Here is a 57,346-nt window from a genome sequence, read left to right as displayed (position 1 = left end):
GGTCGCTGCTGGCCGGGCGGCGGGTGCTGGTGTTCCTGGACAACGCCCGGTCGGCCGAGCAGGTCCGGCCGCTGCTGCCCGGTTCGGCGCGGTGCCTGGTGCTGGTGACCAGCAGGCACCGGCTGGACGACCTGGTGGTGACGGAGGGCGCGTCGTCGCTGCACGTGCCGACGTTGCCGGAGTCGAGCGCCGAGGACCTGCTGACGGCGCTGCTGGGGCGTCAGCGGATCGAGCAGGAGCCGGACGCGGTGGCGGAGCTGGTCGAGCTGTGCGACCGGCTGCCGCTGGCGTTGCGGATCGCGGGCGCGCGGCTGGCGTCACGGCCGCGGTGGACGATCCAGTCGCTGGTGGACGAGCTGCGCGACGAGCAGGGACGGCTGTCGGCGTTGTCGTTGCCGGAGGCGGGGCGCGGTGTGCACGCGGCGCTCGCGGTGAGCTACCGGGAGCTGCCGGAGGGCGCGGCGCGGCTGTTCCGCCGGCTGGGCCTGCACCCCGGCACGGACCTGGACAGCTACGCGGCGGCGGCGTTGCTGGACATCAACGTGGTCAGCGCGCGCACGCACCTGCGGACCCTGGCGTACGCGAACCTGCTGCACGAGTCGACGCCGGACCGGTACTCGCGGCACGACCTGGTGCGGCTGTTCACCCACCACCTGGCGGCCACCGAGTCCGATGTGGACAACCAGGTGGCGACCAGTCGGCTGCTGGACTACTACCTGCACGTGGCCGACCGGGCGCGGGCGCACCTGTCCGACCACGTGCGGCCGTTCGGGCCCGCCGAGCACCGGCCCGCGTCGTTCCCGGAGCTGCCGTCGCACGCGGCGGCGCTGGACTGGTTCACGCTGGAGGAGGCGAACCTCGGGCTGGCGCTGGACATCGCGGTGAACGGCGGGCAGCGGGAGCGGACGTGGCAGCTGGCGCTGTGCCTGGACGCGTTCCACTTCCGGCGCGGCAACCGGCTGGACCGGCTGGCGCTGTGCCGGATCGGGTTGGCGGCGACGCGGTCGCTCGGCGACCGGCACGCGGAGGCGACGTTCCTGCTGCGGTTGGGTTCGACGTTGGCCGACCTGGGTCGGATCGACGAGGCGATCGAGGCGTGCACGCGGGCGGCGGCGCTGGCCGACGGCGACCGGCACCTGGAGCTGGCGGCGCTGGCGAACCTCGGGTACTGCCTGATGGCCGACGACCAGCTGGACCGGGCGCAGGAGACGATCCTGGAGGCGCTGGAGGTGGCGCGGGAGGTCGGGGACAACCGGTCGCAGGCGAGCATCCAGAACAACCTGGCGAACGTGCTGCTGCGCAAGCACCAGCCGGAGGAGGCGTTGCGGCACGCGACGGAGGCGCTGGGCCTGTTCCCCTCGGCGCCGTCCAAGGCGCACACGGCCACCCTGCACACCGTGGGCGCGGCGTCGCAGCAGCTGGGCCGTGCCGACGAGGCCCTGGAGTCGTACCGCGCGGGTCTGGCGCTGGCGGCCCGCCTGGGCGACCGCTACCAGGAGGCGCTGTGCCACCGCGCGATCGGCGACGTCCTGGAGCAGTCCGAAGGCCCCGCCGCCGCCCGACCGCACTGGCTGGCCGCCTTGCACCTGTACCGGGACCTGCGCCTGGCCGATGCCGACGACCTGTCCCGCAAGCTGGACCTCCCCGCCACCGCCTGAACGTTCAACTCACCCGTCCCGAACGCAGGACACGCGCGAGAGTCGTACGTTCAGGCCGCGCGTGTCCTACGTTCAGGTACCCCGAGTTCAACGTTCAGGACGTGGCCTTGGCCGCGGCACGGCCGGCGACGCGGCCCGAGAACAGGCAGCCGCCCAGGAACGTGCCCTCCAGGGCCCGGTAGCCGTGGACGCCACCCCCGCCGAAGCCGGACGCCTCACCGGCCGCGTAGACGCCGTCCAGCGGGGTCCCGTCGTGCTTCAGCACCCGGGCCGACAGGTCCGTGTGCAGGCCGCCCAACGTCTTGCGGGTGAGCACGGAGAGGCGGACGGCGATCAGCGGACCGGCCTTCGGGTCGAGCAACGGGTGCGGCTCGACCACCCGGATCAGCTTGTCGGTGATGAACTTCCGCGCCTCGCGCATGGCGTTGACCTGCATGTCCTTGCCCAGGCCCGAGATCACCTGCCGGTCGCGCTCCACGATGGTCCGCCGCAGCGCCGCCGCGTCGATCAACGACGTGCCGACCAGCTTGTTCATCCCGGCCGCCAGCTCCTCCGGCGTGCGGCCGAAGATGAACTCCTCGGACCGCTTCGCGAACTCCTCCACCGGCGCCACCGCACCCGGCATCGCCCGCTTCAGCACCGCGCGCACGTCCTTGCCGGTCAGGTCGGGGTTCTGCTCCGACCCGGACAGCGCGAACTCCTTGCCGATGATCTTCGAGTTGAGCACGAACCACGAGTAGCCGTGCCCGGTCTTCACGATGTGCTCCAACGCGCCCAGCGCGTCGAACCCCGGGAACAACGGGATCGGCAGCCGTGAGCCGGTCGCGTCCAGCCACAGCGACGACGGCCCGGGCAGGATGCGGATGCCGTGCCTGCTCCAGACCGGGGCGTAGTTGGCGATGCCCTCGGGGTAGTGCCACATCCGGTCTTCGTTGATGATCTCGCCGCCGGTGTCCTGCACGACCTTGAGCATCAACCCGTCCACGTGGTCGGGCACGCCGGACAGCATGTGCTCCGGCGGCGTGCCCAGGCGGGCCGGCCAGTTGCGGCGCACCATCTCGTGGTTCGCCCCGATACCGCCGGACGTCACGATCACGGCCTGCGCGCGCAGCTCGAAGTCGCCGGACACGGCCCGCGAACTCGGCTCGCCCCGGCCGGCCGTGCTGACCTCCAGCACCTCGCCGCGCACGCCGTCCACCGCGCCGCCGGTCGTGGTCAGCCCGGTCACGCGGTGCCGGAACTTCAGCTGCACGAGCCCGCGCGCCACGCCCTCGCGCACCCGGCGCTCGAACGGCGCGACGATGCCCGGCCCGGTGCCCCACGTCACGTGGAACCGCGGCACGGAGTTGCCGTGCCCGTCCGCCAGGTACCCGCCGCGCTCGGCCCACTGCACGAGCGGGAACCAGCGCACGCCCATCGCGTGCAGCCACGGCCGCTTCTCGCCCGCCGCGAAGTCCACGTACGCCTCGGCCCACCGACGCGGCCAGTGGTCGGCGTCCCGGTCGAACGCGGCCGAGCCCAGCCAGTCCTGCAGGGCCAGCTCCGCCGAGTCCTTGACCTTCAACCGCCGCTGCTCCGGGCTGTCGACCAGGAACAGCCCGCCGAACGACCAGAACGCCTGACCTCCGAACGAGGCCTCCGGCTCCTGGTCGAGGAGGATGACCTTGCGCCCGGCGTCGACCAGTTCGGCGGTGGCGACCAGGCCCGCGAGGCCCGCGCCGACGACGATGACATCCGCATCTGCCATCGGGCGAGTCTAGATCGAACCGGGGCCCTGGACGATAGTTGAACAAAATTCACTTTAAGGGGTGGTGACCGTGTCGTACACGGGGGACGTCGGCGAGATCAGCGCGGTGTGGCGGCCGGTGGCGGAGGTGGAGACCATCGACCGGCCGCTGGTCCGGAACCGGTTGGTCGCCACCGGTGACGTCACGCGCGGGCAGTACGGGCTGTTCGACTGGCGGATGGAGCCGCGCGCGGGCGGCCCCGAGCCGCACTTCCACCGGACGTTCTCGGAGTCGTTCTACGTGATCTCCGGATCGGTCCGGCTCTACAACGGTGACACTTGGGTAACGGGCACGCCCGGTGATTTCCTGTACGTCCCGCAAGGCGGTGTCCACGCTTTCCGGAACGACTCCGACGAACCCGCGTCGATGTTGATCCTGTTCGCCCCCGCCCCGCCGCGGGAGAAGTTCTTCCGGGAACTGGCGGAGATCGCGGATTCGGGCCGGCGGTTGAGCGCGCAGGAGTGGGCCGAGTTCTACGCCCGGCACGACCAGTACATGGTCTGAGCTGCGGCGACAGGGGAAGTAAAAGGCCGCCGGCCGCGCGGTGGGGGTGACCGTTCGGCCGACGGCGGTCGGGCGTGCGTGGGCGCACCTGCAACGTCTCGGGGAGAGGTGCCGCGCGGGGCCTGGGGGAGGTACCTCGCGGGGCCTGACGTCCGGTGCGGCGTCCACGTGCCGACCAGCAGTAGAACGGGTGGTGTCCGGCGGGTGTTCCCCCCGTGGCGGCAGGGTGTCGGGAGTCACGGTCCGTGGTCGCGACGGTGTGCCGCGCGTCACGGACTCGGGTCACGGGATCAGGCGTCGCCGCGCAGTTCGGTCATCTTGGTCTCGGCGCCCGCGAGCTTGTCCCGCGCGGTCTCGGCGCGGCGCTTGGCCTTCGCCAGCCTGGTCGCCGCCTCGCGCTCGGCCTGCTGCGCCCGCCGCAGCTCGGCCTGCAGCGCGGCGGTGTGCTCCTCGCGTTCGGCCAGCGCCTGCTCGGCCTCCGCGACGGCCGCGTCCGCCTTCCGCACGTCCGCCTGCGCGGTGCCGATGTCGTCACGCGCCTGCGCCAGCCGCCGCTCCCGCCGCTGCTCCCGGCGCGGTGCCAGGTCGTCGCGCACCGGGGTCGCGGTCTCGCTCAACGGGCCGAAGCCGGACTGCTCGACCGGCTTGACCAGCCGCCCGGCCCGGATGCGGGCACCGAGCACGGCGTCGGCCAGTGCCGCGGTCAACGTGGTGCGCACCTGCTGCACGGCGTCCGGCCCGAGCGGCTGGCCGGCGTGGCTCGCCAGCACCTCGACCCGTCGCACGAGCGCGCTCAGCACGGCCCGCCGCCGCGCGCTCAGCTGCCGCAGCGCGCCGCCGCGCAACTCCTCCTGCGCGGCACGCAGCTCGTCACCCAGAGCGAGCGCCTCGGCCAGGTCGGACGTGCCCTCCCGGGCCAGCAGGTTCAGCGCCCACGCCGACGAGGTCGGCTTGCGCAGCGCCGAGATCTGCTTGGCCAACGCCTTGTCGCCGCGGTCGGCGGCCACCCGGGCGCGGGCGTCGCGGGCCGCGACGAACTCCGCCAGCGGCAGGGCGTACAGTTCGTCGGCTATCCGGTCGATCGGTGCGGCGTCCACGATGGGACCAGTGTGCTCGCCATCGCGTTGATGTGCGATTTGTTACGGATTTCCCACGCTTCCGGATGGTTCACCGTTGACAGAGTTTGACATTCCGGCCGGTCGGCTCTTGACTGGAGTGGTCGCACCCGTTCCGGTCTTGTGCGGCACTTCTCGCATGTTTGCGCAATACCCCGTTCAGTCCAATGTGGACTTATTCTTTGGGCTGTTCGTCTGATTGTTACCGGTGCCCCGGGGGGATGTGCTTGCGCCAATCTTTCCCCACGAAGGGTTTGCGCCGTGATCAACTCAGGAAGCCGGTGGAGACACCGCACCAGTGCGGCCTTGCTGGCCGCCGTGCTGGGCACCACTGGGTTCGGCTTCGCCGCCGGGTCGGCCGTCGCGCAAGAGGCGCCATCCGCGCCTGCGCCCGCCGACAAGCAGCTCGACAAGCAGGACCGGGAGCGCATCGCCGAAGCCGAGAAGGCCGGTCAGGCGAACGTCACGCTCCTCGTCGCCGCCGAAGAGGGCAAGCTGGACTCCGCCGCCAACGACCTCAAGGCGCTCGGTGGCGTGGTCGAGTCCACCGAGCGTGACGTCGACTACCTCAAGGTCTCGGTGCCGCGGGACTCCGCCGAGAAGGCCGCGAAGCTCGCGTCCGTGAACGCGGTGGACGTCGACGGCCTGGTCGTCCTGGACAACCCGCGTCCCGAGGGCGCCACGACGCCGCTGCCGCAGCAGGCGCCGGGCAAGGCGACGCCCAAGAAGAACCCCTACATGCCGACGCAGGACACCAAGGCGGCGCACTTCACCGACGACAACCCCAAGTGGGACGGTCGCGGCACGACGATCGCCATCATGGACTCCGGCATCGACCTGGACCACCCGGCGCTGGCGACCACCACGACCGGTGAGCGCAAGATCGTCGACTGGTACAACGCCAACGCCACCAACTCCGGCGACGGCACGTGGCTGCAGGTCTCCGGCCGCTACAACGGCGCGTTCACCTCGGGCGGCAAGACCTACACCGCCCCCGCCGCCGGCGGCCCGTTCAGCTTCGGCCTGTTCCGCGAGACCGCGGGCGACCTGGCCGCGGCCAACAGCGAGGTCGGCGGCGACATCAACCGCGACGGCGACCGCGTGGACACCTTCGGCGTGCTGCAGGACATCACGACCAAGGAAGTCCGGGTCGACACCGACGGCGACGGTGACTTCACCGACCAGACCGCGATGATCGACTACAAGTACAAGAAGGACGTCGGCCACTTCGGCGCGGACAACCCGGCCACGCCGGTGCTGGACACCGTGGCGTTCGTGGTGCAGACCGACAAGTCGATCTACGACGCGACCGGTACCGCCTGGGTCAACCTGGGCATCTCCGCCGCGCACGGCACCCACGTCGCGGGCATCACGTCGGCGAACAAGATGTTCGGCGGCAAGATGGTCGGCGCGGCGCCCGGCGCCAAGCTGATGGCCGTCAAGGTCTGCCTCACGACCCCGTCGTGCACCAACAGCGGCCTGATCGACGGCCTGCTGTACGCGGCGCGCAACGGCGCGGACGTCGTCAACATCTCCATCGGCGGCCTGCCGGCGCTCAACGACGGCAACAACGCGCGTGCGGAGCTCTACAACCGCACCATCGCCGAGTACAACGTGCAGGTGTTCATCTCCGCGGGCAACAGCGGCGGTGGCGCGAACACCGTGGGCGACCCGTCCGTGTCCACGGACGCGATGAGCGTCGGCTCGTACATCACCGCGGACACCTGGCTGTCCAACTACGGCTCGGTGACCAGGCAGCGCGAGGGCCTGCACGGCTTCTCGTCGCGCGGTCCGCGCGAGGACGGCGGCTTCAAGCCGAACATCGTCGCGCCCGGCTCGGCGATCTCGACCGTGCCGCAGTGGCAGACCCCCGGTCCGGTGGCCGGTACCTACGACCTGCCCGCCGGTTACGCCATGTTCAACGGCACGTCGATGGCCGCGCCGCAGGCGACCGGTGCCGCCGCGCTGCTGATCAGCGCGTACAAGGCCGAGCACAACGGCGAGCGCCCGCCCGTCCAGGCGCTGCGCACCGCGATCCAGTCCGGCGCCAAGTGGGTCTCCACCCTCCAGGCGTACGAGCAGGGCGCGGGCCTGTTCGACACCAAGCGCGCGTGGACGCAGCTCAACGCGCACCCGGAGACGCAGGCGGTCAGCACCTCGGTGACCGTGAACACCGCGCTGTCGGGCCTGCTGGCCACCCCGAACACGGGCGTCGGCATCCACGACCGCGAGGGCGTCGTCGTGGGCAAGGAGTACACCCGCACGTACACCCTGACCCGCACCACGGGCCCGAACCGCAACCAGACGTTCGCGGTGAACTGGCAGGGCAACGACGGCACGTTCTCGTCGCGGTCCTCGGTGGTGCTGCCGCTGAACACGCCGGTGAAGTTCGACGTCAAGGTCAAGCCGGCCGCGGCGGGCGCGCACTCGGCCGTGCTGCGGCTGGACAACGTGCTCACCCGCGGCATCGACGTGTTCACGCTGAACACGGTGTTCGCGGCGGACGAGTTCACCGCTGCGGGCAAGTACGCGGTGACCAAGACCGGCACGATCGAGCGCAACCAGTCGAAGAGCTTCTTCGTGAACGTGCCCGCGGGCACCAGCGCGCTGAAGATCGACATGGCGGCCGGTGGCACTGAGGCGGGCAAGGGCCAGGTCCGGTTCCTGCGCTACGACCCGTACGGCGTGCCGTTCGACACCACGTCGTCGACCAACTGCTACAACCCCGACGCGGGCGCCGGCTGTGCCGGTGGCACGCCGACCAGCCGCACGGTCAGCAACCCGCTGCCGGGCGTGTGGGAGGTCGTGGTCGAGGCCCGGCGCACCTCCGACGCCGCCGCCGCGCCGTACTCGGTGACCGCGTCCGTGCTCGGCACGGCGATCAGCCCGAACCCGGACACCATCGAGTCGGTCGTGATCGGCACGCCGGTCAGCCGCGAGTACGCGGTGACCAACTCGCTGGCCGCGTTCAACGGCAGGCTCGTCGGCGGTCCCCTGGCCAGCGCCCGGATCGACCGCCCGACCATCGCGGACGCAGCGGTCCAGGTCTACGACCTGACCGTGGCGCCGGGTTCGACGTCGCTGCGCGCGACGATCGGCAAGACCAGTGACGTCTCGGCCGACCTCGACCTGTTCGTCTACAACTGCACCACCGGCACCTGCGTGCTGGCCGGTCAGGCGGCGGACGGCGACTCGGAGGAGTCCGTGACGATCAACAACCCGGCCGCGGGCGCGTGGCGGGTGCAGGTCGACGGCTACGAGGTGCCCGCGGGCACCACGGAGTACGACTACATCGACCTGTTCGCCGCCGCCGGCCTCGGCACGGTCGCGGTGACCGACACCAACGCCGACCGCACCGCCGGTGCGACGTGGACGGTCCCCGCCACGGTGACCGCCGCCGGCCAGGCCGGTGCCGGCCGGGTGCTGCGCGGTGAGCTGACCGTGCAGACCTCGGACGGCGCCATCGTCGGCCGCGGCGCGGTGATCCTGCGGAACGTGGCCTGACGCCACCCGCGAAAAGACCTCAGGGCCATTCCCGCCACACGCGGGGGTGGCCCTGAGCCTTTTCCGCCGTCGGGGAGTCGAGTCTCAGGGAGTGGGGTCGACGTTGCTCAGCGGCTCGTCCACGTCGACCCGGCTGATGCCGTCGACCGCGGTCATCTTCGCGACCGACTCGACCGGGGCGGTGACGCGCACGTAGCCGATGGCGGCGTCGGTGGCTTCCACGGTCGCGCCCAGTCCGCGCAGGGAGGCGGCCACCTCGTCGGCCTTGCCCCGCTCGGTCGAGATGGTCAACCCGATGGTTCGCGCGCCGTCGCGCTTGGCCTGTTCCAGCACTCGCACCCCCTGAGGGCTCAGCTTGGCGGGCGGCACGGGCACCGACGAGACGGTGACCGGGCCGGTGGGCGAGGTCGGTGTGCCGATCGACCAGGTCGCCGTCTCCGGCTGGGCGGCGCAGCCCGCCAGCACCAGCACCGCCAACGCGGTCGTCACCACGAGTCCTCGCATGCGCCCTCCTGCGGCCGATCCTGCCACCGACTCCCGCTGCCAGGACGGAACGGGAGGTCAGCGGGGTTGCACCGGCTGCTCCGGCCCGCTGAACGCCTGCACCCGCTCCTCGCCGTCCACGCTCTCGCCGAACACCCGGTTGTCCGACGACCCGTTGGCCGCGGGCGCCGGCGCGGCACCGTTGGCCCGGGGCAGCTCGCGCACCCGCAGCTGCGGCAGCGCGCCGGGGTGACGGGACCGCAGCCAGCCGACCAGGTGCTCGCGCGCCACGCACCGCAGGTCCCACAGGCGCCCCGCGTCCGACGCGCTCACCAGCGCGCGGACCCGCACGAACGACCCGACCGCGTCGGTCACCTGCAGCACGCACACCCGGCCGTCCCACAGGTCGCTCGTCTCCAGCGCGTTGCGCAACTCGTGCCGCAGGTCCTCCACCGGCACGGTCCAGTCCAGGTCCAGCTCCACCGTGCCGAGCAGCGCCGACTGGGTCCGCGTCCAGTTCTCGAACGGCGTCTTGAGGAAGTAGGCGGTGGGCAGGATCAACCGCCGGTCGTCCCACAGGTGCACGACCACGTAGGTGAGGGTGATGTCCTCGACCCGGCCCCACTGGTTCTCCACGACCACCACGTCGTCCAACCGCAACGCGTCGCTGAACGCGATCTGCACGCCCGCGAACACGTTGCCCAGCAACGACTGCGCGGCCAGGGCGGCGATGGCGCCGATCACACCGGCGGAGGCGAGGATGCTCGTGCCGGCCGCCCGCGCTGCGGGGAACGTCATCAGCACGGCCGCCGCCGCCAGCACGCTCACCACGACCACGGTGACGCGGCGGACCAGCGTGATCTGGGTGTGCACGCGGCGGGCGTGCCGGTTGTCGGACACGTCGACCCGGATGCGGGCCAGCGTCGCGTCCTCGATCACCACCAGCAGCGAGGCGAGCAGCCAGGCGCCGGCCAGGATCAGCGCTATCCCGGTGGCGTGCAAGGCGACCGGCCGCCAGTCACCCCGTGCCACCACACCCAGCGAGAACTGCACCGCGACCAGCACGGCCACCGCCACGGCGGGCTTGTGCGCGTGCCGCGCGAGGCCGGCGAACAGGTCCGAGCGGCGGCCGATGCGGCGGACCAACCGGTGGACGAGCGTGACGACGAGCAGGGCGACCAGCAGCGAGCCGGTGAACGTGACCACGGCTGCGAGCACGGACGGGCACCTCCTACTTGCTAGCTCACGATGGGGACGATCCAGGGTTCGTACCCGCCAGCAGCGCCCTTCACTCCTCCGTGTGTCCTACGTCCGCGTCATGGGTCTGCCTGTCCGGCGAGGACGCTTTTGATTTTTTGACCCCTTGTCCCTTGGCCTCAACGTTCAGGACGGGTGGGCAGTTGGTGGGCCACCTGGCCGACGAACGCGACCAGTCGGTCGGGAGTGAAGCGCTCCGGGTCGGTGATCACCAGTCGTCCTGCCATCTCGGCCAGCGCGAGCATGGTGTGGCCGAGCAGCTCGGCGTCCAGCCCGGTGTCGCCCAACGCCTTCAGCCCCAGTTCGGCCAAGCCGCTGACGTGCTCCAACACCTGCGCCCGCACCAGCGCGACCTGCTGCCGGAACTCGACCGGTGTGCCCTCGGGCGGCAGGAGCACGAGTCGCCAGCGGTCCGGTGAGGCGACGACGGCGTTGATGAACGCGCGCACGGTGTCGGTGTAGACGTCCTCCGGCGAACGGTCGCCGAAGTCGGTGGTCGGCATCGCGCCCAGCACCTGCGCGGTGGCGCGTTCCGCCTCGCGGCCCAGCAGCGCGGCGATCACCTCGGCCCGGTTCGCGTACAGCTCGTAGACCACCGGCTTGGTCACGCCCGACCGCCGGGCCACGGCCTCCATGGTCAACGCGTCGAACCCGCCATCGGCGATGAGGCCGAGCGCGCCGTCCAGCAGCTGGTCGCGCCGCTGCCCCGGCGGCAGGCGCGGTGCGTACTTGCGGCGCGTTGTGCTCACCGGCCCATATTGCTACGGTGGCGTAGCTTTCACAAAGCTACGCACGCGTAGGAATCAGTCGGAGGCAGGCAACGTGTACGTGGAGTCCGAGGGCGTGCGGTTGGCCGTCCACGAACACGGCGACCGGTCCGCGCCGACCGTCGTCCTGGTGCACGGCTACCCGGACACGCACCGCGTGTGGGACGACGTCGTGCCGTTGCTGGCCGAGGAGTTCCACGTGGTCACGTACGACGTGCGCGGCGCCGGTGCGTCGTCCGCGCCGCGCGGCCTGGCCTCCTACCGGCTGCCGGTCCTGGCCCGCGACCTGTTCGCGGTGATCGCGGCGGTCAGCCCGGACGCGCCGGTGCACGTCGTCGCGCACGACTGGGGCTCGATCCAGGCGTGGGAGGCGGTCACCACGCCCGACGCGCCGATCGCCTCGTACACCTCGATCTCCGGCCCGTGCCTGGATCACGTCGGGCACTGGCTGCGTCGCCGGCCGACCGCCCGGCACCTCAAGCAGCTGCTGCACTCGTGGTACATCGTGGCGTTCCACCTGCCGTTCGTCGCGCCCCTGCTGTGGCGGCACGTGATCGGCCCGCGGTGGCGGTCGATCGCGCACCGGCTGGAGGGCGTCACGCCGCACGTGTCGCCGAGCATCGTGCGTGACGGCGTGCAGGGCATCGCGCTGTACCGGGCGAACTTCGTGCCGCGGCTGCGCTCGCCGCGCGTGCGGCGGACCGACGTGCCGGTGCTGGTGGTGCAGCCGTCGCGGGACAGGTACGTCACGGCCGGTGTGACCGAGGACGTGGAGCGGTGGGCGTCGGACGTGCGGCGACACGTGGTCGACGCCGGGCACTGGGTGCCGATCACGCACGCGCACACGGTGGCGCGCCTGGTCACCGACCAGGTCACCGCGCACAGCCGCCCCGCTTGACCTGCGCGAGCGTGTCCCTGGCCTGCTGGCGGCCGAGGTTCCAGGAGCGCCAATCGTCGTTCTCGACGCGGGACCGCAGGGCGCAGGCGCGCACGCCTTCCGGGAGGGTGGCCAGCGCGGGCACGGCGTCCGCGGAGAGCCTGGACAGGTAGCCGAAGTCGATCTTGCCACTGGCGTGGTAGCGGTCGATGTTGCGCTCGGCGATGAACCGCTCCGGGTTGAGCGCGGCCAGTCCGACCAGCGCGGCGAAGCCGGTGCCGACGACGGCGCGGGCCAGCCACCCGCCTTCCAACCGCACGCCCGCCGCCAGGACCAGCAGGTAGACTAGGCCGAGCCACAGTTCGCAGGCGGTGACCAGGACCCGCAGCACGGTGAAGCCGTAGGCCTGCTGGTAGAGCCACATGCGGGTGAGGGCGGAGGCGACGATCACCAGGGTGAGCACGCTCAGCGCGCCCAGCAGGCCACGCAGCCAGCGGCGGTCGTCCGGTGAGTCCAGGCGGGCGAGCCGTGCGACGACCGCGATGACGCCGAGGGTCAGCAGGGTGACGGCGAGCAGTTGCCAGAAGCCGCTGCGGGCGTGGTCGGCGTAGGTCAGGTCGGGGGTGGTGATGACGTGCGCGTCGCCCGCGAACAGCGTGTTGATCTGCACGGCCACGAAAGTGGCGAAGAGCACCACCAACGCGCCCACCGGGAGCACCCAGTCACGGCGGGTGACCGTGCGGGGCAGGACGCTCGTGCCGTCCAGCCGAGGTGGTGCGACCAGCAGGTAGGCCGCGCCGACCGTGCCCAGGCCGACCACCAGGAACAGCACGACCGGCTCGCCGTACGGTTCGTCCGGGGTCACCGAGCCGAGCAGGTCGGCGAACGCGGCGTCGGCCCCGGCCAGCAGCGGGACGAACACCAGCAGCAGGCCGGCGGTGACGATGATCGGCCGGGCCAGCGGCGGCGTGCCGTTCTCCTTGATGCCGCGTGCCACCCAGGGCACGGCTCTGACCGCCGCGACCGGCACGGCACCCGCGCCGAACACGACGCCACGCGCCGTCCGCCCTCCGACGACCGCGAGCGAGCCGGCGGCGCAGCCCGCGAGGACGCAGAGCGTGAACATCCACTCGGCCGCGATGAAGGCACCGACGGTGAACAGCGCGACGGAGAGCACCGCCCAGGCCGGCCTGACCTCGCGCAGCAGGGCGAAGACGAGGATCGCGGCGAGGGGCCAGCCGAGGCCGGGTTCGCCGAGGGGGACCAGGACGGCCGCCCCGATGCCGGCGGCGGCGCCGGTGAGCAGGACGCGGTTGGGGGTCATCGGGTGTTGCCTCCAGGGCGTGCGCCATCGCCCGCCGAGTGGCGGGTGGGTTTTCGGGTCGTTCGTTCGGGTGACGGTGGTACGGGCTCACGGGCCCGGAACTGTCGGTGGTGCGTGGTTGAATTGAATCCAGGGTTCCCCTGGGCGGGGACCCTTGCGGGGCAATGCCTTTCGGCCGGGTCAGACCCAGGCGGGTTAGCCGAGGCCGGTCAACCAAGGCCGGTCGGGCCCTGGACGGTCAACCCGGGACCGTCGGGCGGAGGCCGGTCAAACCCTTAAACCGCCACGGGGTCAGGTGACCGGTGCGGGGCAGGTGGCCGGGAGGGTGGCGCGGATCCGGCAGCCCGGGCCGTCGACCACCGCGATCGTGCCGCCGTGCAGGTCGACCACCCAGCGCGCGATGTTGAGCCCCAGCCCGGTGCCCCCGCCGCCCGCCCGTTCCCCGCGCGTGAAGCGTTCGAAGACCCGTTCCCGGTCCTGCGGCGCGATGCCCGGCCCGTCGTCCGCGACCTCCAGCACCAACTCCGCACCCACCGACGCCGAGATCCTCACCTCACCACCGGCCGGGCCGTGCCGCGCCGCGTTGTCCAACAAGTTCGCGACCACCTGCGCCAACCGGGCCTCGTCGGCGTAGATCGTGGCGTCGTCCGGCGTGACGTCAACGGTGAACCGCACCCCTCGGGCGGCCACCGAGGCTTCCGCGACCACTTCCTCCAGCAACGGCGCCAGAGCGAATTCCGCCTTGTCCAGCCGGTGCGCGCCGGCGTCGATGCGGGAGAGGTCGAGCAGCTCCGTCACCAGCCGGCCGAGGCGCTCGGTCTGCGCCAACGCCGTCCGCATGGTCACCGCGTCCGGCTGCGCGACCCCGTCCACCACGTTCTCCAGCACGTTCTGCAGGGCCGTGATCGGCGTGCGCAACTCGTGCGAGACGTTCGCGATCAGCTCGCGCCGCTGCTGGTCCGCCGCACCGAGGTCCGCCGCCATCTGGTTGAACGCGCCGGCCAGCTCACCGACCTCGTCCCGCGCCGTGGCGCGCACCCGGCTGCTGTAGTCCCCGGCCCGCATCGCCCGCACCGCCGCCGTCATCTCCCGCAACGGCCTGGTCATCCCGTGCGCGAGGATCTGCGACGTCACCAGCACGATCGCCATCGCGCCGAACGTGGTCCCCGGCGCGAGCCACCCGATCCGCCACCGGAAGAACGCGAACCCCGCCGACATCGCCGACAGCAGCAGGATCCCGAGCTTGACCTTGATCGACCGCACCGGGTCCAGCGGGCGCGGCAGCAGTTCGAGCGTCGTCTGGAACGCCGACCGCAGGCTCACCGGGGCACCTCCAACGCGTAGCCGATCCCGTGCACGGTCCGGATCAGGTCCGTGCCCAGCTTCCGCCGCAACGCCTTGATGTGGCTGTCGACCGTCCGCGTCCCGGTCCCGTCCGCCCACCCCCACACCTCGCTCAACAGCCGCTCCCGCGACTGCACGGCGCGCGGCCGTTCGGCGAGGTGCACCAGCAGCTCGAACTCGGTCGGCGTCAAGTGCGCCTCCGCGCCGCCCCGCGTCACCCGCCGCTCGGCCAGGTCGATCTCCAGGTCGGCCAGGGTGATCCGGGACGCCGCCGCCGACGCCGCCCGCTCCACCCGCCGCAACAACGCGTGCACGCGCGCCGCCAGTTCGCGGATCGAGAACGGCTTGGTCAGGTAGTCGTCCGCACCGACCGCGAGCCCCACCAGCAGGTCGGTCTCGTCGCCCCGCGCAGTCAGCATGAGCACCGGCACGGCCTGCTCGGCCTGGATCCGCCGGCACACCTCCAGCCCGTCGAACCCGGGCAGCATCACGTCCAGCACCACCAGGTCGGGCCGGACGTCCCGGGCACGCGTGACGGCCGAGGGGCCGTCGTGCGCCAAGTCCACCTCGAACCCCTCGGCCCGCAGCCGTGCGGCCACTGAGTCGGCGATGGTCAAGTCGTCCTCGACCACCAGAACGCGGCGTGTCATGCGGCCGACTCTATGTGGCAGCCGTGGAGGTGGACGGCGCGAGTTGTGAACGTCCTGTGGAGGCCTCCGCGCGGGTGGACCTGTCCTGGTGGCCCCACCTGTGCTGGTCTCCGCCGAGCTGACCGGCCAGCCGGGTCGAGCGGCCGAACGAGGGATTCTGGGAGCGTTCCCAGAGCGGAGCTGATTAGCTGAGGGCGGGGCTTCGACGAGGAGGTCTGGTCGTGCGACGGACGTGGGGTGCCGCGCTGGCGCTCGTTTCGATGATGTCGGCGGGGACGGCGGTGGCGGAGCCCGGGTTCGTGGAACTCGCGGCGAAGGGGTCGGCGGTCGCGATCAACGACGCGGGCGTGGTCGTGGGGCGTGCCGCGGGCGCGGACGGCCGGGCGCGGGCGGTGCGCTGGGACGCGGAGGGGCGGATCAGCGAACTCGTCCCGCCGCCGGGAGGCCGGTACGCGACGGTGTTCGGGGTGGACGCGGCCGGCGCGGCGTACGGCAACACCAGCGACGCCGAGCACTGGGCGCAGGCGACCAGGTGGGACGCGGACGGCACGGTCACCGTCCTCGACTTCCTGCCCGGCGGTGACTACACGTTCGCCGTCGCGGTGAACGAGGGCGGCACGGTCGTCGGCTACGGCGGTGACGCGGACGGCAAGCGGCAGGCGATCAGCTGGGACCGCGACGGCGTGGCCACCGTGCTGCCCGGCCTGGGCACGGCGACCGAAGCCGCCGCGATCGACGAGCAGGGCACGATCGCCGGCATCGCCTACAGCGACGAGGGCCGCCGGGTCGTTCGGTGGGACGACGGGGTGCTCACGGACCTCGGCGGCGTTCCCGGCAGCACGTACCCGGGGGTGGAGGCGGTCAACGGCCGGTTCGTGATCGGCGGGTACCAGACCGAGGACCGGACGTCCTTCGCCGTGCGCTGGGACAGGGGCACCGCCGCCTACCCGCCCGGCGACCAGTTCAGCACCCTCCTGGCGGTGGACGCGGACGGCGTGGCGTTCGGGCGGGTCGGCGGCTCGCCGGTGCGCTGGGCGGCGGACGGCGGCGTCACGACCATGGCGCTCCCGGCGGGCTTCACCGCGGGCGAGGTGGCGGTCGTCAACGAGCACGGCACGGCGGCGGGCGTGGCGATCGGGCGGACCTACCGCCCGCTCAGGTGGTCGCCGTCCGGCGAGGTCAGCCTGCTGCCGGTACCGGCCGGGACGCACGGGTTCGCCCTGGCCGTCAACGACCGCGGTGTGGTGGTCGGCGAGTTCGGTGGCCGGGCGGTGCTCTGGCCGGTCGGTGGCGCGTCCTGGTTAGGGTGACCGGGTGGCTGACGCGGTCCTGGAAGCGGTGCTGGAGCGGATCACGTTCGCCAACGAGGAGACCGGGTACACGGTCGCGCGCGTCGACCCGGGCCGCGGCGGCGACCTGGTCACGGTGGTCGGTTCGCTGCTCGGCGCGCAGCCGGGCGAGTCGATCCGGATGCGCGGCCGCTGGGGCTCGCACCCCCAGTACGGCAAGCAGTTCCACGTCGACGACTACACGACCGTGCTGCCCGCCACGATCCAGGGCATCCGCCGCTACCTGGGCTCCGGCCTGATCAAGGGCATCGGGCCGGTGCTGGCCGACCGGATCGTCACCCACTTCGGCGTGGCCGCGCTGGACGTCATCGAGCACGAGCCGCAGCGCCTGGTCGAGGTGCCCAAGCTCGGCCCGAAGCGCACCAAGATGATCGCCGCCGCGTGGGAGGAGCAGAAGGCGATCAAGGAGGTCATGGTCTTCCTCCAAGGCGTCGGCGTGTCCACGTCGTTGGCCGTGCGCATCTACAAGCAGTACAACGACAAGTCGATCGACGTCGTGCGCGAGGAGCCCTACCGGCTGGCGAACGACGTGTGGGGCATCGGGTTCCGCACCGCCGACCTGATCGCGAAGGCGGTCGGCATCCCGCACGACAGCCCGCAGCGGGTGAAGGCCGGGCTGCAGTTCACGCTGTCCGAGGCGACGAACGACGGCAACTGCTACCTGCCCGAGAACGAGCTGATCGGTGACGCGATCAAGATCCTCCAGGTGGACGCGGGCCTGGTGATCGAGTGCCTGGCCGAGCTGGTGGCGGAGGAGGGCGTGGTCCGCGAGATCATGCCGGACGGCGAGCCGGGCATCTACCTGGTTGCGTTCCACCGGGCCGAGATCTCCCTGGCCAACCAGCTGTTGCGGCTGCTCAGGACCGAGGACGAGCGGATGCCGGCGTTCCAGCGGGTCGACTGGGAGCGCGCGTTCGCGTGGCTCGGGGCGTCGCTGGAAGACAAGCAGCGCGACGCCGTGCGGCTCGCGCTGACCCGCAAGGTCGCCGTGCTGACGGGCGGGCCGGGGTGCGGCAAGAGCTTCACCGTGCGGTCGATCGTGAAGCTGGCCGTGGCCAAGGGCGCGAAGGTCGTGCTGGCCGCGCCGACCGGCCGGGCCGCCAAGCGGCTGACCGAGCTGACCGGTCACGATGCGCGCACCGTGCACCGGCTGCTGGAGCTCAAGCCCGGCGGTGACGCCGCCTACGACCGCGACCGGCCGCTCGACGCCGACCTCGTGGTCGTGGACGAGGCGTCGATGCTCGACCTGCTGCTGGCGAACAAGCTGGTCAAGGCCATCGCGCCCGGTGCGCACCTGCTGCTGGTCGGTGACGTCGACCAGTTGCCGTCCGTCGGCGCGGGCGAGGTGCTGCGCGATGTGCTGTCCGCCGAGAGCCCCATCCCGAACGTCCGCCTCACGCACATCTTCCGGCAGGCGCAGCAGTCCGGCGTGGTGACCAACGCGCACCGGATCAACAGCGGCGACTACCCGCTCGTGCAGGGGTTGCAGGACTTCTTCCTGTTCCCGGCGGAGGAGGCCGAGGACGCGGCGGCGCTGGTGGTGGACGTCGTGGCCAACCGCATCCCGCGCAAGTTCGGCCTGAAACCGCGCACGGACGTGCAGGTGCTCGCGCCGATGCACCGGGGCCCGGCGGGCGCGGGCGGGCTGAACACGTTGTTGCAGGAGGCTTTGACACCGTCCAAACCGGACCTGCCGGAACGCCGGTTCGGCGGCCGGGTGTTCCGCGTCGGCGACAAGGTCACCCAGATGCGCAACAACTACGACAAGAACGTCTTCAACGGCACGCTCGGCATCGTCACCGCGATCGACCCCGTGGAGCAGAAGCTGACCGTCCGGACCGACGAGGACGAGGACGTCGACTACGAGTTCGCCGAGCTGGACGAGCTGACCCACGCCTACGCCATGACGATCCACCGCTCGCAGGGCAGCGAGTACCCGTGCGTGGTCATCCCCATCACGACCAGCGCGTGGATGATGCTCCAGCGCAACCTGCTCTACACGGCCGTGACGCGGGCCAAGAAGCTGGTCGTGCTGGTCGGTTCGCGCAAGGCGATCGGGCAGGCGGTCCGCACCGTGGGCGCCGGACGTCGTCACACGGCGCTGGCCCACCGGCTCGCCCAGCTGGTCTGACCCGCCGCGCACACTGTCCGACGCCATGTGCGGTGGGAATTGCAGGGTTGCGGAAGGGAAAGCACCGCGCGGGTGTTCATGGGAAGGTCCCGCGCGGTGCTCTCACGTCCGGTGCGTCAGCGCATGGGGAACGCGATGTCGCAGACCTCGTCCTCGGGGCCCGCGCCGTCCCAATCCGCGAAGTAGACCTCGCGCGGTGAATCGGCGATGGTGGACCCGTTCTCCTTGATCCACTCGGCGACCGCGTCGTAGGCCGACAGGATCTGCGGGAACACCACCTGCGCCTTGGCCAGCCGCACGTACGCCTCCCGGTGCGCCGGTTCGACCCGGGCCGCGACCCCGCTCGGCGGCTCCGCCACTCCGATCGGCACGCACGACTCGACCGGTCCGTCGCTGTCCTCGTTCAACTCGCCGTGGAAGATGACGAACGGCGCTCCGGAGATGCCCCCGTAGTCCTCCGCGATCTTGAGCAGTCGGTCCGTCGAGTCTTCGATCCACGCCGACAGCGCCGGCTGCTTCAGGTGACGTTGTTCCGTCAAGACCACCTGTTCGGGTACTTCGCGCTGCTTGACCTCGTACATCTCCAGCAACCCCTTCCCTCCGGACAACACGACGCGGAGGTGGGCGGCCAGGCCGCGCTGCACGGCCATCCGGTGCTCGACCTCGGCCCAGTACTCGGCCACCAGCCCGGCCCGGTCGTCCTCGGGCGCGGCGACGATCCTCGCCACCACCGCGAGCGGCATGTCCAGCCTGCGCAGCAGCGCGACCAGGCGTGCCGGGCCCAGCTGGTCCTCGCGGTAGCGCCGGTAGCCGTTGCCCGTGTCGACCACGGCCGGCCGCAGCAGGCCTTGCCGTTCGTACAGCCGAAGCGCCTTCACCGACAGCCGTGAGCGGCGGGCGAACTCGCCGATCCCCAGTAGCCGTGTCACCGCCACATCCTCCATGGCGACGACCTTGCGGGCTGCCCCAAGGGACGAGTCAACCGCGGGCGTGACTACTACCGGTAGTTCTCGACCGTGCCGGGGTCGCGCGGCTCGGCGGCGTCCGGGTCCAGGCCCGCCGCCCGGCGCGCCCGGCGCTGGCGCAGCAGGTCCCAGGTCTGGTCCAGGGCGACTTCCAGGTCGCGCAGCCGCCGGGTGTCGCTCTCGCTCAGGCCCTCGCCGATGCGCGACCCCTCCAACCGGTGCTCCTCGTCCACCAGCCGAGTGATTCGTTCGACTAGTTCTTCGTCCGTCACGACGCCTCCTCCATCCGGACCAAGAGCCGGGGTACCTCACCGGCATCTGTCAAAACACCGCTGCCACGACGGTGAGTAATGGCCGGTTGGCGGGTGTGCAAGGAGGCGGTTCGTCCCTCATCCTCCGACTCGACCCTGCCTAGGAGGAACAACCGTGAAGTCGACCAGACGTTCACTGCTGACACTGGCCATAGCCGGTGTCGCGGCGGCCGCGGTGGTCACCGGGGGCACGCCCGGCACCGCCGGTCCCGCACCCGAGGTCGCCGCCGTCCAAGCCGGACCCACCTACGTCTACAAGGTCCACGCGCCGCTCGGCGCCGCCGCCCAAAACCTGCTCGGGCGCGGCTTCGACGTGCTGGAGGACCGGGACGGCGACTACCTGTTCGTGCTCGGCGACGCGAGCACCGGTGCCAGTCTGAAGAAGGCCGGTTTCGACGCCGTCATCGACGAGGTGCTGCCCGCGCCCGAGTGGCAGCCGCCAGCCAAGAAGTCCCAGTCGCCGACGTTCGACGCGGCGGACATCAACGAGACCTACTACGGCGGCTACCGCACCATCAACGCCCACTGGTCGCACCTCGACCAGGTCGGGCAGCAGTACCCGAACCTGACGACCCTGGTCGACTACGGCGACTCGTGGCGCAAGACCCAGGGCGCGGGCGGGTACGACCTGCGCGCCATCTGCATCACCAAGAAGAACGCGGGCGACTGCGCGCTGAACACGTCCGCGCCGAAGCCCCGGTTCTTCGTGATGGGCCAGCTGCACGCCCGCGAGCTCACCACCGGTGACACGGCGTGGAAGTGGATCGACCACCTGACCACCGGTTACGGGGTCGACGCCGAGGTCACCGCGCTGCTCGACACGACCGAGGTGTGGGTCGTGCCGATCGCCAACCCGGACGGCGTGAACATCGTGCAGCAGGGCGGCAACTCGCCGCGCTACCAGCGCAAGAACGCCAACACCACGAACGGGTCGAACTGCTCCGGCACGTCGTCGTCGCAGATCGGCGTCGACCTCAACCGCAACACCGACTCCCACTGGGGTGGCGCGGGCACGTCGTCCAACCCGTGCGACCAGACGTACAAGGGGCCCTCGGCGAACTCCGAGGTGGAGACGAAGGCGCTGCAGGCGCTGTGGCGCAACCTCTACCGCGACCGCCGCGGCACCGGCAACACCGACGCCGCGCCCGCCGACACGACCGGTGTCGTGATCTCCATGCACAGCTACTCGAACCTGGTGCTGTTCCCGTGGGGCTGGACGACGTCGTACAAGACGGGCAACGACGCGGCGCTGCGCGGGATGGCGCGGGACATGGCGTCGCTGGCCGGCGGTTGGCAGTACGGGCAGCCGGGCGAGGTGCTCTACAACGCGGCCGGCGCGACGGACGACTGGGTGTACGACGACCTGGGCGTGGCGTCGTTCGTGTGGGAGATCGGGCCGTCGTCCGGTACGTGCTCCGGGTTCTTCCCGGCGTACTCGTGCCAGGCGTCGACGTTCTGGCCGAAGACGAAGCCGATGCTGATGTACGCGGCGAAGAAGGCGGCCAACCCGTACGGCGGCGGTGGCAACCCGCCGGTCGGGTGCGCCAAGGCCACCAACGACGCCGACGTCGCCATCCCGGACAACGGTGCCGCGGTCACCAGCACCATCACGATCGCCAACTGCGAGGGGACCGCTTCGGCGTCTTCGCAGGTGGAGGTGCACATCGTGCACACCTACCGGGGTGACCTGGTGCTCGACCTGGTCGCGCCGGACGGCACGGCGTACCGCCTGAAGGCGTCGAACAACGACTCGGGCGACAACATCGACACCACGTACACGGCGAACGTGTCGTCGGAGGCGCGCAACGGCGCGTGGCAGCTCCGCGTGCAGGACGTGTACTCGGCCGACACGGGCTACCTGAACTCGTGGAGCCTGACGGTCTAGCCACTCACGACAAGGGCCCGCGTGCCGCGGCACGCGGGCCCTCGTCACGCCCAAGACGGCCGAAGGGCCCTGCGGGGGAGACGCCCGCAGGGCCCTTCGCGGTGGTGCGGGTGTTACTTCAGGCCGTTGCCCATGGCGGTGATCAGCTCGCCGTTGGACGTGTCACCGTCGAGCGCCCAGAAGAACGCGCCGCCCAGGCCCTGGGTCTTGGCGTAGCCCATCTTGCCGCCGATGGTGGACGGGGTGTCGTAGCTCCACCACTGGTTGCCGCAGTGCGCGTACGCCGTGCCCGCGACCGTGCCGGTGGCCGGGCACTTGGTCTTGAGGACCTTGTAGTCCTCGATGCCCGCCTCGTAGGTGCCCGGCGCGGCGCCGGTCGCCGTGCCGCCCGGCGCGGACTGGGTCACGCCCGTCCAACCGCGGCCGTAGAAGCCGATGCCCAGCAGCAGCTTGGCCGCCGGCACGCCCTTGCCCTTCAGCTTCTGGATCGCGGCGTCGGAGTAGAACCCGGCGGTCGGGATGCCCGAGTACGAGGTCAGCGGCGAGTGCGGAGCCGTCGGGCCCTGCGCCGCCCACGCGCCGAAGTAGTCGTAGGTCATGACGTTGTACCAGTCGAGGTACTGCGCCGCGCCGCCGTAGTCGGCCGCGTCGATCTTGCCGCCGTTGGAGCCGTCCGCCGTGATGGCGGCGGTGACCAGGTAGTTGGCGCCGAACCGGCTGCGCAGCGCCTGGGACAGCGTCTTGAACGAGCCGAAGCCGCTGGTGTCGCAGGTCAGGCCGCAGGCGTTCGGGTACTCCCAGTCGATGTCGATGCCGTCGAACACGTCCGCCCAGCGCGGGTCCTCGACCAGCTTGTAGCACGACTCGGCGAACGCGGCCGGGTTCTGCGCCGCCTGGCCGAAGCCGCCGGACCAGGTCCAACCGCCGAACGACCACAGCACCTTGATGTGCGGGTACATCTTCTTCAGCTTGCGCAGCTGGTTGAACGAGCCGCGCAGGGCGCCGGTGTCCCACGTGTCGGCGACGCCGTCGACGGAGTTGGCCGCGGTGTAGGCCATGTCGTAGTCGGCGTAGGCGTCACCGATGGTGCACTGGCCGTTCTGCACGTTGCCGAACGCGTAGTTGATGTGCGTCAGCTTCGAGGCCGAGCCGGAGGTGTGGATGTTCTTGACGAAGTACTGACGGCCGTAGACGCCCCACTGGGTGAAGTAGCCCAGGTTCTTCTTCGAGCCGACCGGCGGGTTGCTGGTGGTCGTCGTCGTGGTCGTGCCCGTGGTGGTCGTCGTCGTAGTGGTGGTCGTCGTGGTCGTGGTGGTGGTAGTGGTTCCACCGGCGTCACACGACGCGCCGTTGAGCTTGCAGTTGGCCGGCCCGCTGTAGGCGCCGGAGTACGTCACGTTGAAGCCGAAGCTCACCGAGCCGCCGACGCCGACGCTGCCGTTCCACGTGTTCTTCACCGTCACGTGCTGGCCGCTGACGGTGTGGGAGCCGTCCCACACGGAGCTGACCCGGTGGCCGGCGGGCAGGTCGAACTCGACCGTCCACGACGTGAGGGCGGCCGTGCCGCCGTTCTTGATCGTGTACTTGCCCTCGTAGCCGGTGCCCCAGTCCGAGCCCTTGCTGAAGGTGGCCGAGACGCCGCCCGCACCGCTGGCCGCGGGTGCGACGACCAGCCCCACCACCAACGTGGCGACCGCCACGAACAACGCTGTGACATGCCATCGGATCTTGGACATCGTGCTCCTTGTCAGGAAAGGAGTGCAGGGTTGACGCCACCATGTGGTTCAGACCACTTCACGGTCAAGGTCTAGACCATTGTCGTCACTCGAACGGACTAGTGGAGAACCCTTCGGAACCGGTTCCGGAGAGCGTGGACCACTAAGGGTTGACGAGCCTAAAGTCTGACTCCCTCCCAGACCAGGGTCCGACGTGCGAACCTCGCCGGAGGGCCAGACTCGGACCCGTCGAGGGGGTCTCGACGGGGACAGAGGGAGGACCGCGTTGACGGGCAAGAGGGGAATCGCCTTGGTCGCCGCCGCAGGGTTGGCGGTCGTGGGCATCGGCGGGACGGCGGTGGCCGAGCCTTCGGTCGGGCAGGCCGGCCGCATCGACCGGCAGGTCCTGCAGCGGGCACTGGACGACCTGACGCGCACGGGGGCGCAGGGCGTCCAGGTCCGCGTCGTGGACGGGCGGCACGAGTTCACCGCACGCAGCGGCACGGCGCGGGTCGGCTCGCCGCGCCCGGTGCCGACCGATGGCCGGTTCCGGATCGGCAGCATCACGAAGACGTTCGTCTCGACCGTCGTGCTCCAGCTGGTCGGGGAGGGGAAGGTCGAGCTGGACGCGCCGGTGCGGCGGTACCTGCCCGGCCTGCTGCCCGATGGCGACCGGATCACCGTGCGGCACCTGTTGCAGCACACCAGCGGGCTCTACAACTACACGTCCGCGTTACCGCTCGACCCTGAGGGCGTGGTCGGCATCCGATACAAGACGTGGGCGCCCGCCGAGCTGGTGGCCCTGTCCACGGCCCGACCGCTCGACTTCCAGCCCGGTACGGGCTGGTCGTACTCGAACACGAACTACGTCGTGGCCGGGATGCTGATCGAGAAGGTCACCGGCCGGCCGTACGGCGTGGCGGTGGAGCAGCGCGTCCTGCGCCCGCTCGGCCTGCGGTCGACGTCCGTGCCGGGCACCCGCACCGACGTCCCCGGTCCGCACGCGCACGGGTACATCCGCGCGGGCGGGCAGGTCGTCGACATCACCGAGTTCAACCCTTCGGCCGCGTACGCGGCGGGCGAGATGATCTCCACGACGGCGGACCTGAACCGGTTCGCGGACGCGTTGCTGGACGGTCGCCTGCTCCGCCCGGCGCAGCAGGCGGAGCTGTTGTCGGCCTCGCCGGCCACCGAGGACTACGGCCTGGGCATCCAGGCCACGGGCTTGCCGTGCGGTGTCACGGTCTGGGGCCACAGCGGCGGCATCCCCGGTTACGCCAGCCTGATGGTCAGCACCGCGGACACGAAGACCCGCATGACGGCCTCGGTGACCTCGGCGCCCGACCCCGGTGACCTCGCGGGCCGCCAGGAGATGCTGATGGAGGTGTTCTGCTGACCCGGCGGGCGCCGTCGAGGCGCTGATCCGGTGAGGGCGCCGGGGAGCGCCCGGCGCCCTCACCGCTCGTCGCCTCAACCGCGCCACTGCTCCGCGGGCGTGACACCGGGGAGCGGCTTGCCGATGAGGGCGACGGGGATGAACAGGCAGACCTGGCCGATCGCCATGGTGAGCGTGGCGAGCGCCTTGTCGTCGTAGTGGGTGGACGCCTCGGCGTACAGCTCGTCGGAGACGCGCTCGCCGTGCGGGTTGGGGGTGAGGACGGCATCGACGAGCGCCAGCGCGGCCCGTTCGGCGGGGGTGAAGTGGGGTGCGTCGCGCCAGGACGCGACGGCGGTGATGCGGTCCTCCGTCTCGGCCGCCTTGCGCAGGTTCCCGGTGTGCAGGGTGGTCAGGTAGGTGTTGCCGACGATCTGGCCGGCGCGCAGCTGCACCAGGCTGACGGTGGTCTGCGGGATGGAGCCGTTGCCGACCGCCTGGAACAGCGCTCCGGCGATCTGCGGCAGCTCGGGGACCAGCACGGCGGGGTTGGGCAGACGCGACTGGAGGGTGTCCTGGGCGGAGGTCATCTCGGGGGAGTCCTTTCGGGGTTCGGTGGTGGTCGTTGTGGTGGTCACTGCGCTGACGTTTCGCGCGCGGCGGAGGTGACGGCGGCGGCCAGCCGGTCGTGCTCGGGGTAGGACCAGTCGAAGGCGAAGCGGCGGCGGGTGTAGCCGAACGCGACGCCGAGGAGGGGGTCGGCGAACGATTCCGCGCCCGCCGATCCGTTGTGGCCGAACGCGTTCGCGCTCAGGAACGGGTAGCGGGCGCCCTTGGCCTGGAACCCCAGGGAGTACTGGCCGGCCTCGCCGGTGACGAGGTCGCGACCGGTGGAGTGGAGCATGGCGAACTCGCCCACGGTGTCGGGGTCGAGCAGCGGGTCGCGGCCGTCCAGCCCGAACACCGCCGCCGCGTACAACCCGGCCAGCCCGCGGGCGTTGCCGACGCCGCCGCCGGAGGCCTGGCCGAGCGCGCGCACCCGCCGGGTGTTGAGGAAGGCCACCTGGTCCAGCGGCGGGGTGGAGTTCAGGGCGTAGCCGATGCCGGTGAGGCTGTGCGGTCCCGGGACGTCCGCCCAGAACGAGGCGAGCTCCTCCGGGCTCGCCACCCCGGGGAGCACCTCCCGGTACCGGTCCTCCAGCGCCTCCGGCAGCCCGAGGTGGAGGTCCAATCCGTGGGGCGCCCGCACCCGCTCCTCGAAGTGCTCCCGCAGCGACCGGCCCGTGGCCCGGCGGACGACCTCGCCGACGATCGCGAACGTCACGAACCCGCCGTAGCCGTAGGCCGAGCCCGGCCGCCAGTACGGCCGCTGCCGCGCCAGCCGCCGTGCGATCACCTCGTCGTCCGCGAGCTCGTCGGCGGTGAGGCCGCCGTCCACGCCGATCACGCCGGAGCGGTGGGTGAGCACGTCCCGCAGGGTGATCCGATCCTTGCCCGCGGCGGCGAACTCCGGCCAGTGGTGCGCCACGGGCCGGTCCAGCTCCAGCGCGCCGTCCTGCACCAGCACCGCCACCGTCACCGTCGCGGCGCCCTTGGTCGCGGAGTAGACGCCGGTCAGCGTGTCGCCGGTGACCGGGTCACCGGACCACAGGTCGACCACTCGACGTCCGTGCGCGTAGACCGCCAACTGCGCACCGGACCCCGGGTCGACCGCGCGGGCGAACTCCTCCCGCACCGCCTCGAAACCGTCGCCCACCGTGCCGTGGACTTCGCTGTCGCTCATCGCCGTGCCGCTCCGATCGTCGTGTCACCGATTCGTCGGTGGCATGACGCACGGGTCGCCGGGGATGTGACCGGACCGCCGAAACGCCAGACGGCCCGTCCGGGGGCAGGACGGGCCGTCTGGTGGGTAAGGGCGCGCCGGCTGGGCGGCAACCGGCGCGCCCGCGGTCTAGGTGGTGGCGAGGAACTTCTCCACCTGTTCCACGACGAACGCGTGGTCGTCGGCCTGGGGCAGGCCGGACACGCCGACCGTGCCCACCAAGCCGACACCGGCCACGTTCACCGGGAACACGCCGCCGTGCGCGGCGTAGCGGTCGGGGTCCAGGCGGGAGTCCGCCTCGAACGTCTTGCCGCTCGCGCGGAAGCTCTCGCCGACCCGGTAGGAGCTCTGCCCGTACCGGTCGACGACCCGGCTCTTGCGGTCGATCCACTCGTCGTTGTCGGCCGACGTCCCGGGCAGCGCCGCGTGGAACAGGCGCTGCTGCCCGCGTCGCACCGAGATCGTCACGGGCAGGGACCGCTCGCGCGCGGCCTGGAGCAGGAACGCGCCCAGCGCCAGCGCCACCTCGTTGTCGAACGACGTGAACACCAGCCGTGCCTCCTGCTCGGCCAACGTCTCCAGCAAGCTCATCGCGACACCACCTGTCCGGTCCGGGCGGAGGTGAACGCCGCCTCGATCACTTCCAGCGCCCGCACGGCCGACTCCGGCTCGACCGGCAGCGGGCCGCCCTCGGTCAGCGCGGCGACCAGCAGCCGGTAGAACTCCGAGTACGCGCCGGGCAGCCCGACGACCTCCTCGGCGTCGTCCAGCAACCCCAAGCGGCCATTTGTCGACAAATCGTCAAATGGCTTGCCCGCGGCCAGGGCTTCCTCCTGCCGGTCCAGGCCGTGCGAGACGTACGCGCCGGTCGAGCCAAGCACCCGCAGCCGCGGCCCGTGGTCCGGCGCGGCGGAACTGGCCCAAAGGTGTGAACGCACCCCGTTCGCGTGCGTCAGCGCCACGAAGACGTCGTCGTCCACCTCGACGCCGGGCCGCCGCCGGTCCAGCTCCGCGTAGACGGTCGACACCGGGCCGAACAGCTCCAACGCCTGGTCGACCAGGTGCGCTCCCAGGTCGTACAGCAGTCCGCCCGCCTCTTCGGGCGCGCCGAACTCGCGCCAGTTGTCCCACACGTCCGGCACCCACCGCTCGAACCGCGACTCGAACCGCGTCACCGTGCCCAGCGCGCCCTCGGCCACTAGCGACCGGACCGTGCGGAAGTCGCTGTCCCACCGCCGGTTCTGGAACACCGTCACCGGCACGCCCCGGTACTTCGCCGCCTGCAGCACCCGGCGGGCGTCGGCCGAGGTCGGCGCGAACGGCTTGTCCACCACGACCGCCAGGCCCGCCTCGATCGCCGCCAGCGCCAGCGGCACGTGGGTGCGGTTGGGGGTGGCGACCACGACCACGTCCAGGTCGAGCGCGAACAGCTCCTCGACCGCCCGCGGCAGTTGGACGCCGGGGTAGGTCGCTTGGGCGTGCGCCCGGCGGGTGGGGTCGGCGGTGACGACGGCACTCAGCTCCAAGCCGGGCGTCGTCGCGATCAGCGGTGCGTGGAACACCCGGCCGGCGATGCCGTAGCCGAGCAGTCCGGTGCGGAGAGGCATGCGCCGATTAAAGCAACGGCGTGTAGTAAAAAGCCAGGTGCGATGATGGACCCGTGGCCAACTTGCGCTTCCTGCGGGGGTACAACGACGCGGTGGTGCTCGGGCTGGCCCGTTCCGGCGCGGTGACCAGGGTGGAACTGGCCGACCGCAGCGGGCTGACCCCGCAGGCGGTGTCCAAGGTGGTCAGCAGGCTCATCGACGACGGCCTGCTGGTCGAGTCCGGCACCCGCAACGTCGGCGTCGGCAAGCCGCGCACCCTGCTCAAGCTCGTCGCCGACTCCAGGCTCGCGCTCGGCGCCCAGGTCGAGCGCGACGAGCTGCGGGTCGTGCTCACCGACCTCGCGGGCACGGTCCTGGACCGGGCGGTCGCGCCGCTGCCGCGCGACTTCGACCCGCCGACGTTCGTGGAGGAGCTGAACCGGCTGGTCGACGGCCTGCGCAGCGAACGCCTCCGCGGTGAGCGCCTGCTCGGGGTCGGCATCGGGTTCGTCGGCCCGTTGGACCACCGCACGGGCGTGGTGCACTACCCGACCGGCCTGACCGAGTGGCAAGACGTGCCGCTGCGCGCGTTGGCCGAACAGCGGCTCGGCCTGCCGGTCGTGCTCGACAAGGACACCAACACCGCCGTGGTCGCCGAGGCGTGGCGGCGCGGCGAGGAGCTGCGCGACGCGGTGCTCGTCCTCGTCGGCACCGGCCTCGGCATCGGGATGCTGCTCGACGGCCGCGTGCACCGGGGCGTGCGCACGAACGCGGGCGAGTACGGGCACACCACCCTCCAGCTCGACGGCCCGCCGTGCGTCTGCGGGCGCAGCGGGTGCATCGAGGCGCTGCACAACCTCGCCGCCGCCCGCGGCGACCTGGTCGAGGCGACGGACATCGTGGGCGTGGCGGTGGCCGACCTCGTGCAGCTGCTCGACATCGACCACGTGGTGCTGGCCGGTCGCGCGGTGCTCGCCGAGCCCGCCGCCTACCGCGACGGCGTGCGGGCCAGGCTGCCCAAGGACGAGTGGCTGCCGGTGGACGTGTCGATCACCCCGTTGGGTGATGACGTGGTGGCGGCCGGGGCCGCGATGCTCCTCCTGAGCGAGTTCTACGGCCGTCCCCGCTGACCGATCCGGGCCGTCCCCGCCGGCCGGATTGGACATGCCCTGCTCACGGGCACCCGTGCGGGTGATTCACTGTGCGGCATGTATGCGCTCCGGTACGCCGTCGGCACCGACCCCGGCCTGCGCCGTGAAGCGAACGAGGACTCCGTGTACTTCAGCGAACGCCTCTTCGCCGTCGCCGACGGCATGGGCGGGCACGCGTACGGCGAAGTGGCGAGTTCGATCGCGGTGGCGGTGCTGGCCGACCTCGACGTGGAGGCCGACGACCCACTCGGCGAGCTGTCCGGGGCGGCGCGGGAGATCGCCATCCGGCTGACCGACCTGGCCGAGGAGAACTTCGACATGCGCGGCATGGGCACCACGCTCACCGCGCTGCTGTGGGACGGCGAGCGGTTCGCGGTCGGGCACATCGGCGACTCGCGCTGCTACGTCGTCCGCGAGGGCGAGCTGAGCCAGATCACCCGCGACCACACCATGGTCCAGGCGTTGGTGGACGACGGGCGGATGGCCGCCGAGCAGGCCGCCGAGCACCCCGGCCGGTCCATGCTCATGCGCGCGTTGCAGGCGGGCAGCGCGCACGACCCGGACCTGTTCTTCGCCGACGTCGAGGCGGGCGACCGGTACCTGATCTGCTCGGACGGGCTGTCGGACGTCGTGGCCCCGGCGGAGATCGCCGAGCTGCTGACCGCGTCGGCGGACGGTGACGAGACCGTGCGGACGTTGATCGAGGCGGCCAACGCGCGCGGCGGGCCGGACAACATCACCTGCGTGGTGGTCGACGTGCTGCCCGCGGGCAACTCGTCGTGGCTGCCGAAGTGGCTGACGCGCTAGGCGTCTGTCCACAGAGGACTGGTCTCACGCGGGCGGTGACACGCCGAGCAGGTCGCGCAGGGCCGTTTCGCCGGTCGGGGTGAGGCGGACCGCGCGTCCCGTGCCGATCCGGCGCACCCAGTCGTTGGCGCGGAGGTGGGTGCACACGTGCGCTCCCACCGCGCCCGCGAGGTGGGAGCGGCGCTCGGTCCAGTCCAGGCACGGCCTGGCCAGCGGTCGGCGGGTGGCCGGCGGGGTGAACGCGAGCGCGTCCGTGAGCCAGGTGAGGCCGTCGTCGGTGACGGTGAGGTCCTCGGTGAGCAGGCCGCGGGCCGCCATGGCGTCGGTGATGGCCACGCCGAGGCGGCCGGCGAGGTGGTCGTAGCACGTCCGGCCGCGGCGCAGGGCCTGGTTGGCGGCGGACGCGCTCAACGTCGGCTTCGGCGGGTCGGTGGGGCCGAGGTAGGCGAGCAGGTCTTCGAGCAGGCGTGCCTGCTTCGGGCCGGCCAGCTGGACGTAGCGGTGGCGGCCCTGGCGGCGTTCCACCAGGAGACCGCCCTGGACCAGGCGGGTCAGGTGCTCGCTGGCCGTGGACGGCGCGACTTCGGCGGCCTGGGCCAGTTCACCGGACGTCCACGCGCGGCCGTCCAGGAGCGCGAGCAGGAAGCGGGCTCGGCTCCGGTCGGCCAGCAGGGCGGCGAGGGTCGCCAGTTCGTCGGCTGCCACGGGGCCATTGTGCGCTCGTGACGGTTCGGCGTACACCGAAGTGATGGCGGCCTACGTTGGGCGGCATGAACGTGCTGAGGGATTCGTCCTACGTGGTTCCGCCCGTGCCGCCGGCGTCGGCCGGGGTGGCTTGGCTGCGGGCGGGGGTGGCCCGGTTCAGCGAGGGCGCGGACCACGTGCGGCGGCGGGCGTCGGTCGAGCGGGTGCTGGCGGGGGTCGACCCGGCGTCGTTGCGGCGGGCCGGTGAGCCGGTTGCCGTGCTGGCGGAGGCGTTGGGGCTGCCGCGGTCCGTCGCGCCGGACGTCGCCGTGGTGGCTTCGTGCTACCAGCCGCACGTGCCCGTCACGGCCGAGGCCGACGCGGCGGTGGCACGGCTGGTCGCGGTGTGCGGTGGGGTGTGGGACGAGGAGACGGCCAACCTGATCGGGGTGCTGGTGCAGGCCGGTGCGGCTACCCGGGCGATGATCGCGGGGCAGGAGCCGCCGGTGCCCGTGACGCGGCGGGTCGCGCCGGGCGGTTCGGTGGTCGAGGTGGACCTGCGTGACGCGTGGTTCGGTGCCGGGCGGCACGCGTGCCCGGGGCAGGCGCACGCGTTGGCGCTGGCGGAGGGCGCGCGGGCGTTCCACCGGCTGCACGACGACTTCCTGGTGCTGCCGAACGCGTGGGACTTCGCGTCGGCGGCGGCTTTCGCGCGGGCCGGGTTCGCGGCGGTGGGCACGACGAGCCTGGGCGTGGCGGTGGCGCACGGACTGCCGGACGCGGCGGGGGTGGCGCGGGCGGAGACGGTGGCGTTGGCGCGACTGCTGGTGCGGCTGCCCGTGCCCGTGACGGTGGACGTGGAGGCGGGGTTCGGCGACGCGCGCGGGTTGGCGGCGGAGCTGTGGGAGCTGGGCGTCGCGGGCGTGAACGTGGAGGACGGCCGTGGCTCCGGCTTGGCCGACCCGGCGGAGCAGGCGGCGATCATCCGCGCGTTCAAGGAGACCGCACCGGGCTTGTTCGTCAACGCGCGCGTCGACACGCACTGGCTGTCCGTCGACCACCAGTCGACCCTGACCCGCGCACGGACCTACGTGGACGCCGGTGCGGACGGCATCTTCGTCCCGGGCCTCGACCAGGAGCCCGGGATCGCCGCCATCGTCGCCGCCGTCCCCGTTCCCCTGAACACCCTGCCCTCACTGCCCACCGACACCCTGCGCGACCTGGGCGTCCGCCGGGTGAGCACGGGCTCGCTCCCGTTCCGCGCCGCCCTGGCCGCGGCCGTCCGCACCGCCACCGCCGTCCGCTCCGGCACCCCCACCCCCACCGACCTCCCCACCTACCCCGAAACCCAATCCCTCACCACCCCGTGAGTCGAACCTCCAGGACCCCCGAATTCAACGCTCAGGACGAGCAGGCCTGACCTGAACGTAGAACTCGGGGGTCCTGGAGGTTCGACACGCGTGGGGTCAGGAGGGGTTGGTGGCGTGGGTCAGGGTTTCCCAGGCGATGAAGAGGCGGTCGGTGGAGGCGGGGCGTTGGCGTTCGGTGAGGGTTTGGGTGTTGGTCATGGCGATGCCCAGGCGGGTGTGGAGGGCGTTGAACGCGACCTCGGTGGTCGGGCCGAGGGCCTGCTTGCGCGTGCCGCCGCACAACCAGCTCGGCATGGGTTCCAGCTGGTACCTCGCGTGCAGTCCGTAGGCGTGGCGCAGGCGTTCCCGGACCTCCGACCACAGGTCCTGGCCCTGGTGGCGGGCGGTCTCGGCGATGTGCGCGGCGGCGGCCAGGCCGAAGCCGGTGTGGGCGAAGTCGCGGCACGTCTCCTGCGCCAGCCCGTTCACGAACGTGCTCTGCCCGTGCCAGTACGAGATGATCTCGTCACGGGTGTCGATGCCGCTGCCCGGTGGTGTGCGCGGCAGGGCGCCATCGGTGGTCAGGTAGACGTACGCGGGCATCCGGGTCCGGAAGATCGACACCGCCTTGTCGTACACGGCCCGGTCCTCCAGGAACACCGAGATCCCCAGCGTCGCCTCCATCATCGACAGTTCCCAGTTGCCGTTCGTCGCCGCACGCCCGTTGACGATCTCCGGCAGGTAGACCTCGCGCAGCATGGTCGCGAACCGGCCGGAGTTCGGCCAGTTCCCGTGCACGTGCTTGATGATCTCCGCCGCACGCGGCCACGACGAGCCCGCCCACGCGGTCTGCAACGGTGCGTTGGTGTTGGTGTGGTCGCGGATCGTCGCCGACCACGCGTCCATGATCTCGATCGCCTTCGCCGCGTAACGCCCGTCCCGCGTCACGTACCACGCCAACGCCATCGTGTACGCGGCCAACGCGTCCTCGCGCTCGTCGGTGCACCCGTAGTCGGGGTTGGAGTACGACCCGCACTCGACCACCGCACGCGGTTTCGGCACGCGTGACAGCGAAGCGAACGGGTGCGCCATCATCTGGTCGAACGCACCGCGCCACGGCTGCGCGCCCGCGTTCACCTTGGCCCGCACGAAGTCCAGCTGTCCCTTGCTCACCAACACCCCGGGGTGGGTGAACGTGGCCGGTGCCGCGGCGGACTGCGACGGCACCACCACCAAGCCGACCGCCACCAACACGGCGGTGAAGAGCGATTTACCGACCATGCCACCGAGCCTGGGTGGTCTGGACCACAGTCGTCAAGAAGGTTCACAACGGTGAAACGACCGTGCCGTCCGGTTCCGGTCGGGAGCGGGAGCGGACGGAGAGCGGCAGCAGGAACGCGGGCACGAGCACGACGACCGCCACGGCCACCACACCGCCGAACACCCAAGCCCCGTACACGGCGAACGCGAACACCTCGCTGGCCAGCCCCGCCACCGACGTCACGGTCGCCCGCGCGTCACCCGTGATCCGCGCCTGCAACCGCGCCTCCGCGCTCACCAACACCAGCCGGTACACGCCGTAGAACACGGCCACGCCCGCGAGCCCCGCCGGGTGCGCGACCACCCCCAGCACGCCCAGCAGCACCGCCGAACCACCCAGCAGCACGCCCAGCGGCAGCCGCGTACCGCCCAGCGCCGCACCGGCGGCACCGGCCAGCGGGATCGCCAACGTCGCCAGCGGCACCAGTGCCACCGGCACCCGCCAGTCCGCCGCGATCAGCGGGAAGTACTCCTCGAACGCGTCGACCGCCGCCAGCATCGCCACCACCAGCGCCGCGATCCGCACGTCCGGCACGCGCACGGTCTCGGCCAGCCCGGACCGCAACAGCGCCAGGTAACCCGAAGGTTCCGGTCGCGGCGTCTCCGGCAGCCGGGTCGACACCAGGGCCGCACCCAGGCACGTCGCCACGCTCACCCACCCGGCGAGCACGAAACCGCCCGCCGAGAACAGCACGACGGCCAGCAACGCGGCCGGGATCTGGGCCAGCAGGCCGACCGCCGTCACCCGGCCGAGCACGCGTCCGAAGTGCGCGGCGGCACCGGCCTCCGCCAGCCCGTCGTGCAGCAGTGCTTCCACCGCGCCGGACGACATCGCGCCGCCGACGCCCCACAGCACGAAGCCCACGGCGAACCCGGTGAACCCGGGCAGCAGGGTCCACACCGCGTAACCCGCCGCCTGGCACGCACCGGCACCGACGATCGACCACTTGCGGGAGAACCGGTCCGCGAACGCGCCGAACGGCACCTCCGCCACGACCGCGACCGTCGACCAGATCGCGAACAGCGCGGAGACCTCGGCGTCCGACAACCCGGTGGACACGAACAGCAGCGCGTACAGCGGGTAGATCGGCACGGTGTCGGCCAGCACCGCCCAGCCCACCACGAGGCGGGCCAGCGGCCGAGCCGGGGGCGGTAGGGGGCGTCAACCGAAGCGCATGGCTGGAGGCTAACCCGCACCCGGCTCGACCGTCTCGCGGTTTACCGGCCCGAGCGGCGCGCGCGGCGCACCCGGCGGACTTGGCTCATCCGGCGACCGGCGACGATTCCGCCTCCGACCCGGTGGCCTTCCGGCGCCGCGACCGCGCGCTCAGCACCGCGTCGACCAGCAGGAACGCCACCAGGCTCACCCCGAGCAGCGGCACGAACCAGCCCACGGCCGCGGCCACCACCAGCACCGCGACGAGCTGCGCCCGCGGCACCTTCCGCCACTGCCCGCGCGGCACCGGTCGGCCGAAGCCGAGGGTCGGCCGGCGCAGCCACCAGATCCGGTAGCCCAGGACCACCAGTGCCACCAGGCCGAGCCCGACGGCCAGCAGCAGGAGCTGGTTGGGCCAGCCGAACAGCACGCCCATGTGCAGGTCGATGCCCCACCGGGTGAGCTTGGCCGCCAACGGGTAGTCGGCGAACCGCACCTCGTCCACCACGTCCCCGTTGACCGCGACCGCGTCCACCTGCGTGGGCCACGAGCGGTCGATCTCGGTGACGTTCCACGCCATGCCCGCCATCGGCGGCACCTTGATCTCGATCAGCCCGGCGTCGATGCCCGCCGACCGGGCGGTGGCCAGCACGGAGTCCACCTGGCCCGGGGGCGCCGGGATGGGGTTGGACATGTCGTGCCCGGCGTGGTCGCCGCCGCCGGCCAGCGCGGGCGTGGTCCAGTTGAGCGCCTTCCGCAGGTCGGCGACGTTCTCACCGGCGTAGGTCGACCAGGTCAGCCCGGTCGCGGACAGGAACAGCGCGCCGACCAGCACCCACAGGCCCACGGTGGCGTGCTTGCGGGTGGTCGGCTTGGTGCGTTGCGCGCGACGGCGGCTGAACCAGAGGAACACGCCGCCCAGCGCCACCACCCACAGCCAGGACGCGGCCAGCTCGCTGTAGAGCCGGCCGGGTTCGCCGAGCATCAGGTTGCGGTGCAGCTGGTCGATCGTGGTGCGCAGCGGCAGCACGCCGCTGGTGCCGTAGGTCATCAGCTCGCCGACCACGGCGCCGTCCGCGGGGTTGACGAACACGGTCGGCAGCGCGTCGCCGTCGCCGCCGAACAGCACGCGGGTCGTGGTGCCCGGCTCGGGCGCGGGGCGGATGGCGACCAGGTCGTCGCCCGGTCGGGTGGCCACCGCTGCCTTCACCTGCTCCGACAGCGGCACGGACGACGTGGACGCGGGCACCCGCAGGTGGTCCGCGTACAGCCACGACTCCAGTTGTGGTGTCGCGGCGTAGAGCACGCCGGTGAGGGCGGCGATCAGCACGAACGGGCCGACGAGCACGCCCGCGTAGAAGTGGAAGCGCAGCACGAGGCCGCGCCAGGACTCGGTCATGGCGGGAACTCCTGGGTATGGGGGGATGCCACCGGTCCCGGAACCGGGACGGTGGTGGGGAGGTGCGCATACCTAGGAGTTGGGTGGACCTCGCCGGGGGAGCGTGCGGCGGCGCAGCACCTCGGAGAGGGGCTGCGGCGGGTGGGCGGCGATCGGGATGCGCAGCGGCGCGAACGCGGGCCGCGGGCACAGCGGGCGCGGCAGCACGGCGGCCAGGGCCGCGGCCAACCGGAACACGGCCTGCTCGAAGCCCGCCAGGGCGGCGACGACGATCGCGGTGGCCACGAGGTGGGTCAGCAGCATCGACGGCGACGGCAGCACCTCGCGCGGGTGCCGCGACAGCACGCCGAGGAACACGTGCGCGGCCACCTGCACCACGCCGACCAGGCCGAGCAGGTCGACGAACCCGAGCTGCCGGTCGGCCAGCGGCACGCACGTCCACGCCATGGCCAGCGCGAACACCAGCACGTGGGGCAGCGACGGCACGTGGCCGCCGCCGGTCGCGTGGGCGAGCACGGCCAGCAGGCCGGTGCACAGGCCGACCGCGCCGCAGCGCAGGACGCGCGCGGCGCCTCGCGTCGGGGCAGCCGTTGCCACGCTTCCGCAGCGTAGTGGCCCCGTCCAGCGCGGGAGAAGAACGAATGTTCGGTGCCCACCGAACGGGCTCGCCGGACTCCGTTGTCCGGGCGACCCCTATTCGTAGCCATTCACCAACCCGGGTGGAATGTTGCCCGCCCGATTGGAATACCGCCGGTCAGTTGTAGGGCATTCCGCCGAACGGGCTGGTGGAGAGCTGCGCGGCAGTGGTGAAGGAGGCCACCAGCAGGACGGCGACGAGCACTCGGGCGATTCGCATGCGTTCTCCAGTCGACAGGGACGGGGAATTCCGGCGATTACCGTGGCAGCAGTCGGAGGGACGCGGAGCGGAATCGGCGTGAACAATCGGATAACTGGTTGACGATCAGGTTAATTGCCACGCAATGTAACATCTTGTTAACCTGCCGTTAGCGCCGTATTCTCACGGTGTGCGCGCCGTCACAGTGCGTCTCGCGGGCCGCGAGCGTGAGCTGGACCGCCTCCTGGCGCTGGTGGACGAGCTGGGCCAGGGGCGGGGCACCGCGCTGCTCGTCGAGGGCGAGCCGGGGATCGGCAAGACGGCGCTGGTCCGGGCGGCGTGCGACGCGGCGGCGGCCCGCGGCTTCCGGGTGTGCCGGGGCGCGGGCGACGAGCTGGGTCGTCCCCTCCCGCTGCTGCCGCTGCTCGACGCGCTCGCCGTGGCCAGGTCCGAGAGCGCCGCGGTCACCGCCGAGCGCCTGCTGGCGCGCGTGGACGACCTGTGCGCGATCGGCCCGGTGGTGCTGGTGTTGGACGACCTGCAGTGGGCGGACGAGGCGAGCGTCGCGGTGTGGCGGCGGCTGGCGGGCCTGGTGCCGCAACTGCCGCTGCTGCTGGTCGGCGTGCTGCGGCCGTTGCCACGTCGGGACGACCTGGCCGTGCTGCGCAAGGGAGTGCCCCGGCTGCCGCTGCCGCGCCTCGCGCCGGCCGCGGTGGTGGAGCTGACCGGCCGACTGGCGGGCGGCACGCCGGACGAGGCGTTGGCGCGGCTGGCCGAGGACGCCGGAGGCAATCCGCTCTACCTGGTCGAACTGGTCGAGGCGCTGTTGCGCGGTGCCGCCGTCGAGGTCGACGCCACCGGCACGGCCCGGCTGGTCGACGCCGGCGTGCCGCCGTCGCTGTCGGCCGCGATCGCGGACCGGATCGGGTTCCTCGGCGCGGACGTGCGGCGCGTGCTCGTGGCCGCCGCGCTGCTCGGCGTGGACTTCCCGGTCGCCGACCTGGCCGCGGTGCTCGGGCTGCGGGTGGTGGACCTGCTGCCCGCGTTGCAGGAGGCGACCGTGGCGGGCGTGCTGGTGGACGGCACGGCCGGCCTGTCGTTCCGGCACCCGCTGGTGCGCACCGCGCTGTACGACGAGGTGCCCGAGGCGGCACGGGCCGCGTGGCACGCCGAAGCGGCACGGGCGCTGGCCGACACGGGCGCGGGCGTGGACCGGGTGACCCGGCAGCTGCTCGCCGCCGACGACCGGATGCCCGACTGGGCGACGGACTGGCTGGTCGCGCACGGCTCGATGCTGGTGGCGCACGCGCCCGAGGCCGCCGTGGACCTGTTCGGCCGGGTCGTGGTCGCGCCGAACGCCGGTGCCCGGCGCGGTGTGCTGCTGGCGCACCTGGCCGAGGCGAGGTTCCGGCTGGGCGACCACCACGGCGCGGAGGCCGTCGCGCTGGCCGGGTTGGAGCACGGCACGCTCGTGGACCTGCACTGGACGTTGGCGCAGTGCCGCAGCATGACCGGGCGTTCGGCCGAGACGTTGGTGGAGGTGGAGCGCGCGCTCGCGGCGCCGGACGTCACGCCGGCGGACCGGGCCCGGCTGCTCGTGCTGGCCGCCCGCGCGCACTGGGACATCGGCGGGCTGGACGACGCCGAACGGCTCGCGCAGGCCGCGCTGGTCGGCGGCGACCGGTGGGCCACGAGCTGGGCGCTGCACGTGCGCACGATCGTGGCGATGGCCCGTGGCCGGATGGCCGAGGCGCTGCCGCTGTTCGACCGGGCGCTCGCGGTGGCCATGGGCGAGCCGGCGGCGTCGGACCTGCGGCTGCTGCTGCAGATCAACCAGGCCGTGACGTTGGGCGAGCTGGACCGCGGCGCCGAGGCGATCGCGTCCGCGCAGGTGGTGCGGCACGCAGCCGACCAGGTCGGCAACCTGGTGCGGCTCGCGCAGGCGCAGAGCGCGTTGGGGCAGCTGCTGCTGGACGCGGGCCGGTGGGACGAGGCGCTGGTCGACGTCGACCTGCTGGCCGACGACCTGAAGCACCCGATGGTGTCGCGCTGCGACCACGGCGTGGCGGCGTTGATCCACCTGCACCGGGGTGACGCGGCGGGCGCCCGAGGCCACCTCGACGCGGCGGGCACGGGGTTGGAAGGGCACGTGATCGGGCCGTTGGCGCTGGCCGTGAGCCTGTCGCTGGAGCAGGCCGGACGGGTGCGCGAGGCGTGGTCGGTGCTGACCGGGTGGGACTGCGTGGAAGACCTGCTGCCGGACTTCGTGCGGCTGGCCGTCGCGCTGGGCGAGGACGCCTCCGCGGCGGTCGCGCACGCCGAGGCGCTGGCCGCCGAACCGGCCGTGCCGCACCGCCGGGCGTCCGCCGCCTACTGCCGGGCGCTGGTGTCGGCCGACCCGGTCGGGCTGCTGCACGCGGCCGAGGAGTACCGGTTGGCGGGACGGCCGCTGTTCCGGGCCAAGGCGCTGGCCGGTGCGGCGGAGCTGTTCGCGGCGGCGGGTGACCGGACGTCGGCGCGGGCGGCGCTGAGCCACGCCGTGGACGTGCACGCGGAACTCGGCGCGGACTGGGACTCGACCCGGCTGCTGGCGCGGTTGCGCGTGCACGGCATCCGGCGCGGCCCGCACGCCAAGCACCGGCGGGCCACGCACGGCTGGGAGAGCCTGACGCCGATGGAGCTGAAGGTCACCGAGCTCGTGGTGACCGGGCTGTCGAACCGGCAGATCGGGGAACGGCTGTTCCTGTCCGGCCGCACGGTGGCCACGCACGTGTCACACGTGCTCGCGAAGCTCGGCGTCCGGTCGCGCACCGACATCGCCCGTGAGGCGGTCCGGCACTTGGGCGCGTCGGGTTAGCCGATACCGCAGTGGCAAGAGGTACCACCAGAAGCTGAACCAGGCCACGATGCCGCCGGTGACCCACACGGCGGGCCACCGGCCGAGCACCACGTCCAGGATCAGCAGCAACGCCGCCGCCAGCGCGAGCTTGAGCAGCACCAGGCCCGCCAGCAGGAGGTGGCTCGACGTGCGCACGAGCTGGGACTTGAGCCGGCGCCGGAACACCAGGCGGTGGAACGGCGCCGGCGCGATCAGCAGCGCGGTGGAGGTCGCGCCCAGCACCAGGCTGAGCACGTAGACGTCGAGCTGGAAGGTGTTCAGGGTGCCGAACTTCGGCGTGAACGCCAGGGTGAGCAGGAACGCCAGCAGCAACTGCACGCCGGTCTGCGCGACCCGCATCTCCTGCAGTATCTCCCCGTAGTTCCGGTCGTTGCGCTGTGCCGGGGTCTCGTCGCGGGCGGGGGTGTTCCACTGGTCGTCGTTCATGGGTCCACTGTGTGCCCGCACGTTTGCGGAGACATCGGTCGGCCTACGTAGTCGCGAGCCCCGGGAAGCACTCGCGCGCCCAGGTGGCGTAAGTACGCGGCGGACGGCCCAGGACGTGGGCGATGTCGTCCGACAGGACCGAGACGTCCTCGACGCGGATCGTGGACATGGCCTCGGCGTACGCCGCGGGCAGGACGTCCGGCGGTGCGTCCACGGAGGACAGCTCGCGGCCGAGGACGTCCGCCAGCACGGCGACCTGGTCGGGGAGGGCGAGGAGTTCCGGGCCGGTGAGCGTGTACGTCCGCCCGTGGTGGTCGTGGAGCAGGGCTTGCACCGCCACCTCCGCGATGTCGCGCGGGTCCACGACGCCGAGCTTGACGGGGCCCATGGCGTTCGGGATCGGCTCGCCGGCGGTGATCAGCGGAGCCCACTGGAGCGAGTTCGACGCGAACACGGTGGGGCGCAACAACGTCCACGACGGGAACGCCCGCGCCGCCTCTTCGCCGGGACGGTGCCACGCGGCGACCGGGCCGACCGGGATGGACGACAGCTTCACCACCTTGGCCACGCCCGCGCGCTCGGCGGCGTCCAGCACGGCCGAGTCGTGGGCGGGCAGGTCGGGCGTGCCCGGTCCGAGCAGGAACAGCGCGTCCACGCCCTCGAAGGCCCGGTCCAGGGACGCCGGGTCGGTGTGGTCGCCGTGGACCTGGTCGCCGGTGGGGGTGCGGGACAGGGCGCGGAAGCCGACGTCGCGGTCGGTGAGGAGGCGGACGACTTCGCGGCCGACGGTGCCGGTGGCACCCGTGATCAGGAACATGCCACGAGTCTGGTTCGCCGAGGTGGGAAGGTCTTGGACGTTTCGGTGGTTGTGGTGGCCGTGGAGCGGGGTTTGCGGCCGTGGGTCAGCACGATCGGTAGCCAGTCGTTCGAGGGTGACACGTTCGTCCTCGAACCGGACCCGGCCGCCACGCTGGTGGTGTGCTCGCAGACCAAGGGCGCCGTGGTCGTCGGGCCGCGCGACCGGGCGCGGTACTACACCTGGCGGTCGGCGCGGCGGACGGTCGTGCGGTTGACGCCGGGGCGGGCGCAGGCGGTGCTGGACGTGCCGGTGGACGAGCTGGCCGGCCGGGTGGTGCCGTTGAGCGAGCTGTGGGGCCGGTCGGTGGGTGACGAGGCCGAGTTGGTGTCCGTGCTGCTCGACCGGGTTTCGTCGGCCGATCCGCGGCGGTCGGACCTGGTGCACGCGGCGGCACGGCTGCTGCGCACGCGGGGCGTGGCGGAGACGGCGCGGGCGCTGGACGTCAGCGAACGGCACCTGCGGACGCTGTTCACCAGGGCGGTCGGGTTGTCGCCCAAGCAGTACGCGCGCGTCGACCGGGTGCGCCGGGTGGTGGCGCGGGGCGGGCACGGCGGGTGGGCACGCCTGGCGGCCGAACTGGGCTACTACGACCAAGCCCACCTGAGCCGCGAGTTCCGGGCCACGATGGGCGTCCCGCCCGGCGCTTACGTGTCCGGCCACCTGCCTGCGGCTTCATCCTGCTAGAGGTCTCGGGCCGCTAGAGGTCTCGGGCTGCTAGAGGTCTCGGGCTGCTAGAGGTCTCGGGCTGCTAGAGGTCTCGGGCGAAGAACAGCGCGATCTCACCCTCGGCGGGCGTGCCCCGGTAGAACGTGGTGTCCAGGCCGCACAACGCGAACCCCATCCGTTCGTAGGCGCGCACGGCGGGCACGTTCACCGACGACGTCTCCAGCCACGCGGTCAGCGCGCCGTGCTCGCGGCCGTGGGCGCAGGCGTGGTCCACGAGCGCCCGGCCGATGCCGCGCCCCCGATAGTCCGGGGCGACGGTCACCTGTCCGATCACCAGCCGCCGGTGCCAGTCTTCGAGGTGGACGCTGACGAACCCGCGCACGCGTGGGCCGTCCGCGGCGACGAAAACCGTGCCGCCCGGGTCGTCGTCGGGCGGGAAGACCTTGTGCAACGGCGGGTCGACCGTCGTCGGTCGCAGTGCGAAGCCCTCGGCCGTGACCACGACGTCGAGCGCGGTGTCGGTGGTGAACGAGTCGTCCAGTGCGGCGACCTGGTCGAGGTCGGCGGGACGGGCGCGGCGCAGGTCCACGGCTACAACCTGGCCCGGCGGACGGCGGAGCAGGTCATCCCGAGGGCGGTGCCGAGCAGGCCCACCACGGCGATCCACAGCGCGGGCCGGTTGCCCAGCCAGTCGGCCAGCGCGCCGCCCAGCAGCGCGCCGAACACGATCATGCCCCGGTTGACCGACCGCGTGGTGGCGTTCATCCGGCCCATCAACCGGTCGGGTGTGATCGACTGCCGGTAGGCCATCTCCACCGGGGAGTCCAGGATGGCGGACAGCATGAACACGAACTGCGCCGCGCACAGCAGCACGAACCCGGTCGTGCTCGACGTGGCCAACGGGACCAGCGCGTAGCCGACCGGGGTGAGCCAGCGTGCCGCGACGATCACCGGGCCGACGCCGAACCGCCGTCCCACCGGGCCGGACAACGACGCGCCGAGCAACCCGCCGACACCGCCCACGGCGAACGTGACGCCGAACAGGAACGCGTCGAAGCCCAGCTCGTCCAGCACCAGCACGGTGTAGACGGCCGTGACCATCGAGGCGAACAGGAACCACGCGTGCGACCCGAGGGCGAGCGGCCGGAGCACCTCGTGCCGGTAGACCCACCGCAGCCCTTCCCGCACCTCACCGCGCAGGTCGCGCTTCGCCGGGGCCTCGACCGGCCGTTCGGGCGTGCGCAGGGTGGCCAGCACCAGGCCCGAGACGAGGTAGGACACGGCGTCGACCAGCACGGCCGGCGGTCCGCCGATGAACTTGACCAGCGCACCGCCGACGAGCGGCCCGAGACCCTGCGCGGCGGACCGCGTCTGCTCCAGCCGGGCGTTGGCGTCGGTGAGGCGTTCGGTCGGCACGAGCAGCGGCAGGAACGACTGGTGCGCCGCGTCGTAGAACAGGGACAGCGTCCCGAACACCAGCACCAGCCCGATCAGCAGCGGCATGGTGAGCGTGCCGGTGAACGCCGCCAGCGGGATCAGCGCCAGCACTGCGGCGCGGGCCAGGTCCGTGCCGACCAGCACCGGCAGCCTGCGGCGGCGGTCCAGCAACGCGCCCGCCACCAGTCCGAACAGCAGGTACGGCAACCACCGCGCGGCTTCGAGCACGCCGGCCTCGGTGGCGGTCGCGCCGAGCGTCAACACCGCCACCGCCTTGAGCGCCAACGTGGTGACGTGCGTACCGGCCAACGACACCGTGTCGGCGACCCAGAACCGGACGAACTCCTTGTGGTGCAACAGCGTGGTGCGTTCCGTGCGGTCGCTCATGAGCCACCCCCTCCGCCACCCTCTCAAACCCGGGCGCGCACCAGGTAGGCGGCCTCGGTCAGCCGGCCGGTTCCACGACGGCGGCGTCCCGGTCGGACGTCACCACGCGGTGGGGCGGTGACGTCCCGGATCAGCGCCTACGACCGGCCGCGGCACTTCGTGGACGAGCAGGTGCGCGGCCCGTTCCGGCGCTGGCGCCACGCGCACCACTTCGAGCCTGACGGGCAGGGCGGGACGCTCATGCGTGACGTGGTCGAGTTCGCCGCCCCGTTGGGCCCGTTGGGCGCCGTCGCCGAGTTCGCCCTGCTCAACCGGTACGTGCACCGGTTGATCGTGGTGCGCAACGAGCACGTCGAAGCCGTCGCCGAGACCTGAGCTCACCGGTCCGACGCGCGGGCCAGCGCGCGGCCGATGATCCGGGCGGCGTCGGGGAAGCGGTCGGGGTCCGGGCCGGAGTAGTTGAGGCGGATGAACGAGCCGGACGGCTCGGCCGGGAACCACTCGGCGCCGGGCGCGATCACGACGCCCTCGGCTTCGCAGTCGCGGGCGAGCCGGTCCCGGTCGGTCTCGTCGGGCAGCCGGGCCCAGAGGTTCAGGCCACCGGGCGGCACGTGCTCCAGGTGCGCGTCGGGCACGTGCTCGGCCAGGCTGTCGACCAGCAGGTCGCGTCGGGCGCGCAGCTCGTGGCGCAGGGCGCGCAGGTGGGTGCGCCACCCGGGCTGGGTGACGACGTCGAGCGCCGCGGCCTGGAGCACCCCGCTGACGTACATCGACTCCGCGCTGCGGTCGGCGATGATGCGGTCGCGCGCCGGGCCGCGGGCGACCACGGCGGCGACCCGCACGGCCGGTGACACGCTCTTCGTCAACGAGCGCAGGTAGACCACGTGACCCGCGTCGTCGTGCGCCGCCACGGGCCGCGCGGTGGTGTCGATGCCGAAGTCGTGCGCCCAGTCGTCCTCCACCAGGAATGCGCCGTGGTCGCGGACGACGTCGAGGACCTGCCCGACCAGTTCCGGCGACCACTGCGCCCCGGTCGGGTTGGCGTAGTTCGGCTGGGCGTAGAACGCGCGTGCCCCGGTCTCCTCGAACGCGCGCGCCAGCTCGTCCGGGTCCGGACCGGCCGCCGTGCTGGGCACCGGCACGACCCGCACACCGGCCTGCGCCGCGGCCAGGATCGCGCCCCAGTAGGTCGGCGACTCGATCAGCAGCGGCCGGCCGGCGCCGACGAGGGCGCGGAAGATCGAGCTGAGGCCGCTCTGGCTGCCGGGCAGGACCACGACGTCACGCGCGGCGGGTGGGGCCACCCCGGTCGGCGTGGCCTGGCCGAGTTCGCCCGCGAACCACGCCCGCAGCTCCGGCAGCCCGGCGGTGTCCGACCTGGCCAGCGCCGCGTCGGCGCGGGCGGCGCGGGCGAGGGCGGCACGCACCAGCCGTTCGGGGAGCAGGCCGCGGTCGGGGTAGCCGGAGTGCAGCCCGATCTCGTCCGGCAGCTGCCCGCGCAGGGGCGTGGCCAGGACGGGCGTTCGCGGTGACCGGAGGGCGCCGGTCTGCCAGCCGTAGTCCGGCGGCCGCACGGTCCGCACGGCGCGGACGAACGTGCCCACGCCGGGACGTGACTCCACGAGCCCCGCCGAGGCGAGCGCGTGCACCGCCTTCTGGACCGTCACCGGGCCGGCGCCGTACTGCGCCATCAGCGCCCGGTTGGACGGCACCCGCGCGCCCGGCGGCGCTTGCGCGATCCACGCGCGCAGCCCGGCCACGATACGTGCGGTGCTATCGTTGGACATGTTGGCAGACGATAGCGTTACTGTCCGTCCGGCGCCGGTGCTATCGCCTGCTCGGGCTGGCCTGGGGTGGGGCCTGCTCGGCGTGGTGGCGTTCTCGTTCACCGTTCCCCTCACCCGGATCGCGGTCGCGGGACTGTCCCCGCTGTTCGTCGGCTCGGCCCGCGCGGTCGTCGCGGCGCTGCTCGCCGGTGCCGCGCTCGCCCTCACCCGGCAGTCCCGGCCGACCGGTGCGCAGTGGGCGCGGCTGGCCGTGGTCGCGGGCGGTGTCGTCGCGGGCTTCCCGCTGCTGACCTCGTACGCGCTGACGACCGCGTCGGCCGGGCACAGCGCCGTGGTGATCGCGTTGCTGCCGGCCGCGACCGCGGTCATGGCCGTGGTGCGCGGCAAGGAACGGCCGCCTTCGGCGTTCTGGGGCTCGGCGGCGGCCGGTGTGGTCGCCGCGCTGGTGTTCGCGTCGCTGTCGGGTGCCGGATTCGGGCCGCCGCGCTGGTCGGACCTGCTGCTGTTCGGCGCGGTCGCCACGGCCGCGGTCGGCTACGCGGAGGGCGGGTTGCTGGCCCGCGAACTCGGCTCCTGGCAGACGGTGTCCTGGGCGCTGGTGCTGTCCTCGCCCGTGATGGTCACCCTGGCCGCGGTCTCGGCGGTCCAGCGGCCACCGTCCGGGACGGCCGGGCAGTGGGCGGCGTTCGCCTACCTGGCCGTGGTGAGCATGTTCCTGGGGTTCTTCGCCTGGTACCGCGGCCTGGCGATCGGGCCGATGGCGCGGGTCAGCCAGGTGCAGCTGGTCCAGCCCGTGCTGACCATCGGGTGGGCCGCGCTGCTGCTGCGCGAGCGGCTGACCTGGCCGACGCTCTTGGGCGGTGTCGCCGTGGTCGGCTGCGCGGCCCTCGCGGTGCGCATCCGCCTCGACCGCGGTTGACTCCGCCGGCCCGGCGCGGGCGCGGGTGTGCCACCTCGTGCCGGCGGGCAGCCGGGCGGCAAGGAGTTCACTGCGCGGCCCGCTTCCAAGGCCGAGTTCCGCGAGCGGGGCACGGTCGAGCTGCTGGACAACCTGGGCCGGGCACTAGCAGGCGGCGGCGCGGTCCAGCAGCAGCTTGCGCTCCCGCTCGTTGCGGGTGAGCCCGGCGGCCCGCTCGAACTCCTCGCGCGCCTCGGCGTGCCTGCCGAGCTTGACCAGCAGGTCGCCGCGCACGCTCGGCAGCAGGTGGTAGCCCTTCAGCGCGGGCTCGTCCACCAGCTCGTCCACCAGTTCCAGCCCCACCTCCGGGCCGAACGCCATCCCGATCGCCACCGCGTGGTTCAGCTCGACGATCGGTGACGGCGCGACCAGCGACAACGCCTCGTAGAGCCCGGCGACGCGGGTCCAGTCGGTGTCCTGCGGCACGCGGGCCCGCGCGTGGCACGCCGCGATCGCCGCCTGCAACGCGTACGGGCCGCCCGCGCCGCCCAGCGACTCGGCCTTCGCCAACGCCGTCAGGCCGCGGCGGATCAGCAGTTGGTCCCACCGGGCCCGGTTCTGGTCCAGCAGCAGCACGGGTTCGCCGTCCGGGCCGACCCGCGCCTTGGCCCGGGACGCCTGGATCTCCAGCAACGCCACCAGGCCGTGCACCTCGGCTTCGCGCGGCATCAGGCCGGCCAGCACGCGGGCCAGCCGCAGCGCGTCCTCGCACAGCGCCGGGCGCATCCAATCGTCGCCCGCGGTGGCCGAGTAGCCCTCGTTGAAGATCAGGTAGATCACGCCGAGCACGGACGACAGGCGGGCGTCCCGCTCGTCCTCCGCCGGCACCTCGAACGGGACACCGGCCTTGGCCAGCGTCTTCTTGGCCCGCACGATCCGCTGCGCCACGGTCGTCTCGGGCACCAGGAACGCGCGGGCGATCTCGTCGGTGCCCAGGCCGCCGAGCATGCGCAGGGTCAGCGCCACCTGCGCCTCGGTGGACAGCACCGGGTGGCACGCGGTGAACACCAGCCGCAGCAGGTCGTCGTCGATGTCACCGACCTCGGCCGCGGCGTCCGGCGCGTGGTCGTGCTCGGTGTCGCGCCCGATCTGCTCCAGCTTGCGCTGGTAGTTCTGCCTGCGCCGGATCAGGTCGACGGCCCGGTTCTTCGCCGCCGTCATCAACCACGCGCCCGGGTTGCGCGGCACGCCGTGCTCCGGCCACTGCTCCAGGGCGCTGACCAGCGCGTCCTGGGCCAGTTCCTCGGCCAGGCCGACATCGCGCACCATCCGGGCCAGGCCGGCGATCAGCCGGGCGGACTCGATCCGCCACACCGCCTCGACCGCACGCCGCGCATCGGTAGCCATCACGACCTGGGATCAGATCAGCTACCGATGCGCGGCGGCAAGCGGGGTGGGGCCGCCGGGTCAGCCCCGGGCGCGGGCCTCGTCCTGCTGCGCGCGCAGCTCGCGCTCGCGCTCCTTGAGCTCCTCGGAGGCGTTGACGAAGTCGTCCTCGGTGAAGACCTGCCGGATCTCGATCTGGGACTCCTCGCCGGTGGGGTTCGGCACCCGCTTCACCCACTCGACCGCCTCTTCCAGCGACTTGACCTCCAGCAGCCAGAAGCCCGCGATCAGCTCCTTGGTCTCGGTGAACGGGCCGTCGACGACCGTGCGCCGGTCGCCGGAGAAGTAGACCCGCGCGCCCTTGGAGCTGGGGTGCAACCCCTCGCCCGCCAGCAGCACGCCTGCCTTGACCAGCTCCTCGTTGAACGCGGCCATCTCGTTGAGCATCTCCGCGCTCGGCTGGGCCCCGGCCTCGGTCTCCTCGGTCGCCTTCACGATCACCATGAAACGCATTGTGGTTCTCCCTGTCGGTTCGTCCGGCCGGTCCATCCTGGCCTCTACTGACGCGACGAACGAAGGGGGTCGTGGTTCGACACGTCCGCCGATTTTTCTTCAAGATTTTTCAGCGGGCCGCTGACCAGCGGTTCTACGTGATGGGCGAGCCTCCGGTCACGCCGACGACCTCGCCGGTGATGTAGCTGGACTCGGCGGAGGCGAGGAAGACGTACAGCGGCGCGAGCTCGGCGGGCTGCCCGGCGCGGCCCATGGGCGCCTGTTCGCCGAAGCTCTCCACCTTCTCCGGCGGCATGGTGGCCGGGATGAGCGGCGTCCACACCGGACCGGGTGCGACCGAGTTCGCCCGGATCTTGCGGTCGACCAGGTTCTGCGCCAGGCCCTTGGTGAAGTTCACGATCGCCGCCTTGCTGGTGGCGTAGTCGAGGAGCTGGAAGGACGGCTGGAAGCCCTGGATGGACGACGTGGTGATGATCGAGGAGCCCTCGGGCATGTGCGGCACGGCCGCCTTGCACAGCCAGAACATCGCGTACACGTTGGTCTTCATGACGCGGTCGAACTGCTCGGTGGTGATGTCGAGCAGGCCGCCGGCCTGGGACATCTGGTAGGCGGCGTTGCTGACCAGGACGTCGATCCGGCCGAACTCCTCGACCGCGCGGGCCACGACGGCCGCGCAGTGCGACTCCTCCCGCAGGTCGCCGGGCACGGTGACCGCCTTGCGCCCGGCCTCCTCCACCAGCCGCGCGGTGTCGCGGGCGTCCTTCTCCTCGTCGGGCAGGTAGGCGATGAGCACGTCGGCGCCCTCGCGCGCGAACGCCAGCGCGACGGCGCGGCCGATGCCGGAGTCGCCGCCGGTGATCAGCGCCTTCTTGTCGGTGAGCCGTCCCGTGCCGCGGTAGGTCGCCTCGCCGTGGTCGGGGGTGGGACGGACGTCGTCGGTCAGCCCGGGGTATGCGATGGGGGTCTCGGTCTCGGCCATGCCCGGAGGGTGCCCACGGGCGTGCGGCCTGAACACGCCCGAGGGCGCACCTCCGGGTGGAGGCGCGCCCTCGGGCGTGTGTGTTGTCGTGAGGTCAGCGGCGCAGCGCGCGCTGGACCGTGAAGGCGCCCGGGCCGAGGACCGCGAGCAGCAGGAACACCCAGCTGTACACGGCGGCCAGCTCACCCATGTTGTGCATCGGCAGCAGGGCTTCCGGCTGGTGCACGGTGAAGTAGGCGTAGGCCATCGCGCCGGACAGCACGAACGCCGCCGGGCGTGCGGCCAGGCCGACCAGCACCAGGGTCGCGCCGACCAACTCGATCACGCTGCCGTACCAGCCCGGCCACGAGCCGAACGCGACCGCGGTGCCCTGGCCGTCGATGCCGCCGAAGAAGCCGAGGCCCTGCAGGCCGTGCAGGCCGAACAGGAACGACACGACGACGCGGAAGGCGGCGAGCACCAGGTCGTTGCGCTTGGCGGCGGTGGAGGTGGTGGGGTGGGCGGCGGCGCGGCGGGTGTCGGTCGTGGTGGTCATCTCGGGCTCCCCTGCTCGATGGCTCTTCCCAGCTCTTACTGGGACGACGAACGGGGACCCCGCCGGATCGACACGTCCGCCGAACTTTCTTCCGGACTTTTTTCCGCGAACGTGAGCCGGAGGGTGAAACGGCTGGTCGGAGCCGGTAGGCGTTGGCCGCGGCGGAAGAAGCGGACCTGGTGCGGGTCGGCCGCCTCGGCGCGCATGGCCGCCAGGTCGGCCTCGGTAGGCGCGCGGGCAACCGAGGGGCCCGGCCGGTGGTCGAGCGGCGGCGGTGGCCGGTCGTCGTCGGGCAGGGCAGGGCGGTCGACGCGGCACGCGATCAGGCCCTCGGTGTCGGGGACGTCCAGCGGGAGCACGGGCGCGGGCCAGACGTAGTCGAGGTCGTCCGGCACGTCGGGGAACAGCGGGCGGTAGTGGTCGGGGTCCTTGCGCAGGAGGGCGGACCGGTGGCTGCGGTGCAGGTCGTCGTCACCGAGCCAGGGCGGCAGGAGGCCTTCGGCCAGGCACCAGGACCAGGTCGGCTCCCGGCCGCCGGTGTAGTCGAGGAGGGCGGCGCGCAGGCCGTCGCGGTGGCCCCGGCGCCGCCACTCGTCGCACACCGCCACGCCGTAGGCGACCAGCGCGGGCGTGAAGCCGCGCCACATCCGCACCGCCGGGTGGTTCTTCCAGCCGTAGGTCGGCCAGACCAGGGCGCGCAGGATCTGCAGGGTCTCGACGCGCTGCTTGCCGAGCCGCCGCGCGTCGAGCACGGCGGCGCTGCCGGCGAAGGTGGCGCAGGGCAGGAACGTCTGCACACCGGCGACCTACCCCCGGTGGCGGCGGTCAAGCGCGCGGTCGGCAAAAGACCGGTGGGCTGTTAGCCTGCGGCGGTGGAGTTCAAGCGCGCGAGGCGGCCCGAGCAGGTCGAGCAGCGGCGGCGCACGATCCTCGACACGGCGTGCGCGATGCTGCGGGAGCGGCCCGTCGCGGACATCTCGTTGCGCGAGCTGAGCGACCGGGTCGGGCTCGCGAAGTCGAACGTGCTGCGGTACTTCGACAGCCGGGAGGCGATCTTCCTGGAGGTGCTGGACCAGGAGTGGGGCGCCTGGCTGGACGAGGTGGAGGAGGCGCCGGCTCCGGTCGGCGAGGTGGAGGCGGTCGCGACGGTGGTGGCGACGTCGTTGCTGCGCCGGAGGCTGCTGTGCGAGTTGATCAGCGGCATGGCGGGTGTGCTGGAGCGCAACATCTCGGTGGACTTCGCGCGCGTGTTCAAGCGCCGGGCGCACGAGCACACGGCCAGGCTGGCGGACCTGGTGCGGGCCCGGGTGCCGGTGCTGGACGAGGCCGCCGCGCTGCACTTCGCCCGTGCCGTGCTGGTGATGACGGCCGGCCTGTGGCCCCACGCGAACCCCACGGAGGCGGTGGCGCAGGTGATGCGCGAGCTGGGCGGGTCGACGGCGGCGGAGCTGGTGCGCGAGGGCCTGACCGAGGGCCTGGTCAACCAGCTGGTGGGTTTGGTCGCCCGAGCCTGACCCGGGGCTCTAGGGTTCGACATCGTGAAGGCACTCGTGGTTCGCGGTGGCTGGGCCGGGCACTCGCCGGTGGAGGCCACCGACTCGTTCCTGCCGTTCCTGCGGTCGTCGGGCTTCGCGGTCGACGTGTCGGACTCGCTGGACGTCTACGACGACCGCCTCGGCACCTACGACCTGGTCCTCCAGTGCTGGAGCGACGGGGTGCTGACCGACGACCAGTTCGCCTGCCTGGAAGCGGCGGTGCGGGGTGGCACGGGGCTGGCCGGGTGGCACGGCGGCCTGGTGGACGCGTTCCGCCACTCCCGCGGCTACCTGCAGCTGGTCGGTGGCCAGTTCGTCGCGCACCCCGGCGATTTCGTGGACCACCGGGTGGAGATCACGTCCACCCACCCGATCGTGGAGGGCATCGAGGGGTTCGAGCTGCGGACCGAGCAGTACTGGGTGCTGACCGACGGCCTCAACGACGTCCACGCGACGACGACGTTCGCCGCCGCGTCGCCCTGGCACGCCCAGCTGACCGTGCCCGCCGTGTGGACCCGCCGGTGGGGTGCGGGCCGGGTCTTCGCCTGCACGATCGGCCACCAGCCTGCCGACCTGGACCTGCCGCCCGTCCGCCTGCTGATCGAACGCGGCCTCCTCTGGGCCACCCGCCACTGACCCGGGAGTCCAACGCTCAGCGCGCGAGAGTCCAACGTTCGGGAGCGGTGGATTCAACGCTCACGGGCCGCCGGTCACTCACCCGAAGCGGGCAGGGCGGCGGGCTCCGAGTCGGCCAGGTTCTCCGGCAGCCTCAGCCCCTCGTGCAGCGGCACGAGCTCGGACTGCAGCACGAGTGCCGCCCCGCCGATCGCGGACGCCGTGGCGGCCGAACGGGACAGCCGCACGTCCACGCCGTGCGCCGCGCGCGAGAAGAACGCCCGGTCCAGCTCGTCGCGCACCACGGGCAGGTAGACCGACCCGGCGATGGCGAAGCTGGGCCCGGTCAGCACCAGGACCTCCAGGTCCATGATGTTCGCCAACGTCCGCGCCGCCACCGCGATGTACCGCGCCGACCGCTCCAGGATCGCCAACGCGGACGGTTCGCCACGACGCGCCGCCCGGCTCACCGCCGCGAAGTCCGACGACACCGACCGCGCCCGCCCGGTCAGCCCCGCCGACCCGGCCAGCGCCGCGTCCGCCCGGGCCGCCGCCACCACGGCCGCCGGCCCCGCCAGCACCTCCACGCACCCACGCGCGCCGCACCAGCACTCCGGCCCGTTGGCGTCGACGCAGATGTGCCCGATCTCGCCGGCGTTGCCGCTGCTGCCCCGGTACGTGATGCCGTTGATGACCAGGCCCGCGCCGATGCCCGTGCCCATGTAGAGCGCCGCCGAGATCGCCGTGCCGCCGATGCCGCCCGACCAGTGCTCGCCCAACGCCGCCGCGGTGGCGTCGTTGTCCAGCACCACCGGCAGGCTCGTCGCCCGCTCCAGCTCCTGGTCGAGCGGGAAGTCCTCCCACTTGCGCATGGACGGCGGGGTGAGCCCCATGCCGGTGTCCGAGCTGAGCGGCCCGGGGGAGACCAGGCCCAGTCCCAGCACCCGCTTGTGGTCGACGCCGACGCCGTCGATCAGGCCCTTCACCTCGGCCGCCATCCGGGCCACCACGGTCCGCGGTTCCGCCGCGCCCGCGCCCGCCCTCGAAATGCGCGCGACGACCGATCCGCCGAGATTGGTCAGCACGTAGGTGATGCCCGCGTGGTCCAGGTGCACGCCGACCGCGTACCGGGAGGAGTGGTTGAGCTGCAGCAGCACCCTGCGCTTGCCGCCGGTCGACTCGGCCCGCCCGGTCTCCACGACCAGGCCCTCGTCGATGAGCTTGCGGACGACGGTCGAGATCGTGGCGCCGGTGAAGCCGGTGGCGTTGATCAGGCCGACGCGGCTGATGGTGCCCGCCGCGCGGATCACGTCGAGCACGGCGGACTTGCTGCTCGCGTGTTGCGTCGCCCGCGCCGGTCCGCTCACGTGGTCCCCCGCGTTCGTCTTAGTTCGTTCGACGGACGAAGAGTAGCAACTTGACCGGTAGATGACGCCGAGGTGTTGACTTCGTTTCTTCGATGACTTAACAATCTGCCTCAACGCGGGACCGCGGCCGGTCTCGGGCCACGAGAGGAATCGACGATGTTCCTGAAGGCAAGGCGCTTCTCACGGGCGCGCATGGCGGCGGCCGGACTGGCCGCGGTCGCCATGCTCGCGACTGCGTGTGGCGGATCGAGTGCGGGCGGTGACGCGAACAAGGACACGCTGATCGTGTACACCGGCCAGTCCGGTGACTGGCAGCTGAACTTCAACCCGTTCTCGCCGACCATGCTGGAAGGCCCCGGCACGATCTTCGAGCCGCTGTTCTTCTTCAACAACATCCGCGACGTCGAGCCGCGACCCCGCCTGGGCAAGAGCTTCGAGTGGAACGCCGACGGCACCCAGCTCGACATCGAGCTGCGCGACGACGCCAAGTGGACGGACGGGCAGAAGTTCACCGCCAAGGACGTCGTCTTCACCCTCGACATGGTCGCCAAGAACGCGACCATGAACAGCACCGGCTACAAGGGCGTCGCCACCGCGGTGGACGACACCCACGTGACGATCAAGTTCACCGAGCCGTCCTTCATGGAGGGCCCGCAGGTCCTCGGCCGGATCTGGATGGTCCCCGAGCACAAGTGGAAGGACATCGCGACCCCCGGCACCGACGTCGTCAAGGAGCCGGTCGGCACCGGCCCGTTCATGCTGGAGGAGTTCAAGGCCCAGGCGTTCACGCTCAAGGCCAACCCCGACTACCACTCCGGCGAGCCCGCCCTGAAGAAGGTCCGCTACCTCGCGCTGTCGGGCAACCAGTCCGGTGAGGCCGCGCTGCGCGCCGGCCAGATCGACTGGCAGACCGGCCCCGTCCCGGACATCGCCAACGTCGAGAAGAACTACCCCGGCTACAAGGCGATCACCATCCCGATGAACCAGGTCGCCCTGTTCACCTGCTCGAACGCCGACCTCGGCTGCCAGGGCCCGCAGACCGACGTGGCCGTGCGCAAGGCGATCTACTACGCCATCAACCGCACCCAGATCAACTCGCTCGCGTTCGAGAACACCGCCAGCGAGGTCTCGCCCGGCGCCGCGCTCCTCGAGCGGGACAAGGACCAGATCTCCTCGAAGCTCACCGAGAAGACCGCCCCGATGCAGCCCGACACGGCCAAGGCCACGCAGCTGCTGGAGGCCGCCGGCTACACCAAGGGCGGCGACGGGATCTACGCCAAGGACGGCAAGCCGCTGGCCATGACCCTGAAGGTCGTCGCCGGCTGGACCGACTACATCACCGCCGTCGACACGATGTCCCAGCAGCTGCAGCAGGCCGGCATCAAGGTCACCGCGCAGCAGGTGTCCTGGAACGAGTGGTCCGACGCGCGCGGCCGCGGCCAGTTCGAGCTGCTGATCGACTCCCTGCACCAGGGCCCGGCGCCCGACCCGTTCTACAACGCGTCCTACTTCTTCAGCACCGCGACCACGGCCAAGGTCGGCGAGGTGGCCAACCCGAACTTCTCCCGGTTCTCCAACCCGCAGGTGGACGCCGCGCTCGCCGCGCTGAAGGGCGTCGACCCCGAGGACGACGCCGCCCGCCAGCCGTACTTCGACACCATCCAGACCGAGATCGAGAAGTCGATCCCGTACATCCCGGTCCTGACCGGCGGCACCACCAGCGAGTTCAACGCCAAGAAGTTCACCGGCTGGCCCACCAAGGAAGACCTCTACTCGTTCCCGGCCGTCTGGGCGCGCCCGGAGCACTCCGAGATCTACCTGAAGCTCAAGCCGGCCGGCCAGTGAACGACTGAATGAGGCGATAGGCGGACCGATGAGGTACTACGCCCGAAAGTTCGCGTTCTACCTGGTCGCCCTCTGGGCGGCGCTGACGCTGAACTTCTTCATCCCGAGGCTCATGCCGGGCAACCCGGTGGACATCCTCATGGCGAAGCTCGCGCAACGCGGCGGAACCGTGGACCCGTCGGCCCGCAGAGCGTACGAACTGCTGCTCGGCACGAACAGCGGCGAGTCGCTCATCCAGCAGTACTTCGCGTACCTGGGCAACATGTTCCGCGGTGACCTGGGCATCTCGGTGAGCTCGTTCCCCACACCGGTGTCCCAGATCATCGCGGAAGCCCTGCCCTGGACCCTGATGCTCGTCGGCATCGCGACGTTCCTGTCGTTCGCCTTCGGCATCGTCCTGGGCACGTTCGTCGGGTGGCGGCGCGGCACGTGGCTGGACAGCCTCGTGCCCGCCACCACCGTGCTGGCCGCCGTGCCGTACTTCTGGCTGGCGCTGATCCTGGTCGCGGTGCTGTCCTCGGCCCTGGGCTGGTTCCCGCTGCAGGGCGGCTACGACGTGGTGCTGTGGCCCGGCTGGAACGCCGAGTTCATCGGCTCGGCGATCTACTACGGCACCCTGCCCGCGCTGACCATCGTGATCTCGTCGGTCGGCGGCTGGCTGCTGGGCATGCGCAACATGATGGTGTCGGCCACCGCCGAGGACTACGTGCTGACCGCCAAGGCCAAGGGCCTGCGCGACTCCCGGATCATGATCAAGTACGCGGCGCGCAACGCGGTGCTGCCGTCCGTGGCCGGGTTCGCGATCTCGCTCGGGTTCGTGGTGGCCGGTTCGATCATCACCGAGCAGGTGTTCTCCTACCCCGGTATCGGCTCCAAGCTCCTGCAGGCCGTGCAGAACAACGACTACGCCCTCATGCAGGGCATCTTCCTGGTCATCACGGTCGCCGTGCTCGGCGCGAACCTCGTGGTCGACCTGCTCTACGCCGTCATCGACCCGCGCACCCGCGTCAGCGGCTGAGAAGGAGAACGGACACCGTGACGAATCTCAGTGCTGTCACCGTCGAGGCTCCGCGCGGGCGGGCCGGCTGGCGGTCGATGCTGCCGCGCTGGTCGCCCAAGCTCGGCGTCGGCCTCGGCCTGATCGGGGTGATCACGTTCATCGGCGTGATCGGCCCGCTGCTGGTCGGCGACCCGAACACGATCCGCGACCTCGGCCTGACCGGCCCGGGCGGCGAGTTCTGGCTCGGTACCACCCAGACCGGCCAGGACATCGTGGCCCAGCTCGCCCACGCGACCCGCGGCTCGCTCTACATCGGCCTGCTGGTCGGCGTGATGGCGACCGCCCTGTCGGCGCTGTTCGGCATCGTCGGCAGCTACATCGGCGGGTACGTCGACGAGGGCTTCTCCCTGTTCTCCAACGTGATGCTGGTGATCCCCGGCCTGCCGCTGGTGATCGTCATCTCCGCGTTCGTGCCCGCCGACCAGCGCGGCTCGTGGACCATCGCGGTGGTGCTGGCGATCACCGGCTGGGCCGCGTCGGCACGGGTGCTGCGCGCCCAGACGCTGTCGCTGCGCAACCGCGACTACGTCGCCGCCGCCAAGGTCTCCGGCGAGAAGCCGTGGCGCGTCATCACCGTCGAGATCCTGCCGAACCTGCTGCCGCTGCTGGCCTCGCAGTTCGTGTTCTCGGTGATCTACGCGATCCTCAGCGAAGCGGGCCTGTCGTTCCTCGGCCTGGGTGCGTCCAACTCGTCCACGCTCGGCACGATGCTCTACTACGCGCAGAACGGCTTCGCGCTGCAACGCGACGCCTGGTGGTGGTTCGTGCCGCCCGGCCTGATCATCGCCCTGTTCGGCTGCGGCCTGGCGCTGGTCAACTTCAGCATCGACGAGATCATCAACCCCAAGCTCCGCGACATCCCCCGCCGCGACAAGGCGGAGGCCGAGCGCGCGCCCGCGCCCGTGAAGCGCACGGACGACGACGTGGTGCTGACCGTCAACGACCTCTCCGTCGTGTACCAGGTGGAGAAGCCGGTGCACGCGGTCAAGGACGTCTCGCTCACGCTGCGGCGCGGCGAGATCCTGGGCCTGGCCGGCGAGTC

Annotated in this window: 50 protein-coding genes and 1 pseudogene (2 of these 51 only partly in view); 20 read left to right on the top strand and 31 right to left on the bottom strand. The window is 72.0% G+C overall.

The window, feature by feature from the left end:
* Nucleotides 1-1,658, top strand: partial view of an AfsR/SARP family transcriptional regulator gene (locus B0I31_RS03820; RefSeq protein ID WP_106613837.1) — the 3' portion only. It extends 1,084 nt beyond the left edge of the window; only the last 1,658 of its 2,742 coding nucleotides appear in the window; the start codon falls outside the window, past its left edge; it ends in the stop codon at nt 1,656-1,658.
* 94 nt (nt 1,659-1,752) lie between these two features.
* Here the strand turns inward: B0I31_RS03820 and B0I31_RS03815 are convergent, their stop codons facing one another.
* The gene (locus B0I31_RS03815; RefSeq protein WP_106613836.1) at nt 1,753-3,405 is read right to left on the bottom strand and encodes an FAD-binding dehydrogenase; all 1,653 of its coding nucleotides are present in this window, start codon (nt 3,403-3,405) and stop codon (nt 1,753-1,755) included.
* 70 nt (nt 3,406-3,475) lie between these two features.
* On the opposite strand from B0I31_RS03815, the gene B0I31_RS03810 reads away from it, so the two are divergent.
* The gene (locus tag B0I31_RS03810; RefSeq protein WP_106614034.1) at nt 3,476-3,949 is read left to right on the top strand and encodes a cupin domain-containing protein; all 474 of its coding nucleotides are present in this window, start codon (nt 3,476-3,478) and stop codon (nt 3,947-3,949) included.
* Between the two features lie 290 nt (nt 3,950-4,239).
* Here the strand turns inward: B0I31_RS03810 and B0I31_RS40360 are convergent, their stop codons facing one another.
* Nucleotides 4,240-5,046, bottom strand: a complete 807-nt coding sequence (locus B0I31_RS40360; RefSeq protein ID WP_181319967.1) for a hypothetical protein — start codon at nt 5,044-5,046, stop codon at nt 4,240-4,242.
* A 279-nt stretch (nt 5,047-5,325) separates the two neighbouring features.
* Between B0I31_RS40360 and B0I31_RS03800 the strand changes: the two genes are divergently transcribed.
* A complete protein-coding gene (locus tag B0I31_RS03800; RefSeq protein ID WP_106613835.1) occupies nt 5,326-8,568 on the top strand; it encodes a S8 family serine peptidase in 3,243 nt (1,080 codons plus the stop codon).
* A gap of 84 nt (nt 8,569-8,652) precedes the next feature.
* Here B0I31_RS03800 and B0I31_RS03795 read toward each other — a convergent pair whose 3' ends face one another.
* The 3 genes from B0I31_RS03795 to B0I31_RS03785 form a co-directional block, all read right to left on the bottom strand.
* Nucleotides 8,653-9,072: a YajG family lipoprotein gene (locus tag B0I31_RS03795; protein WP_146173716.1), complete on the bottom strand. Its 420-nt coding sequence runs from the start codon at nt 9,070-9,072 to the stop codon at nt 8,653-8,655.
* A gap of 57 nt (nt 9,073-9,129) precedes the next feature.
* On the bottom strand, nt 9,130-10,269 hold the full coding sequence (locus tag B0I31_RS03790) for a mechanosensitive ion channel family protein (protein WP_106613833.1): 1,140 nt from the start codon (nt 10,267-10,269) through the stop codon (nt 9,130-9,132).
* A 158-nt stretch (nt 10,270-10,427) separates the two neighbouring features.
* Nucleotides 10,428-11,057 (bottom strand): TetR/AcrR family transcriptional regulator, encoded by a 630-nt coding sequence (locus B0I31_RS03785; RefSeq protein ID WP_106613832.1) that lies wholly within the window; start codon nt 11,055-11,057, stop codon nt 10,428-10,430.
* Between the two features lie 73 nt (nt 11,058-11,130).
* Here B0I31_RS03785 and B0I31_RS03780 point away from each other — a divergent pair, with 73 nt between their 5' ends.
* On the top strand, nt 11,131-11,973 hold the full coding sequence (locus B0I31_RS03780; protein WP_181319966.1) for an alpha/beta fold hydrolase: 843 nt from the start codon (nt 11,131-11,133) through the stop codon (nt 11,971-11,973).
* Here the strand turns inward: B0I31_RS03780 and B0I31_RS03775 are convergent.
* From B0I31_RS03775 to B0I31_RS03765, 3 genes are all read right to left on the bottom strand, one after another.
* On the bottom strand, nt 11,948-13,276 hold the full coding sequence (locus B0I31_RS03775) for a DUF4153 domain-containing protein (protein WP_219910580.1): 1,329 nt from the start codon (nt 13,274-13,276) through the stop codon (nt 11,948-11,950). The genes B0I31_RS03780 and B0I31_RS03775 overlap by 26 nt on opposite strands.
* Before the next feature lie 291 nt (nt 13,277-13,567).
* On the bottom strand, nt 13,568-14,599 hold the full coding sequence (locus B0I31_RS03770; protein WP_106613830.1) for a HAMP domain-containing sensor histidine kinase: 1,032 nt from the start codon (nt 14,597-14,599) through the stop codon (nt 13,568-13,570).
* Nucleotides 14,596-15,270, bottom strand: coding sequence for a response regulator transcription factor (locus B0I31_RS03765; RefSeq protein WP_106613829.1), 675 nt, complete (start codon nt 15,268-15,270; stop codon nt 14,596-14,598). Before B0I31_RS03765 ends, B0I31_RS03770 begins: the two co-directional genes overlap by 4 nt.
* 221 nt (nt 15,271-15,491) lie before the next feature.
* On the opposite strand from B0I31_RS03765, the gene B0I31_RS03760 reads away from it, so the two are divergent.
* Both B0I31_RS03760 and recD2 read left to right on the top strand, forming a co-directional pair.
* The gene (locus tag B0I31_RS03760; RefSeq protein WP_106613828.1) at nt 15,492-16,580 is read left to right on the top strand and encodes a hypothetical protein; all 1,089 of its coding nucleotides are present in this window, start codon (nt 15,492-15,494) and stop codon (nt 16,578-16,580) included.
* A 4-nt stretch (nt 16,581-16,584) separates the two neighbouring features.
* Nucleotides 16,585-18,750: an SF1B family DNA helicase RecD2 gene (gene recD2 / locus B0I31_RS03755; protein ID WP_106613827.1), complete on the top strand. Its 2,166-nt coding sequence runs from the start codon at nt 16,585-16,587 to the stop codon at nt 18,748-18,750.
* Between the two features lie 116 nt (nt 18,751-18,866).
* Here recD2 and B0I31_RS03750 read toward each other — a convergent pair whose 3' ends face one another.
* Nucleotides 18,867-19,679 carry a MerR family transcriptional regulator gene (locus B0I31_RS03750; protein ID WP_245949642.1) on the bottom strand — a complete coding sequence of 271 codons (813 nt, stop codon included), beginning with the start codon at nt 19,677-19,679 and terminating at the stop codon, nt 18,867-18,869.
* Nucleotides 19,680-19,747: 68 nt separating this feature from the next.
* Nucleotides 19,748-19,987 (bottom strand): DUF2630 family protein, encoded by a 240-nt coding sequence (locus B0I31_RS03745; RefSeq protein WP_106613825.1) that lies wholly within the window; start codon nt 19,985-19,987, stop codon nt 19,748-19,750.
* 154 nt (nt 19,988-20,141) lie between these two features.
* On the opposite strand from B0I31_RS03745, the gene B0I31_RS03740 reads away from it, so the two are divergent.
* On the top strand, nt 20,142-21,911 hold the full coding sequence (locus tag B0I31_RS03740) for a M14 family zinc carboxypeptidase (RefSeq protein WP_245949641.1): 1,770 nt from the start codon (nt 20,142-20,144) through the stop codon (nt 21,909-21,911).
* Between the two features lie 113 nt (nt 21,912-22,024).
* Here B0I31_RS03740 and B0I31_RS03735 read toward each other — a convergent pair whose 3' ends face one another.
* The gene (locus tag B0I31_RS03735; protein ID WP_106613824.1) at nt 22,025-23,647 is read right to left on the bottom strand and encodes a glycosyl hydrolase family 18 protein; all 1,623 of its coding nucleotides are present in this window, start codon (nt 23,645-23,647) and stop codon (nt 22,025-22,027) included.
* Nucleotides 23,648-23,912: 265 nt separating this feature from the next.
* Between B0I31_RS03735 and B0I31_RS03730 the strand changes: the two genes are divergently transcribed.
* Nucleotides 23,913-25,022: a serine hydrolase domain-containing protein gene (locus B0I31_RS03730; RefSeq protein WP_106613823.1), complete on the top strand. Its 1,110-nt coding sequence runs from the start codon at nt 23,913-23,915 to the stop codon at nt 25,020-25,022.
* 74 nt (nt 25,023-25,096) lie between these two features.
* Here B0I31_RS03730 and B0I31_RS03725 read toward each other — a convergent pair whose 3' ends face one another.
* The 4 genes from B0I31_RS03725 to B0I31_RS03710 all read right to left on the bottom strand — a co-directional run bounded on the left by B0I31_RS03725 (nt 25,097) and on the right by B0I31_RS03710 (nt 28,430).
* Nucleotides 25,097-25,591 (bottom strand): carboxymuconolactone decarboxylase family protein, encoded by a 495-nt coding sequence (locus B0I31_RS03725; protein ID WP_106613822.1) that lies wholly within the window; start codon nt 25,589-25,591, stop codon nt 25,097-25,099.
* A 44-nt stretch (nt 25,592-25,635) separates the two neighbouring features.
* Nucleotides 25,636-26,784 carry a serine hydrolase domain-containing protein gene (locus tag B0I31_RS03720; RefSeq protein WP_106613821.1) on the bottom strand — a complete coding sequence of 383 codons (1,149 nt, stop codon included), beginning with the start codon at nt 26,782-26,784 and terminating at the stop codon, nt 25,636-25,638.
* 168 nt (nt 26,785-26,952) lie between these two features.
* Entirely contained in the window at nt 26,953-27,414 is a 462-nt protein-coding gene (locus B0I31_RS03715) for a heme-degrading domain-containing protein (protein WP_073887295.1), read from the bottom strand.
* Nucleotides 27,411-28,430 carry a Gfo/Idh/MocA family protein gene (locus B0I31_RS03710; protein ID WP_106613820.1) on the bottom strand — a complete coding sequence of 340 codons (1,020 nt, stop codon included), beginning with the start codon at nt 28,428-28,430 and terminating at the stop codon, nt 27,411-27,413. Before B0I31_RS03710 ends, B0I31_RS03715 begins: the two co-directional genes overlap by 4 nt.
* Nucleotides 28,431-28,483: 53 nt before the next feature.
* Between B0I31_RS03710 and B0I31_RS03705 the strand changes: the two genes are divergently transcribed.
* Together B0I31_RS03705 and B0I31_RS03700 are read left to right on the top strand one after the other, a co-directional pair.
* Nucleotides 28,484-29,539: an ROK family transcriptional regulator gene (locus B0I31_RS03705; RefSeq protein WP_106613819.1), complete on the top strand. Its 1,056-nt coding sequence runs from the start codon at nt 28,484-28,486 to the stop codon at nt 29,537-29,539.
* Nucleotides 29,540-29,617: 78 nt separating this feature from the next.
* Nucleotides 29,618-30,367 (top strand): PP2C family protein-serine/threonine phosphatase, encoded by a 750-nt coding sequence (locus B0I31_RS03700; protein WP_106613818.1) that lies wholly within the window; start codon nt 29,618-29,620, stop codon nt 30,365-30,367.
* Nucleotides 30,368-30,391: 24 nt separating this feature from the next.
* Here the strand turns inward: B0I31_RS03700 and B0I31_RS03695 are convergent, their stop codons facing one another.
* The gene (locus tag B0I31_RS03695; protein WP_219910579.1) at nt 30,392-31,072 is read right to left on the bottom strand and encodes an ArsR/SmtB family transcription factor; all 681 of its coding nucleotides are present in this window, start codon (nt 31,070-31,072) and stop codon (nt 30,392-30,394) included.
* Nucleotides 31,073-31,137: 65 nt separating this feature from the next.
* Here B0I31_RS03695 and B0I31_RS03690 point away from each other — a divergent pair, with 65 nt between their 5' ends.
* A complete protein-coding gene (locus B0I31_RS03690) occupies nt 31,138-32,421 on the top strand; it encodes an isocitrate lyase/phosphoenolpyruvate mutase family protein (RefSeq protein ID WP_106613816.1) in 1,284 nt (427 codons plus the stop codon).
* Nucleotides 32,422-32,517: 96 nt separating this feature from the next.
* Here the strand turns inward: B0I31_RS03690 and B0I31_RS03685 are convergent, their stop codons facing one another.
* From B0I31_RS03685 to B0I31_RS03670, 4 genes are all read right to left on the bottom strand, one after another.
* Nucleotides 32,518-33,681 carry an alginate lyase family protein gene (locus B0I31_RS03685; RefSeq protein WP_106613815.1) on the bottom strand — a complete coding sequence of 388 codons (1,164 nt, stop codon included), beginning with the start codon at nt 33,679-33,681 and terminating at the stop codon, nt 32,518-32,520.
* A gap of 43 nt (nt 33,682-33,724) precedes the next feature.
* Nucleotides 33,725-34,828, bottom strand: coding sequence for an MFS transporter (locus B0I31_RS03680; protein ID WP_245949638.1), 1,104 nt, complete (start codon nt 34,826-34,828; stop codon nt 33,725-33,727).
* Between the two features lie 154 nt (nt 34,829-34,982).
* Nucleotides 34,983-36,275 carry a PepSY-associated TM helix domain-containing protein gene (locus B0I31_RS03675; RefSeq protein WP_106613814.1) on the bottom strand — a complete coding sequence of 431 codons (1,293 nt, stop codon included), beginning with the start codon at nt 36,273-36,275 and terminating at the stop codon, nt 34,983-34,985.
* A 72-nt stretch (nt 36,276-36,347) separates the two neighbouring features.
* Nucleotides 36,348-36,872, bottom strand: coding sequence for a hypothetical protein (locus B0I31_RS03670; protein WP_106613813.1), 525 nt, complete (start codon nt 36,870-36,872; stop codon nt 36,348-36,350).
* A 428-nt stretch (nt 36,873-37,300) separates the two neighbouring features.
* Here B0I31_RS03670 and B0I31_RS03665 point away from each other — a divergent pair, with 428 nt between their 5' ends.
* The gene (locus tag B0I31_RS03665; RefSeq protein WP_181319965.1) at nt 37,301-39,967 is read left to right on the top strand and encodes a helix-turn-helix transcriptional regulator; all 2,667 of its coding nucleotides are present in this window, start codon (nt 37,301-37,303) and stop codon (nt 39,965-39,967) included.
* Here the strand turns inward: B0I31_RS03665 and B0I31_RS03660 are convergent.
* Together B0I31_RS03660 and B0I31_RS03655 are read right to left on the bottom strand one after the other, a co-directional pair.
* The gene (locus tag B0I31_RS03660) at nt 39,884-40,435 is read right to left on the bottom strand and encodes a DUF6328 family protein (protein WP_106613811.1); all 552 of its coding nucleotides are present in this window, start codon (nt 40,433-40,435) and stop codon (nt 39,884-39,886) included. The two genes, B0I31_RS03665 and B0I31_RS03660, sit on opposite strands and share 84 nt — an antisense overlap.
* 43 nt (nt 40,436-40,478) lie before the next feature.
* Nucleotides 40,479-41,252, bottom strand: a complete 774-nt coding sequence (locus tag B0I31_RS03655) for an NAD(P)H-binding protein (RefSeq protein ID WP_106613810.1) — start codon at nt 41,250-41,252, stop codon at nt 40,479-40,481.
* Nucleotides 41,253-41,285: 33 nt separating this feature from the next.
* Here B0I31_RS03655 and B0I31_RS03650 point away from each other — a divergent pair, with 33 nt between their 5' ends.
* Nucleotides 41,286-41,978, top strand: a complete 693-nt coding sequence (locus B0I31_RS03650) for a helix-turn-helix domain-containing protein (protein WP_146173715.1) — start codon at nt 41,286-41,288, stop codon at nt 41,976-41,978.
* A gap of 64 nt (nt 41,979-42,042) precedes the next feature.
* Here B0I31_RS03650 and B0I31_RS03645 read toward each other — a convergent pair whose 3' ends face one another.
* Together B0I31_RS03645 and B0I31_RS03640 are read right to left on the bottom strand one after the other, a co-directional pair.
* Nucleotides 42,043-42,549: a GNAT family N-acetyltransferase gene (locus B0I31_RS03645; RefSeq protein WP_106613808.1), complete on the bottom strand. Its 507-nt coding sequence runs from the start codon at nt 42,547-42,549 to the stop codon at nt 42,043-42,045.
* 2 nt (nt 42,550-42,551) lie between these two features.
* Complete coding sequence (locus tag B0I31_RS03640; protein WP_106613807.1) at nt 42,552-43,784, bottom strand: MFS transporter; 1,233 nt, start codon at nt 43,782-43,784, stop codon at nt 42,552-42,554.
* 117 nt (nt 43,785-43,901) lie between these two features.
* Between B0I31_RS03640 and B0I31_RS03635 the strand changes: the two genes are divergently transcribed.
* Entirely contained in the window at nt 43,902-44,159 is a 258-nt protein-coding gene (locus B0I31_RS03635) for an SRPBCC family protein (protein WP_219910578.1), read from the top strand.
* 2 nt (nt 44,160-44,161) lie between these two features.
* Here the strand turns inward: B0I31_RS03635 and B0I31_RS03630 are convergent, their stop codons facing one another.
* Complete coding sequence (locus tag B0I31_RS03630) at nt 44,162-45,571, bottom strand: aminotransferase-like domain-containing protein (protein WP_106613806.1); 1,410 nt, start codon at nt 45,569-45,571, stop codon at nt 44,162-44,164.
* A gap of 37 nt (nt 45,572-45,608) precedes the next feature.
* Between B0I31_RS03630 and B0I31_RS03625 the strand changes: the two genes are divergently transcribed.
* Entirely contained in the window at nt 45,609-46,490 is an 882-nt protein-coding gene (locus B0I31_RS03625) for a DMT family transporter (protein ID WP_219910577.1), read from the top strand.
* Nucleotides 46,491-46,634: 144 nt separating this feature from the next.
* Here the strand turns inward: B0I31_RS03625 and B0I31_RS03620 are convergent, their stop codons facing one another.
* The 5 genes and pseudogenes from B0I31_RS03620 to B0I31_RS43030 all read right to left on the bottom strand — a co-directional run.
* Nucleotides 46,635-47,876 (bottom strand): RNA polymerase sigma factor, encoded by a 1,242-nt coding sequence (locus B0I31_RS03620; RefSeq protein ID WP_106613804.1) that lies wholly within the window; start codon nt 47,874-47,876, stop codon nt 46,635-46,637.
* A gap of 60 nt (nt 47,877-47,936) precedes the next feature.
* The gene (locus B0I31_RS03615; protein WP_106613803.1) at nt 47,937-48,368 is read right to left on the bottom strand and encodes a YciI family protein; all 432 of its coding nucleotides are present in this window, start codon (nt 48,366-48,368) and stop codon (nt 47,937-47,939) included.
* Between the two features lie 133 nt (nt 48,369-48,501).
* Complete coding sequence (locus tag B0I31_RS03610) at nt 48,502-49,347, bottom strand: SDR family oxidoreductase (protein ID WP_106613802.1); 846 nt, start codon at nt 49,345-49,347, stop codon at nt 48,502-48,504.
* Nucleotides 49,348-49,441: 94 nt separating this feature from the next.
* Complete coding sequence (locus B0I31_RS03605) at nt 49,442-49,882, bottom strand: DoxX family protein (protein WP_106613801.1); 441 nt, start codon at nt 49,880-49,882, stop codon at nt 49,442-49,444.
* A gap of 350 nt (nt 49,883-50,232) precedes the next feature.
* Nucleotides 50,233-50,679 (bottom strand): annotated as a pseudogene (locus tag B0I31_RS43030) (MSMEG_6728 family protein); the annotation flags it as partial.
* A 75-nt stretch (nt 50,680-50,754) separates the two neighbouring features.
* Here B0I31_RS43030 and B0I31_RS03595 point away from each other — a divergent pair.
* On the top strand, nt 50,755-51,396 hold the full coding sequence (locus B0I31_RS03595) for a TetR/AcrR family transcriptional regulator (protein ID WP_106613800.1): 642 nt from the start codon (nt 50,755-50,757) through the stop codon (nt 51,394-51,396).
* A gap of 24 nt (nt 51,397-51,420) precedes the next feature.
* Nucleotides 51,421-52,053 (top strand): ThuA domain-containing protein, encoded by a 633-nt coding sequence (locus B0I31_RS03590; protein ID WP_245949637.1) that lies wholly within the window; start codon nt 51,421-51,423, stop codon nt 52,051-52,053.
* A 74-nt stretch (nt 52,054-52,127) separates the two neighbouring features.
* Here B0I31_RS03590 and B0I31_RS03585 read toward each other — a convergent pair whose 3' ends face one another.
* Complete coding sequence (locus tag B0I31_RS03585; RefSeq protein ID WP_106613799.1) at nt 52,128-53,399, bottom strand: ROK family transcriptional regulator; 1,272 nt, start codon at nt 53,397-53,399, stop codon at nt 52,128-52,130.
* A 156-nt stretch (nt 53,400-53,555) separates the two neighbouring features.
* On the opposite strand from B0I31_RS03585, the gene B0I31_RS03580 reads away from it, so the two are divergent.
* The 3 genes in view from B0I31_RS03580 to B0I31_RS03570 are tightly spaced (at most 28 nt apart) and all read left to right on the top strand, a layout consistent with a single transcriptional unit that may run on beyond the window.
* Nucleotides 53,556-55,244 (top strand): ABC transporter substrate-binding protein, encoded by a 1,689-nt coding sequence (locus B0I31_RS03580; RefSeq protein WP_106613798.1) that lies wholly within the window; start codon nt 53,556-53,558, stop codon nt 55,242-55,244.
* 28 nt (nt 55,245-55,272) lie between these two features.
* Complete coding sequence (locus B0I31_RS03575; protein WP_106613797.1) at nt 55,273-56,262, top strand: ABC transporter permease; 990 nt, start codon at nt 55,273-55,275, stop codon at nt 56,260-56,262.
* 17 nt (nt 56,263-56,279) lie between these two features.
* Nucleotides 56,280-57,346, top strand: the 5' portion of a protein-coding gene (locus B0I31_RS03570; protein WP_245949635.1) for a dipeptide/oligopeptide/nickel ABC transporter permease/ATP-binding protein. Its footprint extends 760 nt past the window's final position; the window shows 1,067 of its 1,827 coding nt (coding positions 1-1,067); its start codon is at nt 56,280-56,282; its stop codon lies beyond the right edge, outside the window.

This window comes from Saccharothrix carnea, assembly GCF_003014735.1.
GTDB lineage: Bacteria > Actinomycetota > Actinomycetes > Mycobacteriales > Pseudonocardiaceae > Actinosynnema > Actinosynnema carneum.
The sequence above is the reverse complement of the archived record's forward strand: the minus strand, read 5'-3'. Positions and strand labels throughout refer to the sequence as shown.

What these genes read in the sequence shown, in the direction of transcription:
- B0I31_RS03815 (WP_106613836.1), bottom strand. Translation starts at nt 3,405, where the DNA reads ATGGCAGATGCGGATGTCATCGTCGTCGGCGCGGGCCTCGCGGGCCTG.
- B0I31_RS03610 (WP_106613802.1), bottom strand. Translation starts at nt 49,347, where the DNA reads ATGGCCGAGACCGAGACCCCCATCGCATACCCCGGGCTGACCGACGAC.
- B0I31_RS03735 (WP_106613824.1), bottom strand. Translation starts at nt 23,647, where the DNA reads ATGTCCAAGATCCGATGGCATGTCACAGCGTTGTTCGTGGCGGTCGCC.
- B0I31_RS03580 (WP_106613798.1), top strand. Translation starts at nt 53,556, where the DNA reads ATGTTCCTGAAGGCAAGGCGCTTCTCACGGGCGCGCATGGCGGCGGCC.
- B0I31_RS03655 (WP_106613810.1), bottom strand. Translation starts at nt 41,252, where the DNA reads ATGTTCCTGATCACGGGTGCCACCGGCACCGTCGGCCGCGAAGTCGTC.
- B0I31_RS03640 (WP_106613807.1), bottom strand. Translation starts at nt 43,784, where the DNA reads ATGAGCGACCGCACGGAACGCACCACGCTGTTGCACCACAAGGAGTTC.
- B0I31_RS03660 (WP_106613811.1), bottom strand. Translation starts at nt 40,435, where the DNA reads ATGAACGACGACCAGTGGAACACCCCCGCCCGCGACGAGACCCCGGCA.
- B0I31_RS03620 (WP_106613804.1), bottom strand. Translation starts at nt 47,876, where the DNA reads ATGGCTACCGATGCGCGGCGTGCGGTCGAGGCGGTGTGGCGGATCGAG.
- B0I31_RS03715 (WP_073887295.1), bottom strand. Translation starts at nt 27,414, where the DNA reads ATGAGCTTGCTGGAGACGTTGGCCGAGCAGGAGGCACGGCTGGTGTTC.
- B0I31_RS03605 (WP_106613801.1), bottom strand. Translation starts at nt 49,882, where the DNA reads ATGACCACCACGACCGACACCCGCCGCGCCGCCGCCCACCCCACCACC.
- B0I31_RS03765 (WP_106613829.1), bottom strand. Translation starts at nt 15,270, where the DNA reads ATGACACGCCGCGTTCTGGTGGTCGAGGACGACTTGACCATCGCCGAC.
- B0I31_RS03725 (WP_106613822.1), bottom strand. Translation starts at nt 25,591, where the DNA reads ATGACCTCCGCCCAGGACACCCTCCAGTCGCGTCTGCCCAACCCCGCC.
- B0I31_RS03775 (WP_219910580.1), bottom strand. Translation starts at nt 13,276, where the DNA reads ATGACCCCCAACCGCGTCCTGCTCACCGGCGCCGCCGCCGGCATCGGG.
- B0I31_RS03700 (WP_106613818.1), top strand. Translation starts at nt 29,618, where the DNA reads ATGTATGCGCTCCGGTACGCCGTCGGCACCGACCCCGGCCTGCGCCGT.
- B0I31_RS03615 (WP_106613803.1), bottom strand. Translation starts at nt 48,368, where the DNA reads ATGCGTTTCATGGTGATCGTGAAGGCGACCGAGGAGACCGAGGCCGGG.
- B0I31_RS03685 (WP_106613815.1), bottom strand. Translation starts at nt 33,681, where the DNA reads ATGGTCGGTAAATCGCTCTTCACCGCCGTGTTGGTGGCGGTCGGCTTG.
- B0I31_RS03690 (WP_106613816.1), top strand. Translation starts at nt 31,138, where the DNA reads ATGAACGTGCTGAGGGATTCGTCCTACGTGGTTCCGCCCGTGCCGCCG.
- B0I31_RS03720 (WP_106613821.1), bottom strand. Translation starts at nt 26,784, where the DNA reads ATGAGCGACAGCGAAGTCCACGGCACGGTGGGCGACGGTTTCGAGGCG.
- B0I31_RS03675 (WP_106613814.1), bottom strand. Translation starts at nt 36,275, where the DNA reads ATGACCGAGTCCTGGCGCGGCCTCGTGCTGCGCTTCCACTTCTACGCG.
- B0I31_RS03795 (WP_146173716.1), bottom strand. Translation starts at nt 9,072, where the DNA reads ATGCGAGGACTCGTGGTGACGACCGCGTTGGCGGTGCTGGTGCTGGCG.
- B0I31_RS03575 (WP_106613797.1), top strand. Translation starts at nt 55,273, where the DNA reads ATGAGGTACTACGCCCGAAAGTTCGCGTTCTACCTGGTCGCCCTCTGG.
- B0I31_RS03630 (WP_106613806.1), bottom strand. Translation starts at nt 45,571, where the DNA reads ATGTCCAACGATAGCACCGCACGTATCGTGGCCGGGCTGCGCGCGTGG.
- B0I31_RS03710 (WP_106613820.1), bottom strand. Translation starts at nt 28,430, where the DNA reads ATGCCTCTCCGCACCGGACTGCTCGGCTACGGCATCGCCGGCCGGGTG.